Source organism: Leptolyngbya sp. GGD (genome assembly GCF_026735145.1).
In the GTDB taxonomy this organism is placed as follows: Bacteria; Cyanobacteriota; Cyanobacteriia; order Leptolyngbyales; family Leptolyngbyaceae; genus Leptolyngbya; species Leptolyngbya boryana.
This window is the reverse complement of record NZ_JAPQKE010000004.1, coordinates 519,043-572,254: the sequence shown is the minus strand read 5'-3', so window position 1 is coordinate 572,254 and position 53,212 is coordinate 519,043. Positions and strand designations below refer to the sequence as shown.

At 47.2% G+C, this 53,212-nt stretch carries 47 protein-coding genes, 1 tRNA gene and 1 pseudogene (1 of these 49 cut by a window edge); 24 read left to right on the top strand and 25 right to left on the bottom strand.

All coding sequences use genetic code 11. The annotated features are described in order from the left end of the window. Positions 1-301: 301 nt before the first annotated feature. Complete coding sequence (locus OU814_RS21890; protein ID WP_268242085.1) at positions 302-634, top strand: hypothetical protein; 333 nt, start codon at positions 302-304, stop codon at positions 632-634. 136 nt (positions 635-770) lie between these two features. Then, entirely contained in the window at positions 771-1,430 is a 660-nt protein-coding gene (locus OU814_RS21885; protein WP_268242084.1) for a PD-(D/E)XK nuclease family protein, read from the top strand. Positions 1,431-1,433: 3 nt separating this feature from the next. Here OU814_RS21885 and OU814_RS21880 read toward each other — a convergent pair whose 3' ends face one another. The 12 genes from OU814_RS21880 to OU814_RS21825 form a co-directional block, all read right to left on the bottom strand. Further along, on the bottom strand, positions 1,434-2,354 hold the full coding sequence (locus tag OU814_RS21880; protein WP_268242083.1) for a restriction endonuclease: 921 nt from the start codon (positions 2,352-2,354) through the stop codon (positions 1,434-1,436). Further along, entirely contained in the window at positions 2,354-5,488 is a 3,135-nt protein-coding gene (locus OU814_RS21875; RefSeq protein ID WP_268242082.1) for a type I restriction endonuclease subunit R, read from the bottom strand. Before OU814_RS21875 ends, OU814_RS21880 begins: the two co-directional genes overlap by 1 nt. 152 nt (positions 5,489-5,640) lie before the next feature. Continuing rightward, positions 5,641-6,342, bottom strand: coding sequence for a DUF1828 domain-containing protein (locus OU814_RS21870; RefSeq protein ID WP_268242081.1), 702 nt, complete (start codon positions 6,340-6,342; stop codon positions 5,641-5,643). 71 nt (positions 6,343-6,413) lie between these two features. After that, the gene (locus tag OU814_RS21865) at positions 6,414-6,869 is read right to left on the bottom strand and encodes a DUF6978 family protein (RefSeq protein ID WP_268242080.1); all 456 of its coding nucleotides are present in this window, start codon (positions 6,867-6,869) and stop codon (positions 6,414-6,416) included. After that, positions 6,869-8,200, bottom strand: coding sequence for a restriction endonuclease subunit S (locus OU814_RS21860; RefSeq protein ID WP_268242079.1), 1,332 nt, complete (start codon positions 8,198-8,200; stop codon positions 6,869-6,871). The genes OU814_RS21865 and OU814_RS21860 overlap by 1 nt, the downstream gene beginning before the upstream one ends. Before the next feature lie 98 nt (positions 8,201-8,298). Next, positions 8,299-8,640 (bottom strand): HepT-like ribonuclease domain-containing protein, encoded by a 342-nt coding sequence (locus tag OU814_RS21855; RefSeq protein WP_268242078.1) that lies wholly within the window; start codon positions 8,638-8,640, stop codon positions 8,299-8,301. Beyond that, a complete protein-coding gene (locus OU814_RS21850) occupies positions 8,637-8,948 on the bottom strand; it encodes a nucleotidyltransferase family protein (protein ID WP_268242077.1) in 312 nt (103 codons plus the stop codon). The genes OU814_RS21855 and OU814_RS21850 overlap by 4 nt, the downstream gene beginning before the upstream one ends. A gap of 4 nt (positions 8,949-8,952) precedes the next feature. Beyond that, the gene (locus OU814_RS21845) at positions 8,953-10,542 is read right to left on the bottom strand and encodes a class I SAM-dependent DNA methyltransferase (protein ID WP_268242076.1); all 1,590 of its coding nucleotides are present in this window, start codon (positions 10,540-10,542) and stop codon (positions 8,953-8,955) included. 174 nt (positions 10,543-10,716) lie between these two features. After that, positions 10,717-12,753, bottom strand: coding sequence for a hypothetical protein (locus OU814_RS21840; protein ID WP_268242075.1), 2,037 nt, complete (start codon positions 12,751-12,753; stop codon positions 10,717-10,719). Positions 12,754-13,013: 260 nt separating this feature from the next. After that, entirely contained in the window at positions 13,014-13,544 is a 531-nt protein-coding gene (locus OU814_RS21835; RefSeq protein WP_268242074.1) for a TniQ family protein, read from the bottom strand. A gap of 49 nt (positions 13,545-13,593) precedes the next feature. After that, positions 13,594-14,442, bottom strand: coding sequence for an AAA family ATPase (locus OU814_RS21830; RefSeq protein WP_268242073.1), 849 nt, complete (start codon positions 14,440-14,442; stop codon positions 13,594-13,596). Between the two features lie 3 nt (positions 14,443-14,445). Further along, entirely contained in the window at positions 14,446-16,320 is a 1,875-nt protein-coding gene (locus OU814_RS21825) for a Mu transposase C-terminal domain-containing protein (RefSeq protein ID WP_268242072.1), read from the bottom strand. 200 nt (positions 16,321-16,520) lie between these two features. On the opposite strand from OU814_RS21825, the gene OU814_RS21820 reads away from it, so the two are divergent. Together OU814_RS21820 and OU814_RS21815 are read left to right on the top strand one after the other, a co-directional pair. After that, complete coding sequence (locus tag OU814_RS21820; RefSeq protein ID WP_268242071.1) at positions 16,521-17,012, top strand: nuclear transport factor 2 family protein; 492 nt, start codon at positions 16,521-16,523, stop codon at positions 17,010-17,012. A gap of 161 nt (positions 17,013-17,173) precedes the next feature. After that, positions 17,174-23,692 (top strand): P-loop NTPase fold protein, encoded by a 6,519-nt coding sequence (locus tag OU814_RS21815; RefSeq protein ID WP_268242070.1) that lies wholly within the window; start codon positions 17,174-17,176, stop codon positions 23,690-23,692. 452 nt (positions 23,693-24,144) lie between these two features. Here the strand turns inward: OU814_RS21815 and OU814_RS21810 are convergent, their stop codons facing one another. From OU814_RS21810 to OU814_RS21800, 3 genes are read right to left on the bottom strand one after another with little or no spacing between them, the layout of a single operon-like run. Next, entirely contained in the window at positions 24,145-24,369 is a 225-nt protein-coding gene (locus tag OU814_RS21810) for a metal-dependent hydrolase (RefSeq protein ID WP_268242069.1), read from the bottom strand. Beyond that, positions 24,345-24,971: a response regulator gene (locus OU814_RS21805; RefSeq protein ID WP_268242068.1), complete on the bottom strand. Its 627-nt coding sequence runs from the start codon at positions 24,969-24,971 to the stop codon at positions 24,345-24,347. The genes OU814_RS21810 and OU814_RS21805 overlap by 25 nt, the downstream gene beginning before the upstream one ends. Further along, a complete protein-coding gene (locus tag OU814_RS21800; RefSeq protein WP_268242067.1) occupies positions 24,968-26,110 on the bottom strand; it encodes a sensor histidine kinase in 1,143 nt (380 codons plus the stop codon). The genes OU814_RS21805 and OU814_RS21800 overlap by 4 nt, the downstream gene beginning before the upstream one ends. A 185-nt stretch (positions 26,111-26,295) precedes the next feature. Between OU814_RS21800 and OU814_RS21795 the strand changes: the two genes are divergently transcribed. From OU814_RS21795 to OU814_RS21755, 9 genes and pseudogenes are all read left to right on the top strand, one after another. Further along, entirely contained in the window at positions 26,296-27,498 is a 1,203-nt protein-coding gene (locus tag OU814_RS21795; protein WP_268242066.1) for an ABC exporter membrane fusion protein, read from the top strand. Continuing rightward, on the top strand, positions 27,495-28,652 hold the full coding sequence (gene devC, locus OU814_RS21790; protein ID WP_268242065.1) for an ABC transporter permease DevC: 1,158 nt from the start codon (positions 27,495-27,497) through the stop codon (positions 28,650-28,652). The genes OU814_RS21795 and devC overlap by 4 nt, the downstream gene beginning before the upstream one ends. A 30-nt stretch (positions 28,653-28,682) precedes the next feature. Continuing rightward, complete coding sequence (locus OU814_RS21785) at positions 28,683-29,225, top strand: hypothetical protein (protein WP_268242064.1); 543 nt, start codon at positions 28,683-28,685, stop codon at positions 29,223-29,225. Between the two features lie 9 nt (positions 29,226-29,234). Beyond that, positions 29,235-29,960: a DevA family ABC transporter ATP-binding protein gene (locus OU814_RS21780; protein WP_442786148.1), complete on the top strand. Its 726-nt coding sequence runs from the start codon at positions 29,235-29,237 to the stop codon at positions 29,958-29,960. Between the two features lie 55 nt (positions 29,961-30,015). Further along, positions 30,016-30,465, top strand: a complete 450-nt coding sequence (locus OU814_RS21775) for a DUF2141 domain-containing protein (RefSeq protein WP_268242063.1) — start codon at positions 30,016-30,018, stop codon at positions 30,463-30,465. 37 nt (positions 30,466-30,502) lie between these two features. Then, positions 30,503-30,733: a hypothetical protein gene (locus OU814_RS21770; protein ID WP_242044378.1), complete on the top strand. Its 231-nt coding sequence runs from the start codon at positions 30,503-30,505 to the stop codon at positions 30,731-30,733. Between the two features lie 12 nt (positions 30,734-30,745). Beyond that, positions 30,746-31,042: pseudogene (locus OU814_RS21765) on the top strand (fasciclin domain-containing protein); the annotation flags it as partial. A gap of 6 nt (positions 31,043-31,048) precedes the next feature. Then, a complete protein-coding gene (locus OU814_RS21760; protein ID WP_017287495.1) occupies positions 31,049-31,207 on the top strand; it encodes a hypothetical protein in 159 nt (52 codons plus the stop codon). Positions 31,208-31,275: 68 nt separating this feature from the next. Beyond that, positions 31,276-31,713, top strand: a complete 438-nt coding sequence (locus OU814_RS21755) for a squalene/phytoene synthase family protein (protein ID WP_268242062.1) — start codon at positions 31,276-31,278, stop codon at positions 31,711-31,713. Between the two features lie 218 nt (positions 31,714-31,931). Here the strand turns inward: OU814_RS21755 and OU814_RS21750 are convergent, their stop codons facing one another. From OU814_RS21750 to OU814_RS21735, 4 genes are all read right to left on the bottom strand, one after another. Further along, positions 31,932-32,363, bottom strand: coding sequence for a GlcG/HbpS family heme-binding protein (locus OU814_RS21750; RefSeq protein WP_036045643.1), 432 nt, complete (start codon positions 32,361-32,363; stop codon positions 31,932-31,934). 56 nt (positions 32,364-32,419) lie between these two features. Beyond that, the gene (locus tag OU814_RS21745; protein ID WP_268242061.1) at positions 32,420-33,607 is read right to left on the bottom strand and encodes a BMP family ABC transporter substrate-binding protein; all 1,188 of its coding nucleotides are present in this window, start codon (positions 33,605-33,607) and stop codon (positions 32,420-32,422) included. Between the two features lie 121 nt (positions 33,608-33,728). Next, on the bottom strand, positions 33,729-34,961 hold the full coding sequence (locus tag OU814_RS21740; RefSeq protein ID WP_268242060.1) for an amidohydrolase family protein: 1,233 nt from the start codon (positions 34,959-34,961) through the stop codon (positions 33,729-33,731). Between the two features lie 203 nt (positions 34,962-35,164). Next, complete coding sequence (locus tag OU814_RS21735; protein WP_268242059.1) at positions 35,165-35,650, bottom strand: nucleoside deaminase; 486 nt, start codon at positions 35,648-35,650, stop codon at positions 35,165-35,167. 209 nt (positions 35,651-35,859) lie between these two features. Here OU814_RS21735 and OU814_RS21730 point away from each other — a divergent pair, with 209 nt between their 5' ends. From OU814_RS21730 to OU814_RS21720, 3 genes are all read left to right on the top strand, one after another. Beyond that, the gene (locus OU814_RS21730) at positions 35,860-36,354 is read left to right on the top strand and encodes a GlcG/HbpS family heme-binding protein (RefSeq protein ID WP_268242058.1); all 495 of its coding nucleotides are present in this window, start codon (positions 35,860-35,862) and stop codon (positions 36,352-36,354) included. A gap of 620 nt (positions 36,355-36,974) precedes the next feature. Next, positions 36,975-39,104, top strand: coding sequence for an MHYT domain-containing protein (locus OU814_RS21725; RefSeq protein WP_268242057.1), 2,130 nt, complete (start codon positions 36,975-36,977; stop codon positions 39,102-39,104). A 110-nt stretch (positions 39,105-39,214) separates the two neighbouring features. Beyond that, positions 39,215-39,925, top strand: coding sequence for a MarC family protein (locus OU814_RS21720; protein ID WP_017287485.1), 711 nt, complete (start codon positions 39,215-39,217; stop codon positions 39,923-39,925). 143 nt (positions 39,926-40,068) lie between these two features. On the opposite strand, the gene OU814_RS21715 is transcribed toward OU814_RS21720, so the two are convergent. Together OU814_RS21715 and OU814_RS21710 are read right to left on the bottom strand one after the other, a co-directional pair. Further along, positions 40,069-41,589 (bottom strand): PAS domain-containing sensor histidine kinase, encoded by a 1,521-nt coding sequence (locus OU814_RS21715; RefSeq protein WP_268242056.1) that lies wholly within the window; start codon positions 41,587-41,589, stop codon positions 40,069-40,071. Between the two features lie 9 nt (positions 41,590-41,598). Continuing rightward, on the bottom strand, positions 41,599-42,339 hold the full coding sequence (locus tag OU814_RS21710) for a hypothetical protein (RefSeq protein ID WP_017287483.1): 741 nt from the start codon (positions 42,337-42,339) through the stop codon (positions 41,599-41,601). 1,072 nt (positions 42,340-43,411) lie between these two features. Here OU814_RS21710 and OU814_RS21705 point away from each other — a divergent pair. The 4 genes from OU814_RS21705 (at position 43,412) to OU814_RS21690 (ending at position 46,379) form a co-directional block, all read left to right on the top strand. Beyond that, positions 43,412-43,485: transfer RNA gene (locus OU814_RS21705), tRNA-Pro, on the top strand. A 474-nt stretch (positions 43,486-43,959) separates the two neighbouring features. Continuing rightward, positions 43,960-44,604, top strand: a complete 645-nt coding sequence (locus OU814_RS21700) for a hypothetical protein (RefSeq protein WP_268242055.1) — start codon at positions 43,960-43,962, stop codon at positions 44,602-44,604. 2 nt (positions 44,605-44,606) lie between these two features. After that, a complete protein-coding gene (locus tag OU814_RS21695) occupies positions 44,607-45,812 on the top strand; it encodes a lysozyme inhibitor LprI family protein (protein ID WP_268242054.1) in 1,206 nt (401 codons plus the stop codon). A gap of 12 nt (positions 45,813-45,824) precedes the next feature. After that, a complete protein-coding gene (locus tag OU814_RS21690) occupies positions 45,825-46,379 on the top strand; it encodes a hypothetical protein (RefSeq protein WP_268242053.1) in 555 nt (184 codons plus the stop codon). On the opposite strand, the gene OU814_RS21685 is transcribed toward OU814_RS21690, so the two are convergent. After that, positions 46,357-46,665 (bottom strand): ribosomal maturation YjgA family protein, encoded by a 309-nt coding sequence (locus OU814_RS21685; RefSeq protein WP_198421425.1) that lies wholly within the window; start codon positions 46,663-46,665, stop codon positions 46,357-46,359. The two genes, OU814_RS21690 and OU814_RS21685, sit on opposite strands and share 23 nt — an antisense overlap. Before the next feature lie 241 nt (positions 46,666-46,906). Here OU814_RS21685 and OU814_RS21680 point away from each other — a divergent pair, with 241 nt between their 5' ends. The 4 genes from OU814_RS21680 to OU814_RS21665 all read left to right on the top strand — a co-directional run bounded on the left by OU814_RS21680 (position 46,907) and on the right by OU814_RS21665 (position 50,217). After that, positions 46,907-47,341, top strand: coding sequence for a hypothetical protein (locus OU814_RS21680; protein ID WP_268242052.1), 435 nt, complete (start codon positions 46,907-46,909; stop codon positions 47,339-47,341). Between the two features lie 15 nt (positions 47,342-47,356). Next, positions 47,357-48,775 carry a hypothetical protein gene (locus OU814_RS21675; RefSeq protein WP_268242051.1) on the top strand — a complete coding sequence of 473 codons (1,419 nt, stop codon included), beginning with the start codon at positions 47,357-47,359 and terminating at the stop codon, positions 48,773-48,775. A 210-nt stretch (positions 48,776-48,985) separates the two neighbouring features. Continuing rightward, positions 48,986-49,684 (top strand): hypothetical protein, encoded by a 699-nt coding sequence (locus OU814_RS21670; RefSeq protein ID WP_268242050.1) that lies wholly within the window; start codon positions 48,986-48,988, stop codon positions 49,682-49,684. A gap of 107 nt (positions 49,685-49,791) precedes the next feature. Next, positions 49,792-50,217: a hypothetical protein gene (locus OU814_RS21665; RefSeq protein WP_017287266.1), complete on the top strand. Its 426-nt coding sequence runs from the start codon at positions 49,792-49,794 to the stop codon at positions 50,215-50,217. 60 nt (positions 50,218-50,277) lie between these two features. Here OU814_RS21665 and OU814_RS21660 read toward each other — a convergent pair whose 3' ends face one another. The 3 genes from OU814_RS21660 to OU814_RS21650 all read right to left on the bottom strand — a co-directional run. Then, positions 50,278-51,285 carry a hypothetical protein gene (locus OU814_RS21660; protein WP_268242049.1) on the bottom strand — a complete coding sequence of 336 codons (1,008 nt, stop codon included), beginning with the start codon at positions 51,283-51,285 and terminating at the stop codon, positions 50,278-50,280. A gap of 389 nt (positions 51,286-51,674) precedes the next feature. After that, the gene (locus OU814_RS21655; protein WP_017287268.1) at positions 51,675-51,968 is read right to left on the bottom strand and encodes a hypothetical protein; all 294 of its coding nucleotides are present in this window, start codon (positions 51,966-51,968) and stop codon (positions 51,675-51,677) included. Positions 51,969-52,355: 387 nt separating this feature from the next. After that, on the bottom strand, positions 52,356-53,212 hold the 3' portion of the coding sequence (locus tag OU814_RS21650) for a hypothetical protein (protein WP_017287269.1). It continues 160 nt past the right edge of the window; the window shows 857 of its 1,017 coding nt (coding positions 161-1,017); the start codon falls outside the window, past its right edge; it ends in the stop codon at positions 52,356-52,358.

Sequence of the window (53,212 nt, the reverse complement as noted above, 5' to 3'; positions counted from 1 at the left end):
CCACAACAGACCGATTGGCTACTCGGTTGAGCAATTACGATTTCAAAATCTGGGTGTTGGCTGACTCGTTGGAGCAGGTCGTTCACAAGCGGGGTATTGCTGCTAACCATGAGATGCCAAAGATGACGGCGTACAGGCTCGGAAGCGATTAAGCGACAGTGAATCGTTTTGAGGCTCATTGATCGCACGACTCCACGTAGTAAGTTGCTGAAAAAAGTCAAGCGCTCAGAAATAGTTCTTGTGTACTGCTTTCTGTAGAGGTATCATACCGAAAAATTGTCAGGATGACAATCTGATTAGTATGGCACTTGCTCCCCGGATCCCCTCTCATACACACTGGTGTGCGTTACAGCTTTATCTGCAATGGGCGCACGATGAATTGATGGAACTTGAGGAGTTTTTGCGGATTTGGGATGTCTCACGGGAGGAGTTAGCGTTCATCTGCGACTGCTCATTAACCACGGTTAATCACTGGTTTTCTCAGGGAGAGCACCGCAGGTTTCCGAGTGAAAAGCATCAGCAGAAGCTGGCACTCGCTCATCACATTTGGGTGACAATCGAGTCTGAACCAGAATACTTACAGAAGTTGCGACAGATGTATCACACGAAACAGCGACGAAGGCAGGAAAAATAGGAGCTTGCCATATGGCAAGCTTTTCTTGTCAACCTATTTAGTTCAAGTGTACTTTTACACGTAGCCTACGTTTGCGACATAGCAATCCTTGGCGCGATCGCTGGCTGCTAAATGCAACCCACTTGGATGATAAGCAGTGAATATCTATGAACAGAAAGCCATCCCCTCGATTTGGGTCACTTGGCTATCGCGATTAATGGCAGATGAAACGCAGTGTGTTTGGTCAATCTGGTTTCGGACGCACTTTAAGTATGAAAAGCTCACCACAAATTTTGATTCTGCAAAATGGAACGCTAGCCATCGGACTTTAGTGAACGATCGCATAAACCTTCTAGAAGCAGCAGGCTATACCGTCTATGTTGAAGGAGAGAACCGATTTGAAGTCTTAGGTAGGGATCATCTGGTAAGAGTTGCAGGGAAGCCAGATATCGTGGCGCTGAAAGGTGACGAAGCTTGGGTTGAAGATTGCAAGACCGGGCAACGGAAGAACTCAGATCTCTATCAGATGCTGATTTACTTGCTGTTGCTTCCCGTAAGCTTAGCTCCCTGCCAAGGACTTTGCGTGCAAGGTCGATTGATTTACAGAGATGAGGTTGTGGAAATTCAGGCGGCTCAGGTGAATGAGGACTTCAGAACGCAATTTCGGGCTGCGATCGCAGCACTCAGCAATCCGACCCCAACTCGTAAGGTTCCAAGCTTGCATGAATGTCATTTCTGCGATATTTCATCTGGGTATTGTCCGGAGCGGATAGAGAATGCCCCCAACCAGAGTATAGAAAACCACGACCTTTTCTGACATCTAGAAATCGACATTCGAGAAGAAGTCTTCGTCAATCCGCTTAATGTGCAACGTTTCCTTGATACTGACACCGACATCATGTTCGATCATCAGTTGGGCTAATTTCTGCCCATCAATCAGGATAATTTTGCTGTCTCGCAGTTGGGTGGCATAGGTAATTGCTTGCTGAGTGTAGGTGGAAGTCGTGATGAAAACACCCTTGCGCGCACCGACACCTGCTAAAGCTCCTTGAAAGGCTTGAATTTTTTCTCGACCAACTGAGCTTTCCCAGCGTTTGGCTTGAATGTAAATCACATCCAGTCCTAGTTTGTCTTCCTTGATCGTGCCATCAATCCCACCATCAGGACCTCGGGGAACGCCCTCCACATCTTTGAGGCTGCCGCCGTAGCCCATCGCATGGAGTAGTTTCAAGACTAGTCCCTCGAAATGCTCAGGGGTGAGTTGTTTGACCTTATCAATCAGTTCATCTCGAAGTTCAGCATTGAGTATGCCAACGGCTTTACTAATTGTTTCTTCTGGGGTGGTTGAGGTGGGGGTATCGTTTGGCGCTGTGGAAAGGGGATCTTCAACCGTGGACCGTTTTTTGAACTCACGGAACTCATCAAAGCGTTGAAGGTAGAGGTTATTGATAGCAGCTGGGTTCTCTGCCAGGATATCTCTGCCTCGTTGTGTAATCTGAACATAACCGCGTTTTGGGCGGGAGAGTAACCCCGCTTTGCGGAGATAGGTGCTTGCCCAACCGACGCGATTGTCCAAAACCGATTGTTGCCCGCTCGGGAGCTTTACGGCACGTTGTTCCGAGGTGAGACTGAATTGTTGGATGAGTTTTTCTCGCAGAGTCGCGATCGCGTGAATTTGTCCATCTTCGGCAGCGAGTTTGAGTAGCGGCAACATGAACTGGTCATAGGTTGGAAGTTCCATCATGCTGCCCAGTCCTTACAAAGGGTTTCTGCTTGTTGAATAACGGTTTGAGTAGCTTTTTCTTGCTTATCCGGTGGGTAGCCGTATTTACGCAAGAGGCGTTTGACAATCGTTCTGAGTTTGGCTCGGACAGTTTCGCGTTCGGTCCAGTCGATCGTCACGTTGCGCCGTACTGCTTCAACGAGTTCACGGGCAATAATTCTCAAGGTCTCGTCTCCTAACACCTGGACAGCACTATCATTCACCTCTAAGGCATCGTAGAAAGCCAGTTCATCCTCAGACAAGCCTAAATCTTCGCCGCGTTTACTGGCTTCCCGCATCTCTTTGGCAAGTTCGATCAGTTCTTGGATCACTTGGGCGGATTCGATCGAGCGGTTCTGATAGCGTTTGATGGTACTCTCCAGCATCTCGGAGAATTGGCGAGACTGCACAACATTGCGGCGAGATCGGCTTCGGATCTCATCATTGAGGAGTTTTCGTAACACTTCGAGGGCTAGGTTTTTTTGGGGTAGGTCGCGGACTTCGGCAAGGAACTGATCCGAGAGGATGGAGATTTCCGGTTTGTCGAGTCCGGCGGTGGCGAAGATGTCGATCACCTGATCTGAGGCGACAGCACGGGTGACAATTTGGCGCACGGCTGCATCCAGTTCCGCTTTGCTTTTGCCGCCTTCAACAGTGTGTTTGGAGAGGGTGGCTTTGATTGCCTGGAAGAAGCCTACTTCTTCGCGGATGGAGATTGCTTCCTCTTCCGTGGCACAGAGGGCGTAGGCTTTGGAGAGTTCGGTGACAGCCTGGATGTATCGTTGTACGCCTTTGTCGTCTTGGGATTCCGGGCGCAGAATCCAGTCGGTGGCTTCGCAGAGGGTAGTGAGGCGTTCTGGTGGAGTGCCGGTGAAGAAGCGGGAGTAGTCGTAGCCGTGAAACATTGCTTGGACGATTTCGTACTTCTCTTGCATGAGGGCAACGGCTTCTGCGATCGGAATGCCCGTTTCGCCGCGATCGCCTTCGGTGTAGTCTCTCAGGGCGTTCTTTAGGTCTTCGGCGATACCGAGGTAGTCTACAACTAAGCCACCAGGTTTGGAGCCAAAGACGCGATTGACGCGCGCGATCGCTTGCATCAGGTTGTGCCCTTTCATCGGCTTATCGATGTACATCGTGTGGAGGCAGGGCGCATCAAAGCCGGTGAGCCACATATCCCGGACAATCACGAGTTTGAGCGGGTCTTTGGGGTCACGCAGACGTTTGGCGATCGCATCTCGTGCTTTTTTGGAGCGGATGTGGGGGCTGAACTTCTCCGGATCAGAGGCGCTTCCGGTCATGATGACTTTGAGGCTGCCCTGTTTGTCGTCGTCACTGTGCCAGTCGGGACGAAGTTGGATGATTTGGTCGTAGAGTTCTACGCAAATGCGGCGGCTCATACAGACAATCATGCCTTTGCCGTCCATTGCGGTGAGGCGGTTCTCGAAGTGGTGGATGATGTCGTTGGCAACTTGAGCCAAGCGCTTCTCGGTACCCACCATTGCTTCAAGCTGTGCCCACTTGGACTTGAGCTTTTCTTTGGTAGATTGCTCCTCGCCTTCCGTGACCTCTTCAAATTCGGGGTCGATGTGGGGCTTTTCGGACTCTTCTAGATTGATCTTGGCAAGGCGAGCTTCGTAGAAGATTTTGACGGTGGCTTTGTCGTCTACTGCCCGTTGGATATCGTAAACGTCGATGTAGTCGCCGAAGATTTGTTTGGTGTTCTTGTCGGTGGCTTCGATCGGGGTGCCGGTAAAGCCGATGAATGAGGCGTAGGGCAGGGCATCGCGCAGGTATTTGGCATATCCATAGGCGGTGTAGGCTCCTTCTTCCCCGGTTTCTTTGTCTTTGGTTTTGACGACTCGTGCCGATAGTCCGTATTGAGAACGGTGAGCTTCGTCGGCAATGAAGACGATGTTGCGGCGAGGGGAGATGACTTCGTAGTCGCCACCGGGTTTTTCTGGGGCAAATTTCTGGATCGTAGTGAAGACGACGCCACCGGAAGCGATATTGAGTTTGTCTTTGAGGTCAGCACGGTCTGCTGCTTGGATGGGCTTTTGGCGGAGCAGTTCGTGGCATTTGGAGAAAGTGGTGAAAAGCTGATCGTCGAGGTCGTTGCGATCGGTGAGGACAACCAGGGTCGGATTTGCCATTGCCGGATGCTGGATGATTTTTCCGGCATAGAATGCCATCGACAGGCTTTTGCCTGACCCTTGGGTATGCCAGATGATGCCGACCTTCTTATCGCCTTCTGGCGCGGTGGCTTTGACGGTTTCAGCAACGGCTTTGTTGACGGCGTGGTATTGGTGGTAGCCTGCCATCTTTTTGATCAGGGTTTCGCCTTCGACTTCAAACACGACGAAGTAGCGGATCAAATCGAGGAAACGGGATGGCTCAAATACACCGCGAATCATCACTTCGAGTTCGGGCATTCCTTGGGGGGCAAGGTTGGCTCCGTCGATGGTGCGCCAGGGCATGAAACGATCGCGATCTGCGGTGAGAGAACCGAGACGGGCTTCTCGACCATCGGAGATGAGCAGGATTTCGTTGGTGGTGAAGAGGCTGGGAATGTTGCGTTTGTAGGTTTGGAGTTGGTTGAAGGCTTTGTCGATGTCGGCGTTTTCGTCTGTGGCGTTTTTGAGTTCGATGACGGCGAGGGGGAGTCCGTTGACAAAGACCACAACATCGGGACGATGGTTTTTGTGGTTCTCGATGACGGTGAACTGGTTGACGACGAGCCAATCGTTCTGGTCGGGGTTGTCCCAGTCGATCAGCCATACCTGGTCATGTTGGGTGCGTCCATCTACGCCAGGATAGGAAACAGGAACGCCTTCGGTTAGGAGCCGATGGAAGCGTTGGTTGTTGTCGTAGAGGTTTTGAGTTTCGGGGCGGAGGACTTGTTGAATTGCCGATTGGATTTCGTCGGGTGGGACTTGAGGGTTGAGCCGAATCAGGGCAGAGTGGAGGCGATCCACCAGCACGACATCAGCATAGCTGCTGCGTTCTGCTCTGGGTTCACCAGGGGCAATATCAGAACCGCCCAGAACGGTATAGCCTAACTGCTCAAAGTAATAGAGCGCAGCTTCTTCAACGTCTGATTCGGTAAATTTGCTCATGTGCCGTTCTGGTATGTCTATTCCTTTCCACAAGGGTTCCCATGTTTCCCAGTACGGTTGTAAGCGATCGCCTTATCAAATGTCAGAAGGTAAAATTTTTTAGTACCTGACCTTCAAGCAAATGAATAGCCGCACAGAGCAAATGGCATTCTTCAACTTTTAGGTGCAACAAGTTCTGCAAATTGCTCTGGTCTTGACCAATAAGTAACGTCAGAAATTTGCTCTAAAAATTGAAAGTTGTCAGCAGTCCAGATATCTAGAGTGTCATCAAATAGAGAAACAAATTTGATGTCATTTTGCCCTACTTTTAGATAATTAATATCACTCCAGGTTGCAAAGATACTGTCTACTTTCGCATTAGCGGCAGCACGGCTTCCGGTGCTGAGTACCTCTATAAAAGCACTCTGTCTAGGATGCCGAGTATGGAAGTCAACGGTTCGAGTACGCCCAGAACGCCCTCGCACTTTTTCATTGGGCGTAAAAGGAATTTTAAGTTCTAACAAAAACTCGGCAACTTCTTCTTGAATAGACTCGAATGCTCTTGTTCTAAAAGTAAACCAAAGGTCAGAAACTCGAATAGTAGCTTGAGCAAGCCTGGTAATGGCTGAAGCCAATGGTTCGTTTTGTTTGACTCTGAGCAAAAGCATTCCCCGATATTGCTCTATGCCAAGAGTCAGGCAAATATCGCGGATCAAGGCTTCTTGTTTTTCAGTTTTCTGGCGGGTAACGGTTTGCATTCGCAACCAGCGCAGTGTGTCACCCAAATCAGTTAGAGTTATCTGTCCTGCCTTTTCTTGAAGATAAAGGTCGATAATATCCCCATCTGGGTACAAGTAAGGGGTACGAATCCGCACAAAGTCGTTGATGGAAGAGCATTCGTATAGCTCCCCAATCGTGTTAGCAATTTCTGTGCAAGGACTCACCATTAGAAGAATAAGTCTAACTGTGTAGGTGGTGGAGACTTCATTTCTCCATTATGAGCGATTCGAGCTTCAGTGCAAAATTGTTGCCAAACGTTGACAGGTTCAGTCGCAGGAGCAGTAATATCGGCTGGGACATAGGCTGCTTTGTCTTTGACATTCTCATCCCATCGATGCTTGTGTTTTTCGCCAACCCTCTGTCCATCAGGATTTCGATGATCCTGTCCTAGGTCGAGTGCGTAGATTCTACCAACTCCACGATGAATCAGAGCATAGGTGAGTTTTTCAGTGAGCGGGTTGTAACTACCTTTGACAAATAGAGGATAACCAGCATCAGAGATAATTTCTGCCCGGAATTCGACTGCTGGGGAATGGTCTTCATCGTCATCCCACAAAATGTCGTTTTCAATCCGTTTAGACTCATCGTTGATAATTTCCTCAAATTCGTCCTGTGGTAGCATCAGACAACCGCCTCCACAACCTCTTCAGCATCTTTAAGGCGGATCTCGCCAGATAGAAGTTTTGGCAGGAAAGCATCACGAATTGCATATAAAGTCCGATTCTGCTCAAGATTTATTTGCTCCTTCCTGTACAAAGGAGAAACTGTATCTTCAAAGCATTTAATTAGCTTATTGCCTGGGTTTATAATCCTCAAAGTTTTGAGGTCTTTCAGATTAATAACCTGTTGTACTGAACCGAGAGAACGTGCTAAAAGCTCAATTTGTCCTACTGGCGACTCTAAAAAATGTTTTATGTATTGAACTCCATGATTATCCTTAAGGCGAATTAGTCCTACCTGACGTGCAATATTACAACCTTTTAGAGAGTCAGGTACTACTGCAAATTGACCAGGATTGCCTACTAAAGAAATAAGGATTTCGCCACCTCTCAACACTGTTCTTTTGTATTGTTCAGAGACATCTTTTGTAATTGTTCTTAGTTGTTCCATTTTAATTTGACCATTTTCTATATCTCCGCCTCGAATAAAGAGAACTCCATTCTCATCTGTTGAACCAGGTTTTACTACTCCGTAAGTAATTGGAGTATTTTTATCGGTCATTTCAGATAGAGAAATATAGATCCAATTCTTGGGAATTCTACCTGACGCTGAATCCTCAAACTCATCAGGAAACAGAGCGGCAGTTTCAGCATCCATACCTGCGGGTTGTCGTCCATCCATCTTGGCGCGGACGGGATCGAAGTCGATAAACCAGGATTTGAAGAGGGTACGAGCGATCGCTTCCAGCGTTTGGTTCATCTGCTGATTGAGTTCGATTTTGTCGTCGAGAGTGCCGAGAATGTGAGCGATCGCCTTCTGCTCATCAAGTGGGGGCAGTAGAATCTCTAGCTTTTGAATCGCATCAGTCGCTAATCGTCCAGTGCCATGACTCGCCTCATCTACAAATCCCAAGATTTCCTCAGACTTTGCTCTTAAAACATTTGCCAGGAAAAGTGGATCAACACCATTTTTCGCAACCAGTGCTTTACAGTCTTGCCCAAACGCCATTGGACGACAAGTGATACCGACACGAAATTCTGTTTTAAGACTCATACCTCGAACTACAAACAGAATTGTACCTTTGGGCATTAAACGAGTACCGTTAGCAACACCTAAAGGCGTAACACGTCGTTCAGAATCCTTGACGTAGAAATTATGCAAACTGCTTGCTGTAATCCAGGGAATATCTCCATTCCAATACTCAGCAACTGAGGTGCTTGGAGTTCCGCCAGAATACCAATCAGCGCAATCCTTGAGTGTTGTTACTGACCAGTTATCGCTTTTACATGCCATATCCTAATCTTCCCGGGTTCAGACGAATTTCTTTTTCCAATTGGACTGATTTCTTAAACTGCTCCTCTAACTTCTGCATCAACTTCTGCATCAACTCCTCACGCCTCCCCCAACTCCTGAACCATCCTTTCCACTGTCGCCTTCAACGGTGGCAAGTTATTCTGCACGATCGCCCAAACCAAATTCAGCGAAACCCGAAAATACTCATGCACCACAATATTTCTAAACGCCACAATCTGCGCCCACGGCACCTCTGCATATTGATTCATCAAATCAGCCGATAACGAATTAGCTGCTTCTCCGATGATCTGGAGATGATGCACCACCCAAACCTGAACCAACTCTTGCTCATCAAACGCCTGCCGTCCCTGACTGGTATATCGCTCGATCGCACTGATCGCATCCAACATATCTTGCAGCCGTTCCGCCTCACGCCTCATAGCGCTACAGCCTCACGTAGCACGCGATCGCGAATCCGCTCCTTCAACATATCCACCGTCGCAATATCCACCTTGCGGTTTAGAAGCCGTTCTAAATCCAGCAACAACCCACTTGGAAACCAGGGCGTGATTTTCTCCAAATCGTAATCCACCAAAAAATCAATATCGCTCTCTTCGGTCGCTTCCTCCCGTGCCACTGAGCCAAACACCCGCACATTGTAAGCACCATGCTTGGCAGCGATCGATAGAATCTGCGATCGTCGATCGTGCAGTAGCTCCTTGATGCCTAAGCCTGTCTTGCTCGTCATGCCTCTACATCCCCAACGCTTTCAAGTTTTGGCGAATCGCTGCTTCCAGTTTGGCACTTTCAGCAAACTGCTCCTCCAACTTCTGCGTCAACCGCTGCATCTTCTCCTCAAACGGCTCATCGTCATCCTCCACTTCCTCCGCTCCCACATAACGTCCTGGAGTCAGCACATATCCATGCGACTGGATATTCTCCAGAGTTGCACTCTTACAGAACCCCGGTACATCTACATACTCACCCGCTCCCGGTTCCCCACGCCATGCATGATAAGTTGCTGCAATCCGAGCAAGCTCCTCCTCCGTCAACTCGCGATGGGTGCGATCGACCAGATAGCCCAACTTCCGCGCATCAATAAACAGCGTCTCACCCCGGCGATCGCGCAAAGTGGTAAAGCCCTTCGACCCTACAACTCCCTTCTTATTGCGCGTCACAAACCACAAACACGCGGGAATCTGCGTCGTGTAAAACAACTGTCCCGGCAGGGCAATCATGCAATCCACCAGATCCGCCTCCACGATCGCCTTGCGAATTTCCCCTTCCCCCGACTGGTTAGAACTCATCGAGCCATTCGCCAACACAAACCCCGCAATTCCATTCGGTGCGAGGTGATGGATCATGTGCTGCACCCAACCATAGTTGGCGTTCCCCTTCGGCGGCGTGCCATACTGCCAGCGCACATCATCAGAGAGCGAATTATTCCACCAATCACTGATATTAAACGGCGGATTTGCCAGGATGTAGTCTGCCTTCAAGTCCTTGTGCAGGTCATTGGTGAAACTGTCCGCTTGTCGATCGCCAATATTGCCATCAATCCCCCGAATCGCTAGATTCATCAAACACAGACGGCGCGTTGTCGGGTTCGACTCCTGCCCATAAATGGCAATATCGCCCTTGCGTCCGCCATGCGCCTCGACAAACTTCTCCGACTGCACAAACATCCCACCCGACCCGCAGCAGGGGTCATAAATTCGCCCCTTGTACGGCTCAATCATCTCTACCAGCAACTTCACCACCGCTTGCGGCGTATAGAATTCTCCCCCGCCCTTGCCTTCCTTCTCGGCAAACTGCCCCAGGAAATACTCATACACCCGCCCCAGAATATCCTTCGATCGACTGGCAGCATCCCCCAACCCAATCTTGCTGATCAGGTCAATCAGTTCTCCCAAACGCTGCTTATCCAGATCCGGTCGCGCATACTGAGTCGGCAACACGCCCTTGAGCCGTGGGTTTTCCTTCTCGATCGCCAGCATCGCTTCATCAATCAGCTTCCCGATCGTCGGTTGCTTCGCGTTTGCCTGAATATGCGACCACCGCGCCTCCTTCGGCACCCAAAAGACATTCATCCCCAAATACTCGTCCCGGTCTTCCGGATCGGTGTAATCTATATCCTGCCGCTTCTCCAGGTCATCGTAGAGTTCCTGAAAGGCATCAGAAATGTACTTGAGAAAAATCAGTCCCAGAGCGACGTGCTTATATTCGGCAGCATCCATGTGACCGCGCATCTTATCTGCCGCAGCCCACAGCGTTTGCTCAAACCCTAGATTTGCGCCATTGCCGTTTTTGCCGTTCGTTTCTTTAGTTCGCGATCTTGCCATACCCACAGCCTACGGTGCTCATCGACTGGCTTCGACTCTTTGTTCAGTAGAAGCCAGCAGAGAGATTATAGTCGTCCCGAAGCCGAATTCAACGCTTTTGACAGATTGCCGAATCTAATCAGTCCTACGCTGAGGCGCAGAATATCAGGTTTTCGGCGTGTCATTGAAGCTAATTCAGGCTTTCAGCGTTTTCAAGTCTGCCATGACCGAATTCATCCCTAACTTCAGCGCCAAATTGTAAATCTGGTGGCTTTCATTCTCGGAGATCGGCTCCGGCAAGTGCTTGATCTTGAATAAATATTCTGGGTCGGAATACATCACGGACTTCGACTCAAACAAATGCTTCCACCAGATGCCGCGATCGGTAAAAGCAATGCCATCCTTGCCGTTATCCCACAGGCTCATATCCACGATCGCAAGAATCCTTTCATCGTGATCCACAGGCGCAAAGTCAAACAGAACATTCGCCAATTTATCTAGTGGAATCTCTGGAGCAATATAAGCCTCGTTAAATTCTTGCCGATAGTCACTTAGGTACTGTTGCAACGTGGCAATGAGCGGATGCTCGGACTGATCCATAACGGTGTACAGCAGCGGTTCAGTCTGACGAAGCATTTTGGGCATCGCATCCTGGCTCTCGAGAAACTGCCAAACCCCTAATCCCACACCAAACGCGACTAAAGCTGCACCACCCGTCATCACACCGATGCCGCCCATTGCTGCCATTGCAGTACTTATTGCAGCAGCACCTGATAAACTTCCTGCCGCACCAAAGGTACTCACCGCTGCCCAAGCCGCTCCAACCACAGCAGCACTCGCAACGGTTCCCGTTGTAGCTGCAATTCCCAGATTCCTCAATTCAGTGCCATCTAGATCTGCAACCAAACTAATCGAAACCAGTGCGGCTGCACCGACTAATGCCGCTCCCCCGGTTGCAACCGCTAATCCGCCTAGCATCCCCAGTCCACCTGCTGCCACTGAACCACCACCAAGGGCTGCCAATGTTGCGTTCGTGGCTGCTGCTCCCGTAAGCGAGCTGATTGTAGTTCCCGTACCCGCTGTCACTCCCGTCGCACCCAGCGCCTGCGTTAATGTCGGAACAAAGTTCGCCGCCAGTTTCGTTGCTTGCTTCCCAGTCTTGAGATACTTCTGTAAATCCGCCTCAACTGCACCTTCGTCTTTCTCAAAAAACTGATTACGAGCTAACCGATAAATCGTCTTGCATTCCGGTGAAATGTCCGAAAAATAGACAAGTGAATCTAGAGATCCAAGCGTATACTCATCCTCAACGGTTTGCCCTAAACGCGCCTGGTTATACACCGTCAGATATTTCTGCTGAGCTTCTCCCACATAATCGCTCCGCCGAATCAGTGCCATAATCACCTCATCTACAGTGAAGGCTCGGGTCTGAGCACTCGCGATTGCATACCGCTGTTTCAAGGCAAGTGGCAGTTGAGCGTTTTGGACGATCGCGTCTACTGCGGTAAGATCAGCAAAATCATCAGGACTGGGCAGCGGTTCATTTGCCAGCACATATTGATAAATTCCCTTCACCCGTAGCTTCTTCTCATCCGGTAAGTCTGAAGCTGTGACAGTTGCTTCAAGTTTGTTTTGTAGGGCAATTAAGCGTGAATTTTGACTGGCAATCCGATAGCGATCTCGGATGACTTGACCATTAGGATCTTTCCCAAGTTCCGGTGAGCCGCCCACAACAATATCTAGAATGTCCTGGGCGTGAGTATCAGTTACCCAATTTCCTGCCTTGATTTGAGCGTACGCAGCCTGACAACGATCGCGAGTTCCCGCCCTCAAAGAAGCGGATGTCAGGGCAGCACTGATTGCGGTATCGAAGTCGATTGATGAGTCATAAAGTGTATGCACAACAACGGTGGCATTATGTCCATTCAAAGCCGCCTGTTTGACAGTTAACTTGGTTCCCTCACTACAGCCAGCTGGAATCTTAAGAGACTCTGTCTGACCCGACTTAAACGTTACCTTTTGCTGCCCACCCTTCTGGGCAAGTTTGTCCCCAATAAAAATGTGATAGAGTTCGGTCTTTAAGATTTCTGAATTAGCAGGGGCGTTCTCTGCAAGAGCAGCCTCGGGAAGGATCATGTCCCTGCCCAAAATGCCGATCGTACCCGCAAGCAGAAGCTGGATAAATTGACGACGTTCAAGACTCAACGAAGTGTTAGGCGATTGATGCACCATAGTTATGGGACAGAATTGACAGTTCCTCGGAGAGAGTGCCCATCTGCCATTGAGAAAGCACTAAATTTCACTGCACATTGGGTTCTAATTTCACCCATGACACTGCCTAAATGTCAAACTGAATGTGTGTTTTAACCAGCCTCATTCAACCCTAATTGGTTGAACTCCTTAGATACTGTCCTTCAGTTTTGTCTCACTTAATCGCTAATTGATCTGCTCCGCATTCAGCGAGAAGCACTAGCTGAATGCGATCGCTGTGCTCAACCATCTTTCTTACCTCTCTCCTGATATTTGACCATTGCTGTAAAGCGCATCGTACAGTGATGACATTTCCCATCTGTCCATACTGCTGGAATCTGGAAGGGGCGCTTACAACTGGGGCATCGCTCCAACAAGCGCAAGTTGTGACGTGTGCAAACTGCAACGATATCCTTGTACTGCCACACCATCCGATGACAGGGTATTTCAGCGTAACAGGCTCCACATAGTCGGATGGGGCGAGACTGCAACGTCATGTCTCGGTGAGGCAACATCGCTTGGAAGCGCGAAGGATCTAAACCGATGAGGCGAGCGATCGCGCCCAACTCTTCTTCAATGGGAAACGGATTGAAGTAGAGCTTTTCCCAACGGGCTGTCACTGCCCCAATCCCCGCCGCTTGCCCTAATGCATAAGCTGAAGGCAGATGATTCGCCTTGAAGTACCTCAACCGTCCTAGGTAGTGACTGATACTCTCCTGCTCCAAGGGTTCTACGTAACCCAGCCGAGGTGCATCTTCGTCAGGCTGGCGCATAACAGATTCTTCCCTAAATAAAGTGGTTATTTCAGTCCTCACTCAACTCCTAGTTTCTTCTCGCCTCTGGCGGAATATAGGGGTTGCCGTAACGGTTGGCGATGTTGTGCAGAATTGCCTCGTCCACCTTGCCATGCCCTTTCTTGAGCGAATGCAATACTGCCTTCGTCAAAATCTTGATCAAACTACCCATATGAGCTTGAGTACTGGTTGCCAAAATCTCAAACAGTGTGCCTTCTGCCAAGTTAGAAGCTTGCGGCAGCGCCAGAATGTCATACTCGATCGTCCGCAGTGTTTTCTGGAAGTCTTCATAGTCCAGTCGATCGAATTCAAACAAGGTAGGAAAGCAGGTCAACAAATCGAAATTTTGCAGGCTATTATCGAGGTCTTGACTACCGATGAGAACGATTGGAACACCTGATTCCTCATACAGCTGCTTCAGGTCAATTAAAGCTTCCCGTTGCAGATTATCGGCATTGTCAATCATCAGAAGCTCGATTCCGAAGAGTTCAAGGCATCCAGCTAATCGAGACCGCAAGTCCTGTCGTTTTCCCCGTGGAGCTGCATGGTTGATATCCTTGAGGATTTGCGAAAAGAGCCGCTTAGAACTGGAATTTGACCAGGCTTTTACATAGGAGACCCGTTTTCTATCCTCTTCTCGGTAATGACTGGAAGACCGACTCTTGCCAACTTCTCTCGGTCCAATGACTCGACCACACTGTTTGAGCAATCGCAATTCGTCTAGCCAGCAGAAACATTGTGAGGCACGATCAGTCGGAATAAAAGCCGTCTGGAAGAGTTCCTCAATCGCTGCCGTTTTGACAAGTACATCAGTTAAGTCAATTTGAGGCGCTAGAACCTCCACAGGAACCTGAATTGCAAGCTGCGATTGTGCCATGTCCTACCAAATCCTCCTCAATGATTGATTTTTAGAGATCACGATTGAATGCCGTTCTTCCGGCGAAGGTGTGGAAGCAGCAGGTTCAACAGGTTGTGAAGGAGAAACGGGAGACGGAGGTTTCATCTGCTCAGAAGTCACCCTTTCTGGCAACAGTTCGAGCGATTCGTTATTGGGGGCAGCTGTGCCTGCCCGTTCTTTCCGCAATTCAACGATTTTTGAGTTCTGCTTACTTTTGCCGCGCAATTTTTTCTGCTCGGCGCGTTGGCGCTCTTTTTTCTCCTGCTTGCGCTGCTCGGCAAGTTTTTGCCGTTGATCCAAGGCTAAGAGCCCACCATAGTTGGAGTGTTCTCGCTTGGCATTGCTTCGCAGTTTGTTCAGTTGTTTTAGTTCCTCCAGGCTCAAATCTTGCCTGTCCATGTTGATAGCATGAGCAAAGCCAATAAACTCTTCTGTCTCATCCTCACCCGGTGCTTGGCGATAGGCATACAAGGTTAAAATGTGGTCAGGGTCGTACCGTAAAGTCACATACTCGCCCTGCAACGCTCTCAGCTCTTCACAGCGGTAAGTCAGGTTTTCAAAGTAAACAGACCCGTGCGCCTGCACCACACGCTGCTCCGCTTTCATTAAGCAGAGGTCTAAGTCGCGTTCATTCAATGGCTCAGGCAGTTTCTTGCCCATGCCCTTCAACCAGCGTTCAAACCGAGTATCGCATGAGTCTTTTGGATAAGGCTCATGATTATAGTCGCGGAAGAAGTACACAGCTAATATCAGGTCGAGATCCTCAAGGGTGAGACAAGCTTCCTTTTCTGCCCGTTCTGCCCCACCCTCCTCCTTGGAGATGTAGCCCGGCAGGAGAGCTAAAACCTTGGTATTGATCGTGCCGAAGAGCCGTTCGACAATACCCCCCTGAATCGGACGATCGCGCAGTTCACACTGAAATCCCAACTTTTTCCCAAGGGATTGGATAAGTTTGGAACGACTCAGATCCTTGCCGCCATCGGTGAAGAAGTACTGGAGCGGTGCGCCATAGATATTCGATTGATTCAAAACTTGCTCAAGTTCATACTCGGGTGGGTACTGCTTGGGCAAGATTGCATGTCTGAGCGTTAGCGTCACTTCATGCGCTCCCGGCTGTTTGTGCCACAAATGGTAACCAATGACGCAACTAGAAAAGGTGTCAACCACCGTAGTCAGCCACGGTCGCCAGTTTAGGAGCGTGTGCTCCTTATCCACGATTCGAATGTCGAGCTTGGTGTGGTCACACTGAAGAATTTGATTGCTGAAAATTGCTCTCAGCAATTTCCCATCTCGCGTCTCCACTGCCAACCACGAGCCCGCCCCAGGATTGCGGATTTTTTGTTTTCGTTTATGACGTTCGACCAAAGGCTTTAGAATTCGATAAACGGTGGCTGGATGGGGACAATCGCCTTCTTCATGCCGCAGGTCAATCACAGCATGGCGCTGGACTTCACGTACCACATCCGCAGGTTTGGGCGGGTTCTTATCCTTCAAGCTTTGCTCGTAATACTCCCGAATGTAATTCACCCAGTACTCATCGATTCGATGATGTCCCTTATCAGAACGCTCAATCCCAACGGTTTCGCGTAAGCGAGCCTCGGTATATTGATTCAGCAACCGTTCCACCTGGCGCGTCGAGATGCCCAGAGTTTTAGCGATCGCTTGTTTACGCTCCGTCTTCACTTTTCGAATGGGTGATTCTGCTAGCCACTGGATGAGCCGAAACTTTAGTTTGTGGAGATCTGATGACTCGATCAGGATTGCAGATGGGTCTGTGTCGAAGGCGCGATCGCTCAACAGAACCGTATCGAAGTCTTGCAAATCAGCATCTAAGCCGGAAACGTGGCTTTCGTCCATGGGAGATTGCCATATTTGTAGTGTAAGTAGTAAAAATATATCACTCTCTTCTCAGAAGGGCTAGGTGATGCGACGTGAAATTTGCGAGTGTGGGGTAAACAGAGCTTTACAATTAGGAGCTAAAAAGATAAGCAGTGCTACTTTTTCCTTCTGATATAGCTTTTGCTCAGTAAGATGAGATAGCTTTTTGGGGATACAAGATGTCGGGTGAAAAGACCGTTCGTGGCTTTCTCGGGTGCTATCAACAGCATGACTTTAAGGGGATGCAGGCTTATCTGGCTGATGCTGCTGAGTTTTCTGACTTTGCCTTCCAAATTCAAGACAATGCGGTAAAGGCGATGTGGCATTGGTTTTGTATTCCCTATACTTCTAGACCAGACCCAGTTAAAGTGCCAGAGTTTGAAGTTATCAGCGTAGAAGGAGATCGAGTCATTGCTCGGTACCGCGTGGTTTATTTGTATGGTGAGGCACTACGACCTGTGGATTATTGGATTAGAGCAACGTTTACGGTAAGCGATGGCAAGATTGTGACCCAAACTGATCGCTTCGACCAAATCTCTGCCTTTGAGTTTGCAAGGATGGCGTTTGGGCTGCCTGTAGCCCTACTGGCGTTTACACCCTTGTTGCGATCGACAGTGCAAAAAAAGGCAACGGAGAAGTTGAACAAATTTAGTCAGGAGTATGGCTACTAGAGGTAGTGACAGGCTAAGGAGTGTCTCGCTGTAAATTGAACTTGTCACTGATAAAAATTGCCACACGATTAGCAGAATTTGAGGATAAGCAATCGCTCTCAACCTGTTATGGTCAATCTGATTTTTTCCTTTGGATATTTCTTAACAAGGGCAGCATAAGGATGGATGAAGAAAAGATGGCGGAAGTGAGTTCACAACCTTGGGTGGACGAGCGTTTAGCCGAAATCAACCGTATTACTGATTCCCTTGAGAAGATAGAAGCATTGGTTGAGTTGGCTTCTGAATTACTGCCTTCTCCTCTAGATGTGCTGCAACAAGCTCTGCTGGTGGCTCAATCGCTTGAGGATTCATCTGACAAAGCTCAAGCTATAAGTGCGATCGCACCCCAACTGCCAGAATTCCAGCAAAAGGAAGTCTTACAACAAGCCCTGACAATGGCTCAATCGCTTGAGGATTCATCTGACAAAGCTCAAGCTATAAGTGCGATCGCACCCCAACTGCCAGAATCCCAGCAAAAGGAAGTCTTACAGCAAGCCCTGACAATGGCTCAATCGCTTGAGAATTCATTTGACAAAGCTCAAGCTATAAGTGCGATCGCACCCCAACTGCCGGAATCAGCGACTGACCTCCTACAACAAGCCCTACTGGCGGCTCAATCACTTGAGGAGTCCTACTTCAAAGCTCTTGTCTTAATTGCGGTCGCCCCGCAATTGCCAGAATCAGCGACTGACCTCCTACAACAAGCCCTAACGGTCGCTCAATCGATTGAGGATCCAGAGTTAAAAGCCCGAGCGATAAGTGCAATCGCCCCGCGACTACCGGAGTCCCAGCAAAAGGAAGTCCTACAACAAGCCCTGACAATGGCTCAATCGCTTGAGGAGTCCTGCTTCAAAACGCGAGCTATAAATGAGATCGCCCCGCGACTGCCGGAATCAGCGACTGACCTCCTACAACAAGCGCTCGCTATAGCTCAATCGCTGGAGGATTCAGGCATCAAAGCCCAAGCTATAAGTGCAATCGCCCCGCGACTTCCAGAATCCCAGCAAAAGGAGGTCCTACAACAAGCGCTCGCTATAACCCAATCGCTCAAGAATTTATCCGACAAAGCCCAAGCTATAAGTGCGATTGCACCCCAACTGCCAGAATCAGCGACTGACCTCCTACAACAAGCCCTAACGGTCGCTCAATCGATTAAGAATTTATCCAACAAAGCCCAAGCTATAAGTGCGATCGCACTCCAACTACCAGAGTCCCAGCAAAAGGAAGTCCTACAACAAGCCCTAACGGTCGCTCAATCGATTGAGGATCCAGACCACAAAGCTCAAGCTATAAGTGCGATCGCACTCCAACTACCGGAGTCCCAGCAAAAGGAAGTCCTACAACAAGCCCTAACGGTCGCTCAATCGATTGAGGATCCAGACCACAAAGCTCAAGCTATAAGTGCGATCGCACTCCAACTACCGGAATCAGCGACTGACCTCCTACAACAAGCCCTAACGGTCGCTCAATCGATTGAGGATCCGAACCACAAAGCCCGAGCGATAATTTCAATTGCACCCCAACTGCCAGAATTTCAGAAAAAAGAAGTCCTACAACAAGCCCTGACGGTGACTCAGTCGATTGAAGATTCAGTCTGCAAAGCCTTTGTCTTAATTGAAATCGCATCCCGACTACCAGAATCTCAGCAAAAGGAGGTTCTACAACAAGCGCTCGCCATAACTCAATCGCTTGAGGAGTCCTACTTCAAAGCTCCTACCTTGAGTGCGATCGCACCCCAACTGCCAGAATCAGCGACTGACCTCCTACAACAAGCGCTCACCATAACTCAATCGCTTGAGAATTCATTTGACAAAGCCCAAGCTATAAGTGCGATTGCACCCCAACTGCCAGAATCAGCGACTGACCTCCTACAACAAGCCCTAACGGTCGCTCAATCACTTGAGGATCCGAACCACAAAGCCCGAGTGATAATTTCAATTGCACCCCAACTGCCAGAATCCCAGCAAAAGGAAGTCCTACAACAAGCCTTGACAATGGCTCAATCGATTGAGCATCCAGACCACAAAGCTCAAGCTATAAGTGCGATCGCACCCCAACTGCCAGAATCAGCGACTGACCTCCTACAACAAGCTCTAACGGTCGCTCAATCACTTGAGGATCCAGATTTAAAAGCCCGAGCCATAAGTGCGATTGCACCCCAACTGCCAGAATCAGCGACTGACCTCCTACAACAAGCTCTAACGGTCGCTCAATCACTTGAGGATCCAGATTTAAAAGCCCGAGCCATAAGTGCGATCGCCCCGCGACTGCCAGAATCCCAGCAAAAGGAAGTCCTACAACAAGCCTTGACAATGGCTCAATCGATTGAGCATCCAGACCACAAAGCTCAAGCCATAAGTGCGATTTTGCAACTTATCCCCTCAACCTCTTTAAAGTCTTTTTTGGAGACTACATTAAATTTATCGGAAGCGGCTAAGTCTCTTGCACCTCTCGCCAGTCGTTTTATCGAAGACTTTGTTCTACTCATACCTGCTAACAAACATTCAGTTGCTCTGGACGTAGTTCAGTACCTGTCTAGTGATGAAGACAAAACCCAATTTCTCAGTGCCCTGATTCCACGACTTTCTCCTGGTCGGTTTCCCACTGTGCTTGAGCTAATTAAGTCTCAAGTTAGTGACGATCGCTTTCGTGCTGAAATCCTGAGCAATCTGGCTCCTTATCTCCCCTCAGTGCAGTTTCTAGAGGTCATCAGACTGATTGAAAACGCAATCCAAAATCCTGATTATCGTACTTCAGTCCTGGAAGCCCTGATTCCTTCTTCAGAAATCGAATTCGATGCAGTATTGGCACTAATCGAAACCTTACCATTGCCACAACTTCAAGCTAGGGTATTGCATTCGTTAGCGATCGCACTCGTCGCTCAAGCCGAACAAACCTCATCACAATCGAATAAAACAGACTTTTACACCACTTACTGCAATAGGCTGATTCAAGCGACGACTAACCTTGGCTCTACTAAACGAGATGATTTTTCCTACGAAAGCGCTGTCTCCAACATCTTTGGTCAATTAGCCCTAATTCTCAAAAACACTTCAGAGACTACAGAAGTATCGTTTTTTGTAGTTGTCAGTCAGCTTAAAGATCCAGGCTATCAAGCTGAGGTGCTTATCGCTCTAGCACCTCACTTTCCAGAGCGAACAAAGGAATTTCTTGAGAGCTATCAGGGTGATGACTATCGCAACCTACTCAAAATCAAAATTCGACTAGCTTTAATAAATAGCTCCGATACCACTGATATCCAAAGTATTGTTGATGCTCTCGAAACAATTCAGGGACGATATTACCAAGCTGAAGCCCTAATAGAAATTGCTCGACATCCTGCGGGTTCCAGAGTTCGTGGATTGCAAACAAAAGCGTTACGCGAGATCGGAGAACTGACTCAGAATCCGTATCTGCAAGCCCAATATTTGCAGCGACTAATCCCAAGCCTTAAATATTGGAAGCGAATTGAAACGATCAACGTGATCGGTGATATCAGCGATCATTACTATCAAGTCAGTGCCCGTGTCGCTCTAGCCCGAAAGTTTCCTGAATCCGACATTTTCAATGCAGCCCTTAACGATGCCGAGAAGTTAAATTCCCGAGTTCACAGGATTGAGCAACTCAGTACCCTGGCGATCGATATGCCAGAGCTGCTACCCAGAATTATCAAGTGTGCTGAAGAACTTCACATTAATCAACAGCCTGAAACTGCTACTGATGAAGAAGCCTTTTCGATCAAAATTGAGCGTCGCGATATCCTAGTTGCCCTTACTCCCCATCTACCCATGCGGATTAATCGCGAGGTTAACCGTGAGTTGTCCTTAGGTCGCTTTGTTTCTAGAGAACTCTACGATCGTGCCCTCTATCTTCTCGCCCGAGGCTATCGCGACGCTCTACAAGGGGGAACACTCCGCAACGATGCCGCTCAAGACAGAGACCTCCTCGACCTCAAAGATGAAATCAACGCCCTATCGAATCTCTTGCTGATGCGGGATTTGGAGCCGCCCATGTCCGTCGGGATTCTCGGTGGCTGGGGTGGTGGCAAATCTTACATCATGCACCTGATGCAAGCTCGGATGACCGAAATTCGCAGCCATCAGGTTGACCTTGAGGTCGAAGCATGGAACGAAAACCCCAACCACCAGAAACTCTCCCCCTATGTAGGTCACGTTTACCAAATCAAATTCGATGCCTGGACGTTTGCCAAGTCTGACCTGTGGGCAAGTCTAATGCAGACGATTTTCTTTGAACTCGATCGGCAACTCACCCTAGAGACACAAATTACCGAAGTGCTTCAGCAGATTGAAGATGCGACTCAACGTCAGCGGATTGAAAGCACGATTTGGTCAGTTCTCTACAAGAGCAATGATGATGAACGAACATGGTTTCTGAGGCAAGTGTTGAAGGACAAGGAAACTTTGAACCTGTTACTGGATAAGCAAAGGGAAAGCCGTACAGGAATTCTGTGGGAGAAGTTCAAGGAGTCCCAAACGACTGCTATTCATAATTTGGAAGCGACCGAAGCAGCCCTAAAAACGAAGAAACGAGAACTGGAAGAGCTAAAATCCCAGTTACGGCTCCAAATTCGGCAAGAGTTTGAACCCATTTTTAATCTCAGCAAGAACCAATCGTTTCAGCGAGTTGATGCTCTTCTGGGAACATCTTTCATTCTCCTAAGACGGCGCGTTGGGCAAACAGCATTCAAAAATTTAAATACAGCAATTTCTGATCAACTCTTCAAGTCTTCATCTGTGGGGAGTCAGCAAGCGGGTGGGTTATGGCATCAATTAGAAGAGAAGCTTGCAGCTTTAGAAAAGGCAAAAGAAGAGCTTGAAGCATTAACTAAACCTGCTGAAAAATCAACTTCATCTGATAAAAAAATCGATAATCAGACATCGGAAAAAACAGCCACAAATCAAGTGGATGCTGTTAAGACAAAAGATCAGCTAATCCCAAGCAAGCAAGTAACGGATGCAAAAGAGGAGATTAGCACAAAACAGGAAGAAGTAAACCGCTTGTTGAGAGAGGTATCAGAAACCAGATTTGATATCTTTAACGTTGCAACGAACGTGATTGAAAAGAAACAAAAGTGGCTTGATTGGCAGCGTAACTGGAAATGGCTCAAAAGCAATTGGCTGTTAGTTCTGCTTTTCGTCCTACTTTTCGTCGTGCCATTAGTCTTACTGACTACCCTTGGACTTAATCTTTACACCAGTGCAGATCAACAGATTCCTAATCTAACTGCTAAACTCGCTACCCTAATTGCGCCCCTATTGCCGGGTGCCGTAATTCTACAAAATCTTCTGCGAAGTGGGCAGAAATGGTTTGAAGAAACGCGCCTTGCATTACAGGAATACCAAAAATCCGTAGAGAATCGGAACAAAGATATTGAAGCAACCTACGAACGAAGCGTAAAAGATAGCCTTGAATCCAACCCCCGCCTACAGCAATTGGAACGAGAAGTGCAGGCATTGGAAAAGGAATATCAGGAACAAAAACAGTCTGTTCCAGTGAACCAATATGCTTCTCTGTCAGAGTTTGTGAGCGATCGTTTGGAACAGGGTACCTACAAAAATCGCCTCGGTCTAATGCAGCAGGTCAAGCAAGATCTCGCTGACCTGAGCAACAAACTCTTGCCACCAAGCCAGTATGACGAAAGCTTTCAATCAAAAATTGACTTTCTCAAGCAGGTTTTTCCTAGAGGACCCGCTCGTGTCGTCGTCTATATCGATGACCTCGATCGCTGCCCACCTGATCGGGTAGTTCAAGTCCTCGAAGCCGTTCAACTTTTGGTCAAAACCCCGCTTTTTATTGCTGTGCTAGCGATCGATGAACGATATATTACTCGCGCCCTCGAAAAATTCTATGAAGGTGTTCTCTCCCGGCGCGGTCGTCCCTCTGGAACAGACTATCTGGAAAAAATTATCCAACTGCCCTATCGGGTGCGTCCAATCATGGCAAACACCCTAGAAAACTATCTACGTTCCCAGGTCGTCATTCAAGACAGTGCCACAGGCGCAGCCAAATTCAGCGAATTTAGCCGTCGAGAATTCGACATGCTGCTGGCTTGCTGCCGACAGGTAGACCTTTCTCCGCGCACTATTAAACGCCTAACCAACGTCTATAAACTGTTCAAAATCGTCTGTCGCACCCGTGGTACCAAACTCACGCCCCAGGTACAGCAAGCTATCTTGGCGCTATTAGCCCTTTCTGGTCGCTACCCCAATCTCATGCGCGGCATCTTTGACGACATCCAATCCTGCTTTGAGGAGCAGCGTACTCTTAAACCAGCAAAACAGCCGACCCGTGAGCAAGTTAAGCAGGCATCACCAACCCTCCACCTAACAAGTCCTTTGTACGACTTCTTCAAAACCTATCGGCTACCGGAGGGCGATCGTTACCTGCAACGCGAATTCGATAAACTCCAACACGATGCCTTGCATACTGAGATTCTGCCTCATACCCTTACCTTAGATGCCATGACCTACGAAATCTTCAATCTGATCCGCTCCTTCTCATTTGTCGGAGAAATTGGCGAGAACCCCGAAGATTACCGCTTCAGTGGCGCTAAAGTTGATGACACACTATTAGAATCAACAATTCCTGATCCCGATCCAGAAGACCCAACGATCGAGTAATTCTCCATAGCCAAAACTTGCCATCAACTAAACCATACCTCTCGATTAGCAAAGTAGAACATCGATAAAGGTCTGAGGTTATATCTCCAATGTTCAGAGGCAACTCCTTCATGCTCCCCATCTACTCGACAAGAAAAACGACGTGTAATTTGCGAAGGATTTTTTTGAGAAAAATCGACGCTTAATTTGCGAAAGTAGTTTTCCGACACTCAATCTGCGAAAGAATTCAAATGTCGCTTTTCCCTCCGAAGATATCCAGGCTCTTTAAAGAGAGAGAGTTTCAGCTTTGTTACTTATCGCGAACTTGATGTTGCGCTCGCGACATTTAATGTGCGAACGTACACCAGCGATCAAGCTTGGGAGCGTCTCTAAATCATCTCTAAAGCTGTTTGTAATGAATAGCGGGAGTGCAATATTAAGGGCGTATTCACAGCCTTTAAAGGCAGTAGCTTCTATAAAAAGCTATGAATACCTTTTTTAGTTTTTAGCAGCCTTTGCAATTCGGGCAATATTCTAAATCTGAAGGGTTGGAACAGCTCGAAGGCAACGCTTTTGTATTCGAGTTCTTTAGCGGCATGCCATTCCCACAACGCTTTCATCCGTGGATCGGCTTCTGCCAAAATTTTGTGATGTAGAGAAACTTCCGATATCCTTAGATCAAATTCTGCTGCGCCCACAGTGCTGCTGCTACTCGATCGCGCATTCCTAACTTGCTCAAAATTTGAGTCACATGATTTTTGACGGTTCCTTCGCTGAGGAAAAGCTCCTGTGCAATCTCTTGATTGTTCTTCCCCTCACCTACTCGTTTCAATACTTCAATTTCACGTTTGCTTAATTCGTCGAGATGGCAGTTCGAGGACGGTGGTTTCAGTTGAGAAAAAGCTTTGGGTGCAATCGTCGGTCCAAGTTGGCTATATCCTTGAGCGACCGATCGGATTGCAGTCGCAATTTCAGGGGCAGGAGTCCGCTTCAAGAGATATCCGAGTGCCCCGACTTGAAGCGATCGCAGAATGTACTCATCGTCATCGAAGGTGGTGAGGACTAAAATCCGAATCCACGGATAGTACTGATGAATTTCTTGGGTGGCTTGTACGCCATCACAAACGGGCATTCGCACATCCATCAGAATCACATCGGGTTGTAAATGCTTTGCTGCCTTGATCGCTTCTTGTCCATTGGCTGCATGACCCGCAATTTCCAGATCTGCTTCGACTGAAAGCATGGTCGCGAGTCCTTGCCGGAAAATTTCCTGGTCATCGACAAGCAATAGACGAATCATAGCGGCAGTATGATCGAGATTTGAGTCCCTTGAGTAGGTGCGGTTTGTAACTCGAACTGTCCGCGCAACAGTTGAACTCGCTCGATCATACCCTGAAGTCCAAATCCTGGCTTGAGTGTTGTTGCATCAAATCCAATTCCATCATCTTTGAGATTGAGCATTAGACCTGTTGGTGTTTGATCGGCAGAAAAGTAAACGTGAGTTGCTTGGGCATGTTTCTGAACATTCATCAATCCTTCTTTTACAATGCAGTACACTTGATAGCTCTGATAAACAGGGAGATGAGGCAAGTTTACTTTCCATTGCACTTGAACTGTTGAAGTTTGTCTTAGTTGTTCGAGGAGCGCAACCAAGGCGTGATTCAGATCGAAGTCAGATTGACGCATTCGATCGAGAGCTTGACTCACATCCTCGATGCACTGTCGCGCTAATCGTTTTGCGGTATCGACAGCTTGAAACGATTGATCGAGATTGTGCGATCGTAGGGTTTGAGCAACCGCAAGCTGGGTATCTAAATCGGTTAAGGTATGTCCGAGCGAGTCATGAATTTCTCGTGCAATCCGGGTTCGCTCTAGGGTAGCGGCTAAAGATTCAACTTGTTCGGTCAGTTCTTCGATCTTCTGATCGCTTTTCTGTTGCACCACAATCATCTGGCTGAGCATGACCGTGAAGAAACTGGCAGCCGTGTAGATGGCAAGCGTAAAGATGATAAATCGAATGGGGTTGCTGAGATTCAGACCGAGTGGATCAAGCGGAATTGATTGCTGAAGGCGATGCACTTCTCCGAGATATTCGCTGACTGTCCACGGCACAACCATTATTACAATGAGCCAAATGGTGCTGCGATGTCCAAGCAGGAAATAGCTCTTAGCAAAATAGATGTACGGAAATAGGGTAAAGTCAATGCCAAGCGACTTCGCCGATACAAACGTGAGTAATCCGAGTGCAATGTAGATGATCCGTAGCCCGCGAGGACGATCAAGCGGAAAGACCCAACTCAGCAGAAAAAACAGAATCCAGAAATTCAGGACTACAGGCAAATTGTATTCAGGAGCGCTCCACCACATTCCGAGGTAAGCCGTCAGTAGAACCCCCTCTAGAGCGCGAAACGATTGAGGTAGAGATCGCAGGAAAACCATGGAAGACAGAATGTCAACATCTTTCTCTCATCTCTCTGACTATACTGCACTTACCCAATTCCAAAATAGTGACCTGGGTCATGGTTTTCCGTGCCTCGTCGGACTATTTTCTCGACTGCGTTGCTGTTAGATTAACGTTCAATCCCGCTGTTCGATTTAATGCACGTTAATCCCTTGAGAACGCAATGCTCAATCAGTTTGAACCTGGCAAACTTACGATAAAACGTCCCAACCTGAAGTGGATTGTTGGATTAGGCATTGTTCTGCTGCTCGGAACTGGATTCATCGCTTTGCGTCTGACTTCTACGCCTTCAAACAATTCTGCTAATTCTAAATCGACTGCGCCGACCCCGCCTGCAACAACAGTGAATGCGTTGGGACGACTGGAGCCGCGAGGGGAAGTGATCAAAGTTTCTGCACCCAGTCAATCAATGGGTGGCAGTCAAGTCATTGAACTACGAGTCAAGGAGGGCGATCGCGTTCAAGCAGGTCAAATTGTTGCGGTTTTGGATTCGCGCGATCGCTTACAGTCGAGTTTGATTGAAGCCCAGCAGCAGGTTCGCGTGGCTCGATCGCGGCTTCAAGCCGTCCAAGCGGGTGCAGAACGCGGAGAAATTGCTGCGGCACAAGCAGAAATTCGGAACCTGAAAGCACAGCGTTCTGGTGAGATGAAAGCCCAGCAAGCGACGATCGCACGATTGCAAGCTGAATTACGCAATGCCGAAACAGAGCTACAACGAAATCAAGCATTAGCGCAAGCAGGTGCGATCGCAGCGTCTACTTTAGATAGTCGAAAAGTTGCAGTTAGTACCGCTCAAGAGCGACTGAATGAAGCACTTGCCGCATTCGATCGCACTCAGCAAACACTAACCGCACAGATTCAGAAAGCAGAAGCAGCATTGTCTCAAACTGTAGAGGTGCGACCTACAGATATCAGTACAGCACAAGCAGAAGTGGATCGTGTGATCGCGGCTGCTCATCGAATTCAAGCTGAACTCAATCAAGCGTATGTCCGTGCCCCTGTGTCTGGTCGAGTCTTGAGAATCCAAACACAAGTTGGAGAAATCGTTGGAGATAACGGAATTATTGAACTCGCCGCAACCGATCAAATGATTGCGATCGCAGAAGTGTATGAAAGTGATATCTCAAAAGTTCGTCAAGGTCAAACGGCAATTGTTACCAGTCCGAGCAAAGCGTTTTCCCAACCGCTTCGAGGAAAAATTTACCAAATTAGTTCGCAGATTGCCAAGAAAGATATTTTAGATACCGATCCGACTGCTGCGACGGATGCCAGAGTCATCGAAGTGAAAGTGCAATTCGATCGAGTGACAAGCCAACAAGTCGCAAATTTGATCAATCTTCAAGTCAACGTGGAGATTCAGCCATGATCGATCGCAAGATTCCGCTGGCTTGGCGGCAGTTAATGGGACAAAGGGGAAGATTTATCGTTGCACTTGCTGGAATCAGCTTTGCAGATGTCTTAATCCTGATGCAACTTGGATTTCAATCCGCGCTCCTCGACAGTAATACTCGTCTACATCGCAAGTTGAACGCTGATATTGTTCTAGTGAGTCGGCAAGCGCAAAATTTAGGATCACTCAATACGTTTTCTCGACGGCGCGTAGTTCAAGCAGCTAATTTGCCTGAAATTCAATCTGCTGAATCGCTTTATGTACGGCTTGCTAACTGGCGAAACCCACAAACAAAGCTGGAATCCTCGATTTTGGTGTTAGGGTTTAATCCGATTCGACCTGCGTTTGATCTTCCAGAGCTTGAGCAAAATGCAGCATTGATTCGCTATCCAGATACGCTTTTATTCGATCGAGGCTCTCGTGGGCCGTACAAAGAAACGATCGCACAAATCGAACAAGGCAGTCCGGTCACAACTGAACTGGAAGGACGGCGAATCTCAATCCGAGGACTATATCGAGTGGGGTCTTCGTTTGTTGCGGATGGCAATGTGATGACGAGCGATCAAAATTTTCTGAAACTCTTCAATCAACGCCAACCGGGTGAAGTCAGCATTGGATTAGTGCAATTAAAACCAGGAAGCAATCCAACTGCTGTGGTGAATACACTACGTTCTACGTTGCCGGATGATGTCAAAGTGCTAACGAAACAGGAATTCATTGAATTTGAGCGCAACTACTGGCAACAGAGTACAACGATCGGCTTTATCTTCAGTTTTGGTGTTGTAATTGGATTCTTGGTCGGTGTTGTGATTGTCTATCAGATCATCTACAGCGATGTGATTGATCATCTCGCAGAGTACGCAACGTTAAAAGCTATTGGATACCGCGATCGCTATCTACTCAAAGTAATTTTTCAAGAAGCATTAATTCTTGCAGTAATCGGATTCGTTCCGGGCTGTCTCATCGCCAATGGAATGTACACCTTGACGCGCAATACTACAAATCTACCGCTATTTATGACCCGTGAGCGAGTTGTACAGGTGCTACTGCTAACCGTTTCGATGTGTTCGATCTCAGGTGCGATCGCTATCCGAAAACTGCGATCGGCTGATCCTGCGGACATCTTTTGAGTTTGATAGATAGGATTTGGAGACTCTTGTATGCACTTTGTCCGATTCGGTTTGACATTTTCAGCGATCGTGGTTGCGATTTCCATGAGTCAAAATTGCTTTGCTCAAACAGTTGACGCTAGCTCTGTACTACAACTCTCTCAACCTCTCGAAAGCCCAACTCCACCGAGAGAACGGCGTAGCTACATCGGGATTGGTGGAGGGCTAGGAATCCGGGGTAGTGAGACAGGATTAGCTGATGGCGGGGTTTCGATTCTGTCCCGAATTGGCATCACCAATAGCATTTCGGTTCATAACTCGACTGTGTTTGGCAATCAAACTGCCGTGATGCCTGCATTGACGCTCGGCATCCCAATTCGGAATACAAACACGGCTGCTGTAGTTGCGTATCCATTCATTGGTGGTGGTATCAATATCAATACCTCGCAAGATTTTGAGGTTGATCCACTGTTGGTTGCTGGTGTTGATGTTCCACTTGCCGATCGCATTATGGCAACAACTCGACTAAATGTAGGCTTTGGTGAGAACGAAACGGATGTGGGCGTGATTTTAGGAATTGGCTACCGTTTGTGATTTTATTCAATGATGCAACTTTCTTCTGTACAACAGCAATTTGAGACTTCAGCAAAACCATCGCTGATATCGATTCGCAATCTCAGCCATTGTTTTGGTCAAGGACAACTGAAAAAGCCTGTTCTGTTCGATATCACATTGGATATTCAAGCAGGTGAGATTGTGATTATGACAGGTCCCTCTGGCTCAGGAAAAACAACACTGCTTTCTCTGATTGGAGGACTACGCGCCTGTCAGACCGGAAGCTTAAAGATTGTGGATCAAGAACTATGTGGAGCAACACGATCGCAGTTAGTTCAGGCAAGACGGCAAATTGGCTACATTTTTCAAGCACACAATCTACTCAATAGCTTAACTGCTCAAGAGAATGTAGAGATGACGCTGGAGTTGCATCCTCAGATTCCTTGGCGCGATCGCCAGCAGAAAGCACAACAAATGCTGGAGACGGTTGGACTAGGAGAGCGCACCACTTACTATCCAGATAGTCTCTCTGGCGGGCAGAAGCAGCGGATCGCCATTGCCCGCGCTCTCGTGGCGAATCCTAAGATTATTCTCGCAGATGAACCCACGGCTGCACTCGATAAGAAATCAGGACGCGATGTGGTCGAACTGATGCAACGGCTTGCTCAAGAGCAAGGCTGCACAATTTTGCTGGTTACGCACGACAATCGCATTCTTGATATTGCTGACCGAATTATCGAGATGGAAGACGGTTACTTAATTCAAAAAGACTAAGGATGCCGAAAGAGTTTCTGAAGCAAGTTCACGGAGATTCTACCAGGAGAAAGACATGAACGGACAATCGATCAGTTTAGCGATCGTATCAATCTTAGGAGTACAGATGATGACATTACCTGTGGATGCCGTTTCTAATAGCCGTCTTACTGTTGAGGTTAGCGGCTTGAGAAACCAGGATGGAACGCTGTGTCTGAGTTTGTTTTCGAGTGAACAAGGCTTTCCAAATCAAAGCGATCGCGCCATTGCCTCTCGCTGTATTGAAGCTAAAGAAGCGACAGCTACCTTTGATCAACTGCCACCGGGACGATATGCCGTTGCTGTTATTCATGACTCTAACGACGATGGCAAGCTCAACACTGGTTTTCTCGGCATTCCCAGAGAAGGGTTTGGCTTTTCGCGCAATCCGAGAATTGGAACCCGTGCGCCGAGTTTCAGAGACACTGCCTTTCTCGTCGCTGGAGAAAGCACCAAGATTCAGATCGCTCTGAGATATTTGCTGTAAAAATCTTTCGCTGTTATCTACAAGGAGTTACTGTGTTATGAACTGCTCAAAGCTCAATATTATTGGTTTCGCGATCGTTCTCTCAAGCTTTGCCCTCAGCTTCCCTGCTCAGACTTGTCCGTCTGCGTCAAAGTCTACATCCGTTCAAGCTTCCGCTCGTCAGCCCCAAACGATCGTTGATATTGCCGCCTCGAATCCAAACTTCAGTACGCTGGTTGAGGCAGTCAAAGCCGCAGGACTGGTTAAAACGCTGTCTGAGCAGACTTAGTTAACAGTTTTTGCTCCGACTAACGAAGCCTTTGCTGCATTGCCTCCAGGAACGCTCGAACAGTTGTTGAAGCCCGAAAATCGTGCAGCACTGAGAAAAGTACTGACCTATCATGTGGTTCCAGGAGCATTAGAGTCAAAGAACCTGCGCTCTGGTCAGGTGAAATCAGTGGAAGGGAGTCCGGTGAATGTTCAAGTGGCAAATAATCAGGTTAGGGTCAACGATGCAACGGTCATTTCTGCGGATGTGAAAGCAAGTAACGGTGTCATTCATGTCATCGATCGTGTGATTCTGCCCCCTGATCTCTAATCTTCTATGCTGCAACTTACTTTTGCCGAAAACGCACCGTCTGATATTGCTGATGCTTACGATCGCTGTCGTCAACTCACTTGCGTGAATTCGACCACGTTTTATCTCAGTAGCCAACTGCTGCCGCAATTTAAACGCCAAGCAATCTGGGCAATCTACGCTTAGTGTCGGCGCACGGATGAACTAGTGGATGGGGTTGTATCTGCTGCTACCACCTTGCTGACATTAGACAGATGGGAAAGACGGCTCGAAGCGTTGCGGGTCAGCCACAGGACGATTACGATGCAGCCTTAACAGATAGCATCGAACGATTGGAGATCGACATCCATCCCTTTCGCGAACCGATCGAAGGTCAGCGAATGGATCTCCGTCAGAATCGTTATGAAACCTTTGCCAGCTTGTATGACTCTTGCTGCCGAGTTGCGGGGACAGTGGGGTTGATGTCGCTTGCAGTCATCGGGACGCAACCAACTCTATTCAATACGCCTTGCTTTTTCGCGGCTTCTCATGCACTGTTTCCAAACTCGCCCGAAAGCTCTCCCATTCAATCTCTTCCCCTAAACGCACCAGCAAGTCTTTCTTCTGTTCCAACTTCGCCTAACGCTGTTCGATTTTGTCTTTCCCGAACCCCTGTCTCATCAGTACTATCTTCCCAGTATCCCTGCTTCTAGCCTGACATCCTTTTTCCTAGTTGGCTCTGGGCTTAATCTAATTTTTCGAGGTGCCCTATAGTTAATGTAGAGTGTTGACTACTGAAATAGAGATATCGAACTATATCTGAGTTTCATCCACAAAAAACTTCCAGTGCTTACTCAGTTCTTAGAGAATGGTTAAGAAGTTTGTGGCTAAAAACTAGACGATTCGTAAATTTATCGTTGCTCAATTCTTTTTAACTACCTGCTTCAGATGAGATCGCTGCTTTCAAAGCCTCAATTGCTGCTTCAGCAACTTCAATATCCTGCTCATCTGTGCCAGAACCAATGCCAATACCACCAATCACCTCGCCATGAATCTCGATCGGTAAACCTCCTGCAATTGTGGCAAACCGATTTCCCGATGCCAAGGCAATTCCCACTGCTAAGTCAGTTGGTAATTGCCCTGTAGAAACCTTTGCCGAAACTGCCGTATAAGCCTTTTGAATCGCAGAAAATTGGCTATGAAGTTTAGCCCCCTCCATCCGCTCAAACACCATCAAATTGCCCCCTCGATCGACAATAGCAATACATTGAGGCACACCCATCGCTTCAGCTTTTGCGATCGCTGCTTGCAACAGCACCTTTGCCCCCTGCACAGACAAGTCCAAAACTCGATTTACATACATTCCAAAACTCCCATAAGGCATGAAGAGAACTTGTCTAGAATAGCCTCAATCAACACCTATTTTGTCCCTGCATCTCCTAATATGCCTTCCACTAACCAATCCATTTTCTGCAACTGAGGATCTTGCAAGCTATACGTCTTTCCAGAGGGGATCACAACATTTCCTTTATTGTCTTTCAGTTCTCCCTTAAAAATCGCCAAACTTCCATCAAGAAGCTTCGCTTTGGCAGCTTCCACTGCGTTTTTCGCTTCAGCACTCACAGATGCACCAAAGGGGGAAAGCTTACAGAAGTCCTCTTTCAGTCCGCCTGCAACAACATGAGGAATCCCGCCATTCATCAAGGTTTTGCCAGCTTTAACCATCTCAACATAAGTGCTGTAAATCTTGCCCCAATTCCACTCTACGCCTGTTAAATACCCTTTGGGTGCTAAACTTGCCTGATTGATATGGTAGCCAGAGGAAAACGCACCTCGTTTTTCAGCAGTAGTAATGATGACTTTCATGTTATCAACTCGACCGGTCAGTACGTCTGCCCCCTGATCGAGCAGGCTATTTGCAGCTTCAGCTTCTTTAACAGGCAATGACCAGTCGCCTGTTACAATTGCCTGAACCACAATATTCGGTTTAACACTTTGCGCTCCTAGTGCGAAGCTATTCGCCTCCCGTAAAACGACAGGAATAGGTTTTGGAATGATGAAGCCAAGCTTGCCAGTCTTAGAAGTCAATGCTGCTACAATCCCTGCCAGATAAGCAGGTTCAACTAAGTCGCTGAAGTAGGAACCGACATTCTTAGGATATTCATCCTTGTAAGGTTGGTTTGGATGAAAAAGTTGAACTTCTGGGAACTCACGAGCAATCTTTAAGCTGTGAGGATTGAAGTATCCATATGAGGTTGGAAATAAAACCGTTGCCCCATCCTGCTTAATCATGTTTGTCATCGTTTCTTCGGCTGCCGTCGTCTCAGGAACGCTCGCTTCCTCAACAATTTTGACTCCACTCAGTTTATCGACAGTTGCTTTGCCCTCAGCATGTGACTGGTTATAGCCATAATCATCTTTGGGTCCGACATAAATGAATCCGATCTCAAGGGGTTTAGAACTGGGTGTAGGATTCGGATTCGTAGCTATATTCGAGGTAGGTGTGCATCCTATCCATAAGCGAGAACTTGCACCAAATGCTCCAGCAGCTAGCAGACCCCGAATGACTGTGCGGCGATTCATAATTCGGTAAGATCGATTGCTCATGTAATTGTTTTTTAGATGATTAATCTCTTACCTCTAAACAATGTGGAATGCTGTATCGTCGGTTTCTATTTCATCTTCTTAAAAGAAGATAGAGACGCTGCCATTTTCACTAGATAAGCAATCAAACAGATTTGGAAGTCCAAAACTGGGATTCACATTTGCGCTGAGCGACAATACGCCCACGCTTAATCACCGTTCGTTCAAGCGGAGCAGCCGCGATCGCTTCAGTGACAGAATGAGCATTCAAGATCACCAGATCGGCAAGATGACCCGGTGTAATGCTGTGATTGAGTTCTCCGATCGCTGCGGCAGCCTCAGTCGTCGCCATCGCTAAACATTGTGTCTGCTGGCTTGCAGTCCCTAAATGCAGCACCTGCGCCAGCAATGTACAAAGCTTTAGTACATCTCCATCTCCGAAGGGGGTAAAGAGATTTTGCACATTGTTCGTTGCCACACCAACCGTCGCGCCGGAGGTTGCCAAGGTGTGAATCGGAGCCACGCCGCGCCGGACTCGATGCGTATCTTTTCGCGCCATCATATACAAGTCAGATGCAGGCAAAGCGAGCAGCGAAATTCCCGCTAAACGCATCGATCGAGCAAGCTCCAAGAGTTCTTCAGGGGGTAAGTTCGCGAGTTTGGTCATATGCCCCAAACACACTCGTCCTTGCCATCCTCGCCGTTGAGTTTCTGCAATCACAAACGGCAGCATCAACGGCAAGTCATCATCGAGAAAATCAAGGTGAAAATCGACATCACAATCAAACTCCTGAGCAATGTCAAACACGATCCGCACATTCTGCTCTGGGTCTGGATCGACGTAAGGAGCAGAGCCAATCACATCTGCTCCTAAAGCGACTGCCTCACGCAAAAGTTTCGGAAGATGCGGTTGATTCGTGATTCCTTCTTGAGCGAACACAGCCAGTTGGAGTGTAATTCCCCAAGCAAATTCCTGTTGCAAGGGTAGCAGAGCTTCCATTCCGGTCAATCCAATGACTTGATCCACTTCGACATGAGATCGCATCAGGGTTATCCCCCAGGAAATCGCTTGCCAGAGTGCCCGTCGCGCTCTGGCTTGAATGTCTGCAACGGTAAAAGCCTGCTTTGCTTTTAGGGTTTCTCGCATTGCCTCGTGAAAGGTACCTTCTACAGCAGGAGTGCGATCGAGCAGAAAGACTTTGTCGAGGTGGATATGAGCATCGACTAAGCCTGGAATCACCAATTGCTTTTGGGCATCTAGAATGGTGTTTCCCTGGACTACGCGATCGATCTCGGTAATGATTCCGTCTGTGATTGCGATCTCCCAAAGTCCCTCTCGCTCTGGCAAACAAGCATTCACAATTCGCAAATCGACCATTGGTTCTGTTCCTGTTAATTACCGGATTGCCTTTTCCGTATCACTGAGCGCCACTTCTAGCCCATGAATTGCCGCTTTAGCCAAATGTACAGTAATTTTTTATTTGTCATGGTGACGCATGAGTGTCATTAAGACTATAAAGCCTATCTCTTCTAACTTTTAGCGTTCAGTGAAGCCATTGACACTGTAGCTATCACACAACGTCACACCGTTGGGGATGAGCGATAGAAGCGGCGGTGCAAATTGTGTACTTGCACTGCAAGTTCGGGAACCGGACCCTCCACGACCACATCCGGGACGACTTCCTGGATCGGCAGGGGGCGTACGGGAAGGGGAGGAACCCCTAGCTCAGCAAGCCAGGTTGCCAGTTGCTCCGAGGAGCTTGCATATACAATGCGACCCAGACCCACCCAACCATGCGCCGCCGAACACATCGGGCAGTGTTCTCCGGAGGTAAAAACGGTTGCCGTAGCTCGTTCTTCAGGAGTCATGTTTGTCGCTGCCCATCGTGCTAACGCGAACTCAGGGTGGCGGGTTTGGTCGCCAGATGCCACGCGGTTGTAATCCTCGGCAAGAACGGTTCCATCGGCAGCAACAAGGACAGAGCCAAACGGATGATTGCCTAGCTCTAGTGCTTCGGCTGCCAGTTCTACACAGCGACGTAAATGTTGCAATTCGGTATCGTTCATCATCATTCGCTTAAGTAACAATTCATCAGAATTCCTATCGAAGTGCCCAGAATAAGATGAGATTCGCTCATTATGCTTATACTGGTTTCCATTCGGGCAACCGCATGGAAGAGCAAGACACTTTTATTAAAACTCGATCGCTGAATTTGCGCTAGGTTGTCGATCGCGCTTCTGAAGTTCAATCGTTCAATATTGTGAGGAGAGTTCAGATGCAAAAACGTGCGAGGGCAGTTGTGAGTACAGTTGTTTTTTCGCTTTTAGCGGTCAATGGGACTCATGCTTTCGGTCAACCCGTGCGAAATGAAAAGCAAATTTCGCTAGAACTCGCAAGCGAAGCGGCAATGTCGGCGATCGCGCAATGTCGGGAGCAAGGCTTTCGCGTAAGCGCTGTGGTTCTTGACCGAGGCGGAAATACTAAAATAGCGATGACCGATGACGGCGCAGGCTTGCATACTCTAGATAGCGCACGGCGCAAAGCTTACACAGCCTTGACCTTTCGCGTACCGAGCGCCGAGTTTGCGAAACGGGTCGCTACGACTCCAGCTTTGGCAAGTTTTGAGGGAGTGATCGCGTTGGCAGGCGGCTTGCCAATAAAATCGGGCAATGAGGTGATCGGCTCGATCGGCATTGGTGGCGCACCGACTGGAGAACGAGACGAAGGGTGTGCCCAAACAGGAATTCGGAAAATTCAGAGTCGATTGTGAGAGCAGGAAATGGTTGTAACAAGTCCTGACAGTTGAACCCAAGCATTACGCCAGGATCAGCTATGCTGCGATCTCTTTCATGGCTATTGGGGAGAGGGGACGGGTTAGGTTTCCCAGGGAGAGAGTTCGTCGATCGGAGTGGTAACACCTTATTTTTGAGGTGGTAACAGCGCTGAAAATCTCGCAATTGTTGACTTTCAGTCAGTACTGGTGACTTACCATGATTGCACCTGTTACTCCCTTGTAAATTAAGGTGGTAACAGTCGAAAGCGTTAATATGTGGGCATTTTGGTTTATTGTTACCACCGTTACCACCTATTTCGTATAAAACATTTTTTATTTTGGGTGTAATCTGATTGGTTCGATATTGGTATTGCTGTTATTGCAAATTCCGGAATGCAACCTATATCTAGATTATGAGAAAAGACTATACTCAATGGCATTGAAGGGGTCAGGAGGTCGAATCCCCTTAGCTCCATATCCTGAAAACAATGAAGGCTGACATTCTTAATTTTGAATATTCAGTGATTAGGTTGATAATGTCTATGTAATCGCTGTTTCTTGGGAATCCTCACTCCAGTATGTCTATGTCTCAGGGACAAGTCTGGAGTTAGTTGCTCATGCGCGTCGCAATCCATCACTATGATTTTGGCTTGGTTGGCTTGTCAATTGTAATTGCCATTCTTGCCTCATACAGTGCTTTGGATTTGGCAGGGCGAGTGACAGCGACCCAGGGCAAAACCCGATTTGCTTGGCTATTCGGCGGTGCGGTCTCGATGGGCATCGGAATTTGGGCAATGCACTTTATCGGTATGTTAGCTTCGTGTATTCCCATACCCGTCAGTTACAACTGGTCTATGGTTGGCTTGTCGATTCTACCCGCCATTGGCGCTTCTGGAGTGGCATTGTTCATTGTGAGTCAGCCCCAGATTCACCTCACTCAAATGGCTCTAGGCAGCATTTGCATGGGATTGGGCATTGCCGTGATGCACTACAGCGGAATGGCAGCAATGCAGCTTTCTGCCACAATTGTTTATGACCTCAAACTGGTTGCGGCATCGGTTGGAATCGCGATCGCAGTTTCAGGTGCCGCACTGTATCTTGCATTTCGGCTGAGAGAGCAAAACTCGTTAAATTGGGCACTGAGACGACTTGCCAGTAGTACGCTGATGGGGCTTGCCATTCCAACGATGCACTACACAGGCATGGCAGCCGTTTCCTTCCGTGTGATCGATTCAGCCCTCCCCATCCAATCGAACTTTAATGCTGGAATCTTAGCGATCGATATTGGTCTAGGTGTAGGACTGATTCTGAGTCTGGTTCTCCTGAGCGCCTTTCTAGATCGTACTCAAGCCCAACGTCTTGCGCAAACTCTACATAAATTACAACAGACGCAAAGCCAGTTGCAGTTACAATCTGAGCAACTCCAAGAATATAGCCACAGCTTGGAACTGAAAATGGCGGAACTCGATCGCAGTCGTGCGTTTTTACAAGCCCAGCGGGAGTCTTCGTTAGATGGGATTTTGGTTGTCGATTGCGATCGCAAGATTGATGCCCATAACCAACGATTTCTAGACCTCTGGCATGTCCCGAGCGATCTGAGAACGACCCGCGATGACCATCGAATGTTGGCGTATGTCGCTGAACAAATGCTAGATCCCCAAGCATTTTTCGAGAAAGTCATCTATTTCTATGATCAGATTCATGAATCTGATCATTGTGAATTACTGCTCAAAGACGGCAGAACTTTAGAGCGAACGTCAGTTCCGGTGAATGCAGAGAATGGAGAAAATTGGGGACGAATTTGGTATTTCCGAGACATCACAGAGCGCAAACGAGCAGAAGCAGAAATTTTGCAAAAAACTCAGGATCTAGAGCAAACGCTCATCGAGTTGCAGAATACGCAAATGCAAATGGTGCAGGCTGAAAAAATGTCGAGTCTGGGGCAATTAGTGGCGGGCGTTGCTCACGAAATCAATAATCCCGTGAATTTCATTCATGCCAACTTAGAGTATGTGGATCAGTACAGCCAAACTCTGCTCAATTGTGTGCGTCTCTACCAGAAGTCCTGTCCTCCCTCTATAGCTGAAATTCAAGTAGAGGAATTGGACTTGGAATTTGTTCAGCAGGATTTGCCCAAAATTCTCAGTTCGATGCGAAGCGGGACAGAACGAATTCGTCAAATTGTGCTGTCACTCCGCAATTTCTCACGTCTCGACGAATCGGAATTCAAAGCAGTCAATCTGCACGAGGGGATCGACAACACGCTACTCATGTTGCAACATCGCTTGAAAGCGACTCCGGAACGTTCAGCAATTCAAGTCAAGAAGGAGTATGGCAACTTGCCGCTTGTCGAATGCTATGCTGGACAACTCAATCAGGTGTTTATGCATATTTTGGTGAATGCGATCGATGCGTTAGATGAGCGAGATGCCAAATTACGATATCTAGAGAGCCAACTCAGCCAAATCCACATTCGGACTTCCGTCATTGAAACGCAATGGGTGCAGATTGCCATCTCTGATAATGGAATCGGGATACCCGCAGCGGTGAAGCACCGGATTTTCGACCCGTTTTTTACCACAAAACCGATTGGTAAAGGGACAGGTATCGGAATGTCGATTAGCTACCAGATCGTCACCGACCAACACGGTGGCAAACTCGAATGCTGCTCTCTGCCAGGTCAGGGAACAGAATTTAGAATCAAGATTCCAATTTGCCAACTAAACAAGCATGAAGCTGTCGTTTGACGATCAAAAGTAGTCGCACTCGGGATGTGATCTACTTATCTATGCCGATTCGGGATAGATAAAAATCCTGCAAGCTATGGAGATAGTTTTAACGATCACTCAAAGCCATCATGTTTGATGCTCAATTTGTGTCGCTCCCTGCCGACTGGCACGCTTTCACGCAACATCTTCCCCTTGCTTTCATCGCCAAAGCCTTTTTAACGCTGTTTGTCATCATCGATCCGATCGGGTTAGTTCCCCTGTTTATCTCGCTGGTTGAGGGTCGATCGCTAGAGGAACAAGCGCGGATTGCCCGACGCGCTATTTTCGTCTCCGCCGCAATTCTTTCGACATTTGCTCTCTCTGGAGCCTTTGTTCTCCGCTATCTTGACATCAGCATTGAGGCATTTCAGGTGACCGCAGGAATCTTACTCTTCAAGATTGGCATTGATATGGTGTTTGCCCATCGTGAGCGAGAAACCAAAGAAGAAGAACAAGAAGCACACATGCGTCAGGATGTGAGTATTTTTCCGTTAGCAATTCCCTTAATTGCAGGTCCTGGTACACTCGCCAGTATGCTGATTCTGATTCAGGAAGCTGAAAGTCATGTGTTGGGAGAAGTGATCGTCTTAACGGATGCCGCGATCGTACTGTTGATTGCTTACGGATTGTTAATGCTGGCAAAGTATTTAGCCCAATGGTTGGGACAGACAGGGGTGAATGTGGTGACTCGAATTTTAGGAGTGTTGCTGGCAGCACTAGCAGTGCAATACATTGCAGATGGCACAATTGCTTTGTTACAAGCGGGTGTGATCCACTTTTTGCAGCAGCATCCGGTCTAGTGAGCGGACATTCGGATGTCAAACTCATTCTGAAATCGGGTCAAAGATGATGTTGCATCTTCACCCCTCGATCGACTCTCTAAACTGGAGCGTGTTGTTTCAGAACTCACCCAACATGTTGCAGGCATAGAATCCTTGAGCAGCTAGTTTTCGCTTCTAATAGCAAGGTTGTGCTTTTGTGAATCTGATGGCTCCTTGATCGGTAATATGATTGCAAATTGGCTTCCTTGACCTAGCTCGGATGTAACTCGAATAGTTCCGCCATGTTTCTCAATAATCTGGTAGCTAACAGAAAGCCCCAAACCTGTCCCTTGACCCACAGGTTTCGTCGTGAAAAAAGGCTCAAATAGGCGTTGCATGACCTCAGGCATCATGCCAACTCCATTGTCTTGAATGTAAATGACAATAGCACCCCCCTGCTGTTTTGTTGTAATCGTAATGGTCGGAACGAACGTTGTAGATACTTGCAATCTTGTCTCGATCGCGTCGATCGCATTGGACAAGATGTTGATAAAGACTTGATTCAGTTGGCTAGCATCACAGTTCACTAGCGGCAACTCACCATACTGATGAAATACCTGAATTGCAGGCAATCCTTTCTTGGATTGCAGACGATTTTGCAGAATTAATAGAGTATTGTCTAGTCCTTGGTGAAGGTCAACAGGCTTCATCCCTGTCTCATCCAACCGCGAGAAATTTCGTAATGCCAGCACAATTTGGCGGACGCGCTCAGCACCTGACCGGATCGACTTCAACAGTTTTTGCAGGTCTTCCTCAAGAAAATCGAGACCGATCTCGTCGATTTCTGCCTGAATCTCTAGATCAGGATTTGGATAATGTTTTTGATAGAGACGCAGTAATCGCAGCAAACTCTGGAAGTACTCATTCGCAGGTGTGATATTGCCGTAAACAAAGCTGATCGGATTATTAATCTCATGTGCTACACCCGCGACAAGCTGCCCGATTCCTGACATTTTTTCTGTCTGTATAAGCTGCGTTTGAGCTTTTTGCAAATCTTGGAGGGCATGGTGAAGCTGTTGGGCTTGTTCTCGCGAATGGGCTTCTGATCGACGTAATGCAACTTCCGTGTGCTTGAGACTTGTAACATTGTGAAAAACTGCAACTCCACCTTGGATCTTGCCAGTCTCATCTGGCAGAGATCGTGCAGTGACACTCAACCAATTTTCCACCAGTGGCTCAGCAGTGCGGGCAAAAACTTCGGTTGCATCGACCGACTCACCTCGAAGTGCTTGCATGAGAGGAAATTCTTCGATTGGATAAGGTGTGGTTTGGTCGGGTAAAAACAGACCTTGGGTGTCTCTCCAGGTTCTTGCCCAATTCGTTAAAGATGAACTTGCGCGAATCCCTAAAATTGTTTCAGCGGCAGGATTCAGAAACACAAACTGACCATGCTGATCAGTCACAACAACTGGATCACCAATACTGTCTAACATAGACCGCAGGGCTTTTAGGGTTGTTTCTGCATGACTCAGCTGTTGTGTATGTTCTTGAAGTTGTGCGAGCGCTTGTTCTAGCTTCGTCGATTTGCTAGAAGTTTCTTGTTCATAGACTTCCAGCAATTGTTCTAGGGTTACAATCTGTGCCTTGAGTTGTTCAATTTCTGCTGATCGATCGGTTTCGACGACTTTGTTTTTTGGTTCCACGACAATTACTTAAGCACGGACTACACAACGAAAAACGGACTGCTGGTCGAATGGTAAGACTGCCATTTTGATGTTGAGGGTTAAAGGCTTAAAAAGCTCAGCAATGTCCCGCTGAATTGCTATTTTGGAGAATAAAATAACTGCGATTAGGTTTCCAGAAGGCAACATGCCTCCAAAACCAAGGACTGATTTGATTTGGAACGGGTGAATAAAGTCTTCTTGAGCCGGAATATGAATCGAGCCTTTGGCTTCTGGAATATGAAAAACGTTGTAGGTGCGCTCTTGTAAGTTGACTAGCAGATCGGGATCAGGAGACAGTACGTTGTTAATGGTTAGCCCAAGTTGGGAGATCAATTGGGAAATCATTGGAGCTTGAGCAACGATTTGTTCACTGGGTAATGGAATGGCTTGATGCCCCCTTGAAGCAGCGCGATCGTTCCATTCGAGTTGATCCCCTGCTGTTGCTAATAGAGTTAGACACTTCATCTCTGGCTGTGCTGGTGAATTGCTCAGCATCCGATCAGCGAAGTGTCGAAGTTCTGGATCTAGATCATGATAGGCATGAGTTTTAAAGAATCGAACTAGCGCGAAAGCATTTTGACCTGTTTCTGGGTCTAGAAAGTGCTCGTAGAAATAGCGTGCCGTCCGGTTTGCAACTTCTTCCATGCTGTCTGCTCCGGTGCCTAGCTTGCGCAGAGCCGCACCACACTCAGTCATATCTCCTAGGGTAAACTTGGTTAAGCTATACATAGTTACAGGCACTGTAGTTAGTTTCTTTGTGCACTCAAGCAGGAAGTCTTTACAAAAGCACGGAAAGTCTCTCAGTGCATGAAACGTAACTCCTACTCAAACAGTCAATCTTGCGATGTCTATAAGATTCCCGCTGACGTTCGCTGTCTAACAATGTGCTTTGCTCACTCATTCTTCTGATGGTGCGGATGCTGCTCTCAGGTGAGCATGTCGCGATACTTTATATGTTGTTCAAACTGCTAAGCCGTGCATCAAGCTTTTTTGCTGCTGGATAATATTGGTTTACTACGTGCATGTATCTTGAGGATTGAATGAAACTAGCGTCCAACTCAATCTTTTGAGATTACGATCGCTCAACGAAAAAATCTGTATTTCATTTTTTACTTTAGTAAAAAGATTTTTTATTGAGGAGCAAGTATATGGCTTAAGTTACACACTCTAAACTGAGTACCCAGTAAACGAGCCATATTACACTTTGTTTTCAGTGTTGCCGCGATCGCACTTTTCAAAAGAGAAGCTCAACCGTCATCGATGATCAGACTGGCTCAGAAAGAAGCCGAATATTGTGTTCTTAGAAATGAGTCACCTACCTCGAACAAATCCTCGATCGCCAAAGAACCGCGATCGTCATCTACTATCGCGGTGAAAGAGGACAATCCGCCGCAATCAGTGAGCTTGATCCAAACATTTACACCATTCCCAAAAACAGTAGAATCTCCCTAATTGGAAGCACAATGAACGCAGTCTATCTAGCTGATACTCTACGTCGTAACTGAGCATAACCCGATCTCAAGATCGATTGAGCCGGGAAAAAGGGAGCAGGTTGCAGTCGCAGACGTATAACCATTACGCTGATCAATATAAACGTTCTTCGAGATGTCTCCAACGAGGCCCCAACTGGGTTGATATAGTCTCGCAGCACCTCGGTGCCAATTTGGCGGAAAACGAATGTTGCCTATGCGGACATTTGTGATATCCTAAAAAAGGTCAAGCGATGACTCATAAAAAATATCCAATACTTTCTGGTGTTGGATTATCTTTAAGTAATGATTCGATCGCTGAAACCTTATATCGGGGCGTAGCGCAGCTTGGTAGCGCACTACTTTGGGGTAGTAGGGGTCGTGGGTTCAAATCCCGCCGCTCCGATTAGATGAAAGCCTTGCAAGGTAACACTTGCAAGGCTTTTCTCATGCACAGGAGGCTTCGGCACTGCGGTAGAGTTAGTACAGAATCTAGTACGACTTACCTCGATTGGGAGCGTTAATTGGCACTAGATTGGAACTCAAATTGCCTCGAAATTACCCCCTAGTCAGCGAGCGCCAATATGCCCTAATCAAAATCCCAAGCCGGAAAAGTTAAAGTTCTGGTTCAAAGCGATCTCCTTCGATTGCGCTGGTCATGGATCAAATCATCAGGCGGTGATGGCAGGCGTTATGTTCTGCCTTTAGGACTACCGACACTCTTGTGAATCGAAAAGTGGCTCAGACAAAAGCCCAAATCATTGAGCAGGATTTAGCCACCAATCACTTCAACGAAACTAGAAAGACTTTTGTGGGTAGCTTGCCTAGACCTATAGGCAGAAGCTTGCGAACCTGGGCCAGGGAGATATTTACTGGAGTAATGATGTACTATTTTTGGATTGTACTGTTCTTAGGTGTGCAATTATTTTGCTTAGGATTGCTTTGGGTCAGTTGCTTTCCTGGAGCATTAACGGATGTTGAATGGAGCCTCATTTTGCCATTGTATTGGTTGCTGACAACTCCTCTCGGGATTCTCATCCTGCTGCTGGCGTTTGGGTTTGTGATTTGGTCGCGACGGCGTTGGAACAGTCAGATTCGCCCTCCAGCAGAATCATTACCCAAAAGACAACCCAGGCGATTTCTGAAGCAGCTTGTTGTTGTGACCTGTCTTGTTCTGTTTCTTACGTCTATTTTGATCCGGATCAATCTGCCCCAAACGATCGCATTTTCATTGTCTCGTCCTGCCTTTGATGCTTTTATTGCGGATGAAGCGAAGCTAGTCAAACTGTGTCGAGACCTTCTCAAGCCGCAATTAGGGATCTATCGAATCAAAGACTGTGATATCGATTCTCAGGGTGGAATCTATTTACAAACAGGTTGGCATGGATTTCTGTTTAATTCTGCCGCTTATGGATTTGTGCATCGACCCAATCCGCATGGAAGCGAGCGTTTTGGAAAAGATATTTATGAGTATCATCCAGTTGTAGAAGATTGGTATTGGTTTAGGGCATCTCAGGATTGGTAATCATGATGAAATTTAAAGTTGCGATCGCTGTGAGTGTCCTTTTAGTCGGGAGTCAGCTTGCGATGGAGCCTATCAAAGCGACTCCTGTACCTAATGCTAAATCTGCTCCTCCTCTACAGCCTCCAGCGGTGGTACTAGGATTTGCTGGAATCGCTCAACTCGATTGTGTTCAACAACTTGAGGCGGGTGAATATCGCTGTGCGAGGTATTGGGCAGAAGTAACCCATTTGCTCAAATCATCAGTTTATCGGGATGTTGAATCACAATTTCCTCCACACCTTCAGCGTCAACTTGCGATCGCAGATCAATCCTGGGCGAAGTTTCAAACTCAACACTGTCAGCAAATGACCCAACGTTTACGCAATCAGCCAGATTTCCCGCTGGCAATGTCTGTGTGTTTGGCGAAACTGAACAACGATCGCATTTTAGAATTGCAATGGGGAGGGCAGATCATCACCCGCCAATCTCGTGATCCTCGATTTGAATCCTTACTCGATCAACTCAAGCTGAGAAATTCATCAGTGCAACGCCAGTGGGAGGACTATCGAACTCAGCACTGCCAAGTAGAAAAAGCTATATTTCCATTCAATAATCTTAGATTGGCGGAATGTCATCAGCGTCTCAGACAGGCTCGATTGGAGCAACTTGAAGACTTTTTTGCAGCGCCTTCTCGCGGGTTGGCTCTTTTTAGAGGTGATGCACTGCCTGGAATTCGGGAGCTAAATTGTGTGGATGGTACGCAGATAGGGTTGAATCGATGCGCAGTCTATTGGTCACAAATGACTCAGTCGCTGCGATCGCGCATTTTACAAGATTGGCTCAGAAGACTCTCTTGGCAGCATGGGCGAGCATTTAAGAATGCTGAGATGGTCTGGCAAGACTATCATAGAGCGCACTGTGATGAGTTGGTTGAACCCGTTAAAGAAGGTTCTATGGCACCGATGGTCTATCATCGCTGTCTTGCAAAGCTGAATAACGATCGCATTGCTGACTTGAAGGGAATCGCTACTTACGAGCCAGACGAGGATGTGCGATCGCAGCTTACACCTCAGCAAGATAAGATTCAACAGCTTTGGGATCGTTACCAGGCTGAGTATTGTAAATTTGAATCACAGTTTTTTGGCAATCAAACGAGAACGAAACAATGTCCAACTCGTTTGAGTCAAGCGCGTTTGCGTCATCTCAAGGAAATGATGAATGTTCGATAGGATAACTGAAGAATGCGGCTTCTATTGTTATTTGCCCTTTTTACTTGCAGCTTGACGCTCGTATTGAGCATCTATCCTGGATTGCTCAATGGATTTGTTGTCTTTGTTGCGATCGCACTTCTCTGGCTGATTCTAATTGGTTGGGTTGCGATATCGACGCTTCAAGCATGGCGCAATCAAAGTTCAATGCGCCCAGTGATTGCAATCGCTCTCATGCTTGCTATTTCCTATGGTCTGCTGAAGTTCTACGTGCCTCGACGGGTTGCTTTTGCACTCTCTCGACCTGCCTTTGAACAGTGGCTTGCGGTGCATCCTGAAAAGCCCCCAGAAGGACGAGAACTGAATTCTAAACTTGGAATCTATCAGGTTGAGGATTACTTTGCTGGTGATGGGGATGACCACTATTTCCGAACGTATCATCATGGAGATGGCTTAGGGCCAGACACGGTTTCCTACGGCTTTGCGTATCAACCCAATCTAAAACAAAGCCCGTTGGGTGCGGCTGGATATAAGCTCCATCCATTAGAAGGAAAATGGTACTGGTTTATAGCTTCAAACGATTGGTAGTGAGAAGAACGATCGCAATTCCAAGGGTGTAAGCGATCAAATCTCGCCAATCGAAGGTAGATCCGATTGTGAGATGAGCGAGTTCGGAGTTGCGCCACCCGAGAATATCAATGAGATTCAGGAACTGAAGAAACTCGATTAAGTAAGCAAAAATGAGCGTTCCAATTGCAATTTTTCGAAGTGGAACCGCAACAAAAGCATGAACAAAGTAAGCAATCACCATGACGATCAGAACATCTCCTAGCAGCGGTCGAATCCATTCATCTCGAAAGAAGAGGGCAATCATCACAACTATTGCAAATAGGATTGCAAACAGGGTGAAAGAACTTTGATTGAATCTCAACCAATTGAGCTTGAGGGATAGTTTTGGCATCAATGGTTCACTGGGCATAATTTGCTGAAATCATAACATCGTTTGTTGAAGATGATCTCAAAGTAGACTGATAGCAATATGGACAAAACTAGGGACTTCAATGCTGAATGACGATCGCATAACTCCTCTCTCAATTGCACTTACCCTTTGGGATATGGGTATTGTTTCCGAGCAATGCCTGATTGCTTGGGCAGACGCTCAGATTTTGGCTCAAGAGAAACCTGCCTATGATTTGCTAGAGATTGCGACTAAAGGTGCGGCAGTATGCCTCAAACAAGGTGTGATTGAAACGGCTCAAATTTCGCTGAACGACTCAGAGGAATTTTTTATTCGAGCTTATTTGTTGGCTCTGGAGTGCGATCGCTCAGCAGAATCTTTCATCATCTGGGCTTCTAGCAACTGCTTCGGGAGTGCAGAAATTCCTGAAGGCTTATTAGCATATCATTTGGAACATCTCTACTATGATTGTGAGGATGTTGATGCTGCGATCGCATTACTGCGGATTGAACTTCCAAAACTCATGCCTCGCTGTGAATCCTTCGCGGTTCCACTTCTAGAGCAAGTTTCAGGGTTAGAGCTGTGTGTTTAATTTTTAGAGATAAGCATGGGAAAAACGTTTGTTGTAATCGATGGATACACATTAGCGATCGCACAGAACGATTCTGATGTGTTGTTTTCTGGTCGCCATAGTCGCAGAGCCTTGACTCGATATGACGATTCAGCGCTGATTGAGTTTTTGGCGCATCATGCACAGAATGAATCGTTTTGGCAGTGCTTTCAGGCGCATGAAATTTATGAAAATGAGTGCGATTTTTCAGAACTTAGCGGAGCCAATCACTTCTTGATCAGAGATAGCCAGCAACTGATTCGCGATCACAGTTGGAAATTACCGCAAACTTATCAAAATTGGGCGATTTGGGAACTGATTGATCAGCTTCAAGGTCAGTCTTGCAATGAACCGATTTGTTTGTGGCATCCGGGGAGTTTCTATCGGATGTACTGTATTCCCTATCGCACTGCGTTCAAGATAATGCAGGTTGCTCGAAATTGGGCATGTCTTCCAGCGGTTGAGGGAATTGAAGTTCTGGACGAAATTCAATGGAATGTGCGCTTTGCATCCTCTGCTAGTTCCGATCAACCCTTGCTTATTCCTCAGATTTTAGATGAGCTTGAGGAAACAGCTAGCCTCTATCTCCTGCTCTTTGAAGATCAGGCTCGTTTGTATACGCCGAATCAGGTGGAAGGAATTCGATATGAATTGTTGAATCAAATGTCGATCGCGAATCTACTCGATCGCGAACTCTTTACGGAAATTCTCGATTGCCTCGCTACTTATCCAAACCTGCAACGCTGTGTAATTCAAGCTGAGAAGCTATGGCGTTATTTAGATTGTGCTTCGGTCAGACGGGACAAAGACAGTTTGAGTTTAGATTGGATGTTTTTTGATCCGCCTTACCCTGAACCAGGATTTCACAAGCTCTGTTTACAGCAGTTGAAACAAGCAAAATTGCAGTATCCCCATACGATTCCTTTTGAGGCGTATGGCAAGCAATATCGACTTGTGACAGGTCGTGTGTATCATCATGCGATGACTTTATTGACTGTTTTAGAAATTGAAACGCCAGCAGATGCGATCGCGTTATTTGCTAATGTCAATGAACCTACTTACCTGGAGTTAGTCGCTTGGGCTGCGCTTGAATCTTGTTCGTCCCCGATAGAAGCTTGGGAAATGGCTGTCGATTGGAGGAATCGGGAAGATGAGCTAGCAACTTTGGCAACCGATCCCTCTTTACCGAAAGCTGAGTTTTTTCTGAATTGTTTATCCTCCCATTTAGCACGACTCTGGCAGAATGGCGATCGTCCTGCTTTGAGAAAGGGATTGCAGAGGTTGCACTATCATTTTTCTAAAGAAATCTGTTTTCTTTACTGTCGAGGTCAGATGCTCCTCTCTGGAACACTGCCATTTCACTATGCAGAATGGTTTGACGGGGGCTTTCTTCGGCTTTATCAATCAGAGCATTGAGCGAAATCTAAACATCAAGGAGGGAAACCTGAGTAGATAACTTACATGGACTGACTCACGATGAAAAATCAACTTTTATGGGCTGTGCTTGCGATAGCAGTTACAACATCAATCCCCTCGGCTTCCATCTCACCCGTCTATTCTGCGATACCTCCTCTATCGGAGCAAAACCTAAAATCGCTCTCGCACTACATCGTGATTGGAACTGTAATGTCAGATCAAAGCAAAGAAATTCCAGCTAATTACGGAACCATCCATGCTCATACCGCAACGATTCAGGTAGAAAGCATAGAGAAAACGAGATCGAGACAAACCCCACTTAAACCTGGACAAACGATCGAAGTTCGTTATGAAAGGCGCGGCAAAACCGGGGGACGAACGGGTTCTCAGCGACAGTCCAAGCCCTTAGAAATAGGAATGAAGGTCAAACTCTTTCTCGTCGAAGGGAAACAAGAATTCTTTCTTTTAGAACCCAATGGCTGGCAACCCTATTTGCCACAAGCAAAAACGCCCGCAACTCAATCTCGATTAGATGAGCAGTTAAAACGTGCAGGCTGGAACCCCGCCGCAACGAGATCGTTTATCCATCAAATTCGGCTAGCAGCAGAGCAAGCAGATGCAAAAGCCTTCGCGAACTTAGTAAGATTTCCAGTGACAATATCGCAAAAGGTCTATCATGAACCGGAAAGTTTGATCCGTGACTTTCCACAAGTCTTTACAGAAGATGTTTTACAAGAACTCAAGCAAGTCGATGACTCTATGATTTCTGTACAACAGAAGCATGTCATGATTGGAGGTGGAACGATTTGGTTCGATCAAGAAGAAGGCAGTCCCAAAATTGTCTCGATCGCGAATTGGATTACGTTTCAGCGTATTCTGGAATACGAATTCACAAAATTAAGACGTTGATGTCTGACCATTTTGCCATGATGTGAAACTAGCTTTAACTATAGAAATTTTTCCGGGACTGCTAGCAACAATCTGTAGTTATTCTAAATTAGGATTCACTGGCTCAAATGTTCTCAAGACTAAGATCGCGATCGCTTCTCTCTATTTTCCCCTTACTAGCCAGCGGAATTTACATCCTGCGTCCTGCTCCGCCTGAGCCTTGTGAGAGCTTGCGAAAATTTGGCGCGATCGAGCAAGCAGGACGCTGCATCATTAACCGTAGCGTCACCCTAGAAGGCAATCTCAAACGACTGCCTGATCGACTCACTATCAAAGGCAATTTAACCATTAGCGGCACGTACATTGAAGACCTTCCCAGTGCAATGATCGTTGAAGGAACCCTTTTCTTGTACAAAACTAGCATTGCCAAGCTTCCCCCAGACTTGCAGGTTCAAGGAAGCTTCGATCAATATAGCGGATTTGGTTCTCCAGGCGTTAAATGTAGTGCAATCCCTAAAACTGCTTTCATCAAGGGACATCGGAACTGTCACTAACGCGCGATCGCAGTAGATAACCTTTATCTTGGATAAAAGCCGCACAAGCTAGGTGAGAGCTTATGGCGCTGCTGACCCTTTAGAAGCTGGTGTCGCTGGATATATCTGGGCAGCAGGTGGGAGCGAAAGGGATTGAAGATAGGGTGTTGTCGGATCGAAGTCAGAGATCGGAATCAAAATCACCCCATCATTTGTGATTGCGATGACTCGAAGCCGGTCGGCATCATATTCGATCTCATGAATAATCGATTGGGTTTGATATTCTGCAATGACTCGCCCATCCGTGACATTAATTTGAACGATCGCGAAACCTGCGCCGAATAGTAAGGTATCTGCATCGGGAAATGCTAAACAACTTCGCCACAAACCCTGACTCCGAGGATGCTGGATATAGGGAAAATTGATGCCCCACTGCTGATCGAGATAGGGATCACAAGATGAAAAACGATACTCGACTTCTGGAGCAGCAGGCAGTTGTTCAGCCTGGAATGTATGATACTTGATCCGGCAATGATAGCCCGTCCAAACGATCGCATTTGTCCTCGGATGCAACTGCAATTCGCCCCGATGGCAGTCACTTACCTCCATAAATTGCCCAATCAGAGTCAACCGATTCTGCTCTAGATCATCAATGCGATAAATGCTATAAGCGAGATCGATATCCGCAGCTTCAACAACCATTAAGCGGAGTGCGCGATCGAAGATGATTTTGTGGCGACAAACAAAGCTAATGGCTGTTAAATGTAACCATCTATGTTGGATCAAATGGTAGAGGCAAACTTGTCCACCTTCTCCAACAAGATACAGATAAGTCCCACAAGCAGTAACACTCAGATGGGTTATCTCAGGGTTCTGATCGTTCCTAGAAAGGAATTCATCCTCTAAATCTGGAGAAGAGAGCGGCGGAATTACGATCGACTCGATCAGTCGGAAATCTTCCCAAGCGTAGATCTCCAAGTAATTTTGTTCAAGGTGGCATTGAACCACTGCAATTCGTTCTAAATCTGGTAAAAGAACGGCGGATGGGCTTGAAGTCCAATGCTTCGAGATCGAAGAACTGAGTTGCATCTCTCCTATGATTTTAGGCTGAGCAGTAATATCCCACTTCACCAATTGTTTGAGACTGATTTGGGTAATAACTTCCTGCCGCCTGGGATGATGTAATAGGCTTCTTGTGTATTGCACTGCCTTACTCTGAGATGATGACGTAGAATCAATGGGAATCGATTGTATATCGTACCCACACTCGCTATCCTACATTCAATACTATTTGCCCTTCACGAATTTGATTGCACCAAAGCAGCGACACCACTGAGTGCGAACAATCCCTGACTGCCAAACCGATTGTTGTTTCATGGATCGACCCTTGAACCCTTCAATTAATGATACTTGGTAGGATGCATAGACGAAAAAATCTCCTGCTAGTGGTGAGCAGGAGATCACTTTATCTCAGAAAATTACTGAATTTTGATACAGCCGTTCTTGATTTCAATCTTAGAATCGTCTTTGATTTCGACTTTGCCACAAGCAGTTTCAATCGTTGCTTCTCGACCGCTGCCTTGAATCGTGGCTGCCCCCGTTGTTCTTGCTTCAAATGTGACTTCTTTGTTTGAGCCATCCATGCGAACTTTCATCACATGCTTTTGGGAGTCTTGATTGGAGTACTTGATGTAAACAGTAGCCACTGACGGCATCGCAAAGGCAACAGTTGGCATGAGCGCAAGTGCTGCAAGAATGAACGTTTTTTTCATGGTTTTAGCAAGAATTTTGAATCAGAAGAGATTGGAACAGACAGAGTAATAGGTCTGTGTTTCACTACTCTTCTTGCTTGACTATGGCAAAGCTTTGCTCTGAATTCGGATGAGCAAAACACGGGAATCATAAGGCTTAGCGTACGATGTATTCTGCTTTAATTCAGTACATTTCCTGAAATCGCTAAAATGCCTCTGGAATTGCGAGTCACGAACTGTAGCTAGTTCAAATATAGCTAGGGTAAAAATTGCAAACAATCACCGCGATCTCGAATTCCAAAGACTTTTTTCATCTTCTCTGCTGAACGTAACCTTGACATAGAACCCAAGCGATCGCACTCAGGATCAATAACCCGCCAATCCAAAATGAAATCCGAATGGCAACAATTACCCCAATTGCGCAAGTTCAGGAATTGAAGCAGCTTCTACAGGCTTGCTTTCAGGTGTCGGCTCGTCCTCTTCGATGATTTGCCAAATTCCTTCAATATGTGCCACCCATCGGCAGGGTTGAAATTCGCCGAAACTGACCAGAATTAAATCCTTGACCTTGGCTTGATCCGTTTCGCGAATATAGTAGCGCAAAGGCAAATCGTCTTCGCCCCGATACGTAGAAAGTTCATTTTGAGGATGGACATACCCTTGCGTTTCTACGATCGTCTGAAAATTTGCGTCTCCCAATTGCTCCCTGAGTTGCTTGAAATCTTGGCGATCGATTTCAGCTAGCGTAAAATCCCACCGCGAAATTCCCATCGGCACTTTGACAGGACAATTCCAATCCTCACCATCAGGACTGTCATCATAGGCATCCATTCGTCGGGTGAGATCAAAGGGTTTCACAGCGAACGTTGGGCGACGAGAGACTTGCGGTGGATGCGATCGCGCTCCCACTTCAACCCGACAAAGAACTAACCGCAGACCATCCTCATAACCTGTAACAAATTTGACTTGATAATTAAAAATGCGCGTAAACAGCATTCCCTCGCCCGCAGGAGCCGAGTCAGTCCAAATTCGCTCACACCGACTGAGGAAATCGAACTGATTCAATTCTTCAGGCACGATCGATGCAATGAACCAATCCATACAAATCGGGACATTGGTTCGACCCGGTTGGGTATCTGGGTTCCATTGCAAACGCTCAGGCGAACTAGAATATTCACGAATCTGGTAAAACGCCTGAAGCAGTATGACGAGATTGGGATAGCCTTGTGCTTGGATAGCTGCAATTTGTTCAGGCGTGATGCTAT

Bases quoted from the DNA above. Each gene is read 5' to 3' on its own strand.
- OU814_RS21840 (WP_268242075.1), bottom strand. From the start codon at position 12,753: ATGGTGCATCAATCGCCTAACACTTCGTTGAGTCTTGAACGTCGTCAA.
- OU814_RS21755 (WP_268242062.1), top strand. From the start codon at position 31,276: ATGGGAAAGACGGCTCGAAGCGTTGCGGGTCAGCCACAGGACGATTAC.
- OU814_RS21805 (WP_268242068.1), bottom strand. From the start codon at position 24,971: ATGATTCGTCTATTGCTTGTCGATGACCAGGAAATTTTCCGGCAAGGA.
- OU814_RS21720 (WP_017287485.1), top strand. From the start codon at position 39,215: ATGTTTGATGCTCAATTTGTGTCGCTCCCTGCCGACTGGCACGCTTTC.
- OU814_RS21680 (WP_268242052.1), top strand. From the start codon at position 46,907: ATGGGTATTGTTTCCGAGCAATGCCTGATTGCTTGGGCAGACGCTCAG.
- OU814_RS21770 (WP_242044378.1), top strand. From the start codon at position 30,503: ATGAACTGCTCAAAGCTCAATATTATTGGTTTCGCGATCGTTCTCTCA.
- OU814_RS21690 (WP_268242053.1), top strand. From the start codon at position 45,825: ATGCGGCTTCTATTGTTATTTGCCCTTTTTACTTGCAGCTTGACGCTC.
- OU814_RS21865 (WP_268242080.1), bottom strand. From the start codon at position 6,869: ATGCTACCACAGGACGAATTTGAGGAAATTATCAACGATGAGTCTAAA.
- OU814_RS21655 (WP_017287268.1), bottom strand. From the start codon at position 51,968: ATGAAAAAAACGTTCATTCTTGCAGCACTTGCGCTCATGCCAACTGTT.
- OU814_RS21860 (WP_268242079.1), bottom strand. From the start codon at position 8,200: ATGGCATGTAAAAGCGATAACTGGTCAGTAACAACACTCAAGGATTGC.
- OU814_RS21835 (WP_268242074.1), bottom strand. From the start codon at position 13,544: ATGCGCCAGCCTGACGAAGATGCACCTCGGCTGGGTTACGTAGAACCC.
- OU814_RS21880 (WP_268242083.1), bottom strand. From the start codon at position 2,354: ATGGAACTTCCAACCTATGACCAGTTCATGTTGCCGCTACTCAAACTC.
- OU814_RS21775 (WP_268242063.1), top strand. From the start codon at position 30,016: ATGAACGGACAATCGATCAGTTTAGCGATCGTATCAATCTTAGGAGTA.
- OU814_RS21665 (WP_017287266.1), top strand. From the start codon at position 49,792: ATGTTCTCAAGACTAAGATCGCGATCGCTTCTCTCTATTTTCCCCTTA.
- OU814_RS21725 (WP_268242057.1), top strand. From the start codon at position 36,975: ATGCGCGTCGCAATCCATCACTATGATTTTGGCTTGGTTGGCTTGTCA.
- OU814_RS21780 (WP_442786148.1), top strand. From the start codon at position 29,235: ATGATGCAACTTTCTTCTGTACAACAGCAATTTGAGACTTCAGCAAAA.
- OU814_RS21800 (WP_268242067.1), bottom strand. From the start codon at position 26,110: ATGGTTTTCCTGCGATCTCTACCTCAATCGTTTCGCGCTCTAGAGGGG.
- OU814_RS21660 (WP_268242049.1), bottom strand. From the start codon at position 51,285: ATGCAACTCAGTTCTTCGATCTCGAAGCATTGGACTTCAAGCCCATCC.
- OU814_RS21710 (WP_017287483.1), bottom strand. From the start codon at position 42,339: ATGTATAGCTTAACCAAGTTTACCCTAGGAGATATGACTGAGTGTGGT.
- OU814_RS21695 (WP_268242054.1), top strand. From the start codon at position 44,607: ATGATGAAATTTAAAGTTGCGATCGCTGTGAGTGTCCTTTTAGTCGGG.
- OU814_RS21750 (WP_036045643.1), bottom strand. From the start codon at position 32,363: ATGTATGTAAATCGAGTTTTGGACTTGTCTGTGCAGGGGGCAAAGGTG.
- OU814_RS21685 (WP_198421425.1), bottom strand. From the start codon at position 46,665: ATGATTGCCCTCTTCTTTCGAGATGAATGGATTCGACCGCTGCTAGGA.
- OU814_RS21740 (WP_268242060.1), bottom strand. From the start codon at position 34,961: ATGGTCGATTTGCGAATTGTGAATGCTTGTTTGCCAGAGCGAGAGGGA.
- OU814_RS21795 (WP_268242066.1), top strand. From the start codon at position 26,296: ATGCTCAATCAGTTTGAACCTGGCAAACTTACGATAAAACGTCCCAAC.
- OU814_RS21850 (WP_268242077.1), bottom strand. From the start codon at position 8,948: ATGACGAGCAAGACAGGCTTAGGCATCAAGGAGCTACTGCACGATCGA.
- OU814_RS21735 (WP_268242059.1), bottom strand. From the start codon at position 35,650: ATGAACGATACCGAATTGCAACATTTACGTCGCTGTGTAGAACTGGCA.
- OU814_RS21845 (WP_268242076.1), bottom strand. From the start codon at position 10,542: ATGGCAAGATCGCGAACTAAAGAAACGAACGGCAAAAACGGCAATGGC.
- OU814_RS21815 (WP_268242070.1), top strand. From the start codon at position 17,174: ATGGATGAAGAAAAGATGGCGGAAGTGAGTTCACAACCTTGGGTGGAC.
- devC (WP_268242065.1), top strand. From the start codon at position 27,495: ATGATCGATCGCAAGATTCCGCTGGCTTGGCGGCAGTTAATGGGACAA.
- OU814_RS21825 (WP_268242072.1), bottom strand. From the start codon at position 16,320: ATGGACGAAAGCCACGTTTCCGGCTTAGATGCTGATTTGCAAGACTTC.
- OU814_RS21875 (WP_268242082.1), bottom strand. From the start codon at position 5,488: ATGAGCAAATTTACCGAATCAGACGTTGAAGAAGCTGCGCTCTATTAC.
- OU814_RS21730 (WP_268242058.1), top strand. From the start codon at position 35,860: ATGCAAAAACGTGCGAGGGCAGTTGTGAGTACAGTTGTTTTTTCGCTT.
- OU814_RS21745 (WP_268242061.1), bottom strand. From the start codon at position 33,607: ATGAGCAATCGATCTTACCGAATTATGAATCGCCGCACAGTCATTCGG.
- OU814_RS21675 (WP_268242051.1), top strand. From the start codon at position 47,357: ATGGGAAAAACGTTTGTTGTAATCGATGGATACACATTAGCGATCGCA.
- OU814_RS21820 (WP_268242071.1), top strand. From the start codon at position 16,521: ATGTCGGGTGAAAAGACCGTTCGTGGCTTTCTCGGGTGCTATCAACAG.
- OU814_RS21700 (WP_268242055.1), top strand. From the start codon at position 43,960: ATGATGTACTATTTTTGGATTGTACTGTTCTTAGGTGTGCAATTATTT.
- OU814_RS21890 (WP_268242085.1), top strand. From the start codon at position 302: ATGGCACTTGCTCCCCGGATCCCCTCTCATACACACTGGTGTGCGTTA.
- OU814_RS21670 (WP_268242050.1), top strand. From the start codon at position 48,986: ATGTCAGATCAAAGCAAAGAAATTCCAGCTAATTACGGAACCATCCAT.
- OU814_RS21760 (WP_017287495.1), top strand. From the start codon at position 31,049: ATGCTGCAACTTACTTTTGCCGAAAACGCACCGTCTGATATTGCTGAT.
- OU814_RS21855 (WP_268242078.1), bottom strand. From the start codon at position 8,640: ATGAGGCGTGAGGCGGAACGGCTGCAAGATATGTTGGATGCGATCAGT.
- OU814_RS21830 (WP_268242073.1), bottom strand. From the start codon at position 14,442: ATGGCACAATCGCAGCTTGCAATTCAGGTTCCTGTGGAGGTTCTAGCG.
- OU814_RS21785 (WP_268242064.1), top strand. From the start codon at position 28,683: ATGCACTTTGTCCGATTCGGTTTGACATTTTCAGCGATCGTGGTTGCG.